Origin of the sequence: Enterobacter cloacae complex sp. S1, assembly GCF_014930525.1 — a bacterium.
Lineage (GTDB): Bacteria > Pseudomonadota > Gammaproteobacteria > Enterobacterales > Enterobacteriaceae > Enterobacter > Enterobacter hormaechei_C.
In genome coordinates this window covers 1-57,671 of sequence record NZ_JADBRE010000017.1, presented here as the reverse complement: position 1 = coordinate 57,671, position 57,671 = coordinate 1, and the positions used below count along the sequence as shown (strand labels likewise).

At 55.6% G+C, this 57,671-nt stretch carries 51 protein-coding genes (1 of these 51 running past the window's edge); 24 read left to right on the top strand and 27 right to left on the bottom strand.

Annotated features, from left to right (window positions below; genetic code table 11):
- From lon to bolA, 5 genes are all read right to left on the bottom strand, one after another.
- Positions 1–2,138 carry the 5' portion of an endopeptidase La gene (gene lon, locus IM290_RS12020; protein ID WP_014882775.1) on the bottom strand. The gene continues 217 nt to the left of window position 1, outside the view, so only the first 2,138 of its 2,355 coding nucleotides appear in the window; the start codon lies at positions 2,136–2,138; its stop codon lies off the left edge, out of view.
- A 184-nt stretch (positions 2,139–2,322) separates the two neighbouring features.
- Complete coding sequence (gene clpX / locus IM290_RS12015; RefSeq protein ID WP_015571275.1) at positions 2,323–3,597, bottom strand: ATP-dependent protease ATP-binding subunit ClpX; 1,275 nt, start codon at positions 3,595–3,597, stop codon at positions 2,323–2,325.
- A gap of 127 nt (positions 3,598–3,724) precedes the next feature.
- Positions 3,725–4,348 (bottom strand): ATP-dependent Clp endopeptidase proteolytic subunit ClpP, encoded by a 624-nt coding sequence (gene clpP, locus IM290_RS12010; RefSeq protein ID WP_006809880.1) that lies wholly within the window; start codon positions 4,346–4,348, stop codon positions 3,725–3,727.
- Between the two features lie 260 nt (positions 4,349–4,608).
- Entirely contained in the window at positions 4,609–5,907 is a 1,299-nt protein-coding gene (tig, locus tag IM290_RS12005) for a trigger factor (protein WP_193041811.1), read from the bottom strand.
- A 331-nt stretch (positions 5,908–6,238) separates the two neighbouring features.
- Positions 6,239–6,556 (bottom strand): transcriptional regulator BolA, encoded by a 318-nt coding sequence (bolA, locus tag IM290_RS12000; protein WP_003859051.1) that lies wholly within the window; start codon positions 6,554–6,556, stop codon positions 6,239–6,241.
- Positions 6,557–6,859: 303 nt separating this feature from the next.
- Here bolA and IM290_RS11995 point away from each other — a divergent pair, with 303 nt between their 5' ends.
- From IM290_RS11995 to IM290_RS11960, 8 genes are all read left to right on the top strand, one after another.
- The gene (locus IM290_RS11995) at positions 6,860–7,438 is read left to right on the top strand and encodes a lipoprotein (protein ID WP_003859052.1); all 579 of its coding nucleotides are present in this window, start codon (positions 6,860–6,862) and stop codon (positions 7,436–7,438) included.
- A gap of 45 nt (positions 7,439–7,483) precedes the next feature.
- A complete protein-coding gene (gene ampG, locus IM290_RS11990; protein ID WP_047718592.1) occupies positions 7,484–8,959 on the top strand; it encodes a muropeptide MFS transporter AmpG in 1,476 nt (491 codons plus the stop codon).
- A 479-nt stretch (positions 8,960–9,438) separates the two neighbouring features.
- Positions 9,439–10,386, top strand: coding sequence for a cytochrome o ubiquinol oxidase subunit II (gene cyoA / locus IM290_RS11985; RefSeq protein WP_006809886.1), 948 nt, complete (start codon positions 9,439–9,441; stop codon positions 10,384–10,386).
- Positions 10,387–10,402: 16 nt separating this feature from the next.
- Positions 10,403–12,394: a cytochrome o ubiquinol oxidase subunit I gene (cyoB, locus tag IM290_RS11980; protein ID WP_017383189.1), complete on the top strand. Its 1,992-nt coding sequence runs from the start codon at positions 10,403–10,405 to the stop codon at positions 12,392–12,394.
- A complete protein-coding gene (locus IM290_RS11975) occupies positions 12,384–12,998 on the top strand; it encodes a cytochrome o ubiquinol oxidase subunit III (RefSeq protein WP_003859057.1) in 615 nt (204 codons plus the stop codon). The genes cyoB and IM290_RS11975 overlap by 11 nt, the downstream gene beginning before the upstream one ends.
- Entirely contained in the window at positions 12,998–13,324 is a 327-nt protein-coding gene (locus IM290_RS11970) for a cytochrome o ubiquinol oxidase subunit IV (RefSeq protein ID WP_006809888.1), read from the top strand. Before IM290_RS11975 ends, IM290_RS11970 begins: the two co-directional genes overlap by 1 nt.
- A gap of 11 nt (positions 13,325–13,335) precedes the next feature.
- On the top strand, positions 13,336–14,223 hold the full coding sequence (cyoE, locus tag IM290_RS11965; protein ID WP_003859062.1) for a heme o synthase: 888 nt from the start codon (positions 13,336–13,338) through the stop codon (positions 14,221–14,223).
- Between the two features lie 148 nt (positions 14,224–14,371).
- On the top strand, positions 14,372–15,733 hold the full coding sequence (locus IM290_RS11960) for an MFS transporter (protein ID WP_193041812.1): 1,362 nt from the start codon (positions 14,372–14,374) through the stop codon (positions 15,731–15,733).
- A gap of 32 nt (positions 15,734–15,765) precedes the next feature.
- On the opposite strand, the gene IM290_RS11955 is transcribed toward IM290_RS11960, so the two are convergent.
- Entirely contained in the window at positions 15,766–16,257 is a 492-nt protein-coding gene (locus IM290_RS11955; protein ID WP_017383179.1) for a YajQ family cyclic di-GMP-binding protein, read from the bottom strand.
- Positions 16,258–16,382: 125 nt separating this feature from the next.
- Here IM290_RS11955 and panE point away from each other — a divergent pair, with 125 nt between their 5' ends.
- From panE to IM290_RS11930, 5 genes are all read left to right on the top strand, one after another.
- Positions 16,383–17,294, top strand: coding sequence for a 2-dehydropantoate 2-reductase (gene panE, locus IM290_RS11950; protein ID WP_045911111.1), 912 nt, complete (start codon positions 16,383–16,385; stop codon positions 17,292–17,294).
- On the top strand, positions 17,257–17,850 hold the full coding sequence (gene yajL, locus IM290_RS11945; protein ID WP_134690598.1) for a protein deglycase YajL: 594 nt from the start codon (positions 17,257–17,259) through the stop codon (positions 17,848–17,850). Before panE ends, yajL begins: the two co-directional genes overlap by 38 nt.
- 300 nt (positions 17,851–18,150) lie before the next feature.
- The gene (locus IM290_RS11940; protein WP_017694419.1) at positions 18,151–19,419 is read left to right on the top strand and encodes a PTS sugar transporter subunit IIC; all 1,269 of its coding nucleotides are present in this window, start codon (positions 18,151–18,153) and stop codon (positions 19,417–19,419) included.
- 12 nt (positions 19,420–19,431) lie between these two features.
- The gene (locus IM290_RS11935) at positions 19,432–20,757 is read left to right on the top strand and encodes a 6-phospho-beta-glucosidase (protein ID WP_193041813.1); all 1,326 of its coding nucleotides are present in this window, start codon (positions 19,432–19,434) and stop codon (positions 20,755–20,757) included.
- Positions 20,754–21,476, top strand: a complete 723-nt coding sequence (locus IM290_RS11930) for a glucosamine-6-phosphate deaminase (RefSeq protein ID WP_193041814.1) — start codon at positions 20,754–20,756, stop codon at positions 21,474–21,476. The genes IM290_RS11935 and IM290_RS11930 overlap by 4 nt, the downstream gene beginning before the upstream one ends.
- A gap of 26 nt (positions 21,477–21,502) precedes the next feature.
- Here the strand turns inward: IM290_RS11930 and IM290_RS11925 are convergent, their stop codons facing one another.
- Positions 21,503–22,237 (bottom strand): GntR family transcriptional regulator, encoded by a 735-nt coding sequence (locus tag IM290_RS11925; protein ID WP_023296016.1) that lies wholly within the window; start codon positions 22,235–22,237, stop codon positions 21,503–21,505.
- 69 nt (positions 22,238–22,306) lie between these two features.
- Positions 22,307–23,755, bottom strand: a complete 1,449-nt coding sequence (gene thiI / locus IM290_RS11920; RefSeq protein WP_006809903.1) for a tRNA uracil 4-sulfurtransferase ThiI — start codon at positions 23,753–23,755, stop codon at positions 22,307–22,309.
- Positions 23,756–23,933: 178 nt separating this feature from the next.
- On the opposite strand from thiI, the gene xseB reads away from it, so the two are divergent.
- From xseB to IM290_RS11900, 4 genes are all read left to right on the top strand, one after another.
- Positions 23,934–24,176, top strand: a complete 243-nt coding sequence (gene xseB / locus IM290_RS11915; protein WP_015571292.1) for an exodeoxyribonuclease VII small subunit — start codon at positions 23,934–23,936, stop codon at positions 24,174–24,176.
- Positions 24,177–25,076, top strand: coding sequence for a (2E,6E)-farnesyl diphosphate synthase (gene ispA, locus IM290_RS11910; RefSeq protein ID WP_193041815.1), 900 nt, complete (start codon positions 24,177–24,179; stop codon positions 25,074–25,076).
- Positions 25,077–25,100: 24 nt separating this feature from the next.
- Positions 25,101–26,963 carry a 1-deoxy-D-xylulose-5-phosphate synthase gene (gene dxs / locus IM290_RS11905; protein ID WP_015571294.1) on the top strand — a complete coding sequence of 621 codons (1,863 nt, stop codon included), beginning with the start codon at positions 25,101–25,103 and terminating at the stop codon, positions 26,961–26,963.
- A 62-nt stretch (positions 26,964–27,025) separates the two neighbouring features.
- Positions 27,026–28,000 carry an aldo/keto reductase gene (locus tag IM290_RS11900; protein WP_193041816.1) on the top strand — a complete coding sequence of 325 codons (975 nt, stop codon included), beginning with the start codon at positions 27,026–27,028 and terminating at the stop codon, positions 27,998–28,000.
- Positions 28,001–28,041: 41 nt separating this feature from the next.
- On the opposite strand, the gene thiL is transcribed toward IM290_RS11900, so the two are convergent.
- The 5 genes from thiL to nrdR all read right to left on the bottom strand — a co-directional run bounded on the left by thiL (position 28,042) and on the right by nrdR (position 31,647).
- Entirely contained in the window at positions 28,042–29,013 is a 972-nt protein-coding gene (gene thiL / locus IM290_RS11895) for a thiamine-phosphate kinase (protein ID WP_017383170.1), read from the bottom strand.
- Positions 29,014–29,090: 77 nt separating this feature from the next.
- Positions 29,091–29,510, bottom strand: coding sequence for a transcription antitermination factor NusB (nusB, locus tag IM290_RS11890; protein ID WP_006809908.1), 420 nt, complete (start codon positions 29,508–29,510; stop codon positions 29,091–29,093).
- A 21-nt stretch (positions 29,511–29,531) separates the two neighbouring features.
- The gene (gene ribE / locus IM290_RS11885; protein WP_003859098.1) at positions 29,532–30,002 is read right to left on the bottom strand and encodes a 6,7-dimethyl-8-ribityllumazine synthase; all 471 of its coding nucleotides are present in this window, start codon (positions 30,000–30,002) and stop codon (positions 29,532–29,534) included.
- 87 nt (positions 30,003–30,089) lie between these two features.
- A complete protein-coding gene (gene ribD, locus IM290_RS11880; protein ID WP_017383169.1) occupies positions 30,090–31,193 on the bottom strand; it encodes a bifunctional diaminohydroxyphosphoribosylaminopyrimidine deaminase/5-amino-6-(5-phosphoribosylamino)uracil reductase RibD in 1,104 nt (367 codons plus the stop codon).
- 4 nt (positions 31,194–31,197) lie between these two features.
- Positions 31,198–31,647, bottom strand: coding sequence for a transcriptional regulator NrdR (gene nrdR, locus IM290_RS11875; protein ID WP_003859099.1), 450 nt, complete (start codon positions 31,645–31,647; stop codon positions 31,198–31,200).
- 152 nt (positions 31,648–31,799) lie between these two features.
- Between nrdR and IM290_RS11870 the strand changes: the two genes are divergently transcribed.
- Entirely contained in the window at positions 31,800–32,339 is a 540-nt protein-coding gene (locus tag IM290_RS11870) for a DUF3251 domain-containing protein (RefSeq protein WP_032649957.1), read from the top strand.
- Between the two features lie 268 nt (positions 32,340–32,607).
- Positions 32,608–33,492, top strand: coding sequence for a nucleoside-specific channel-forming protein Tsx (locus tag IM290_RS11865; RefSeq protein WP_032670818.1), 885 nt, complete (start codon positions 32,608–32,610; stop codon positions 33,490–33,492).
- An 88-nt stretch (positions 33,493–33,580) separates the two neighbouring features.
- Here the strand turns inward: IM290_RS11865 and IM290_RS11860 are convergent, their stop codons facing one another.
- From IM290_RS11860 to queA, 7 genes are all read right to left on the bottom strand, one after another.
- Complete coding sequence (locus IM290_RS11860; protein ID WP_193041817.1) at positions 33,581–34,261, bottom strand: YafY family protein; 681 nt, start codon at positions 34,259–34,261, stop codon at positions 33,581–33,583.
- A gap of 10 nt (positions 34,262–34,271) precedes the next feature.
- Positions 34,272–34,637 carry a VOC family protein gene (locus tag IM290_RS11855; RefSeq protein WP_017383165.1) on the bottom strand — a complete coding sequence of 122 codons (366 nt, stop codon included), beginning with the start codon at positions 34,635–34,637 and terminating at the stop codon, positions 34,272–34,274.
- A gap of 138 nt (positions 34,638–34,775) precedes the next feature.
- Positions 34,776–35,747 (bottom strand): protein translocase subunit SecF, encoded by a 972-nt coding sequence (gene secF, locus IM290_RS11850; protein WP_003859105.1) that lies wholly within the window; start codon positions 35,745–35,747, stop codon positions 34,776–34,778.
- A 10-nt stretch (positions 35,748–35,757) separates the two neighbouring features.
- On the bottom strand, positions 35,758–37,605 hold the full coding sequence (gene secD, locus IM290_RS11845) for a protein translocase subunit SecD (RefSeq protein ID WP_017383164.1): 1,848 nt from the start codon (positions 37,603–37,605) through the stop codon (positions 35,758–35,760).
- A gap of 27 nt (positions 37,606–37,632) precedes the next feature.
- Positions 37,633–37,965 carry a preprotein translocase subunit YajC gene (yajC, locus tag IM290_RS11840; protein ID WP_003859109.1) on the bottom strand — a complete coding sequence of 111 codons (333 nt, stop codon included), beginning with the start codon at positions 37,963–37,965 and terminating at the stop codon, positions 37,633–37,635.
- Between the two features lie 22 nt (positions 37,966–37,987).
- Positions 37,988–39,115, bottom strand: a complete 1,128-nt coding sequence (gene tgt / locus IM290_RS11835) for a tRNA guanosine(34) transglycosylase Tgt (RefSeq protein ID WP_193041818.1) — start codon at positions 39,113–39,115, stop codon at positions 37,988–37,990.
- Between the two features lie 53 nt (positions 39,116–39,168).
- Positions 39,169–40,239 (bottom strand): tRNA preQ1(34) S-adenosylmethionine ribosyltransferase-isomerase QueA, encoded by a 1,071-nt coding sequence (queA, locus tag IM290_RS11830; RefSeq protein WP_017694427.1) that lies wholly within the window; start codon positions 40,237–40,239, stop codon positions 39,169–39,171.
- A gap of 92 nt (positions 40,240–40,331) precedes the next feature.
- On the opposite strand from queA, the gene acpH reads away from it, so the two are divergent.
- Both acpH and IM290_RS11820 read left to right on the top strand, forming a co-directional pair.
- On the top strand, positions 40,332–40,913 hold the full coding sequence (gene acpH / locus IM290_RS11825) for an ACP phosphodiesterase (protein WP_045339401.1): 582 nt from the start codon (positions 40,332–40,334) through the stop codon (positions 40,911–40,913).
- 127 nt (positions 40,914–41,040) lie between these two features.
- The gene (locus tag IM290_RS11820; protein ID WP_003859113.1) at positions 41,041–41,643 is read left to right on the top strand and encodes a peroxiredoxin C; all 603 of its coding nucleotides are present in this window, start codon (positions 41,041–41,043) and stop codon (positions 41,641–41,643) included.
- Between the two features lie 48 nt (positions 41,644–41,691).
- On the opposite strand, the gene IM290_RS11815 is transcribed toward IM290_RS11820, so the two are convergent.
- From IM290_RS11815 to phoB, 7 genes are all read right to left on the bottom strand, one after another.
- Positions 41,692–43,071 carry a DUF3999 domain-containing protein gene (locus tag IM290_RS11815; protein WP_193041819.1) on the bottom strand — a complete coding sequence of 460 codons (1,380 nt, stop codon included), beginning with the start codon at positions 43,069–43,071 and terminating at the stop codon, positions 41,692–41,694.
- Positions 43,068–45,677 carry a DUF2339 domain-containing protein gene (locus IM290_RS11810; protein ID WP_193041820.1) on the bottom strand — a complete coding sequence of 870 codons (2,610 nt, stop codon included), beginning with the start codon at positions 45,675–45,677 and terminating at the stop codon, positions 43,068–43,070. Before IM290_RS11810 ends, IM290_RS11815 begins: the two co-directional genes overlap by 4 nt.
- A 91-nt stretch (positions 45,678–45,768) precedes the next feature.
- Complete coding sequence (gene malZ, locus IM290_RS11805; RefSeq protein WP_193041821.1) at positions 45,769–47,586, bottom strand: maltodextrin glucosidase; 1,818 nt, start codon at positions 47,584–47,586, stop codon at positions 45,769–45,771.
- A 163-nt stretch (positions 47,587–47,749) separates the two neighbouring features.
- Positions 47,750–49,123: a proline-specific permease ProY gene (gene proY, locus IM290_RS11800; RefSeq protein WP_017383160.1), complete on the bottom strand. Its 1,374-nt coding sequence runs from the start codon at positions 49,121–49,123 to the stop codon at positions 47,750–47,752.
- An 81-nt stretch (positions 49,124–49,204) separates the two neighbouring features.
- On the bottom strand, positions 49,205–50,524 hold the full coding sequence (brnQ, locus tag IM290_RS11795; protein WP_193041822.1) for a branched-chain amino acid transporter carrier protein BrnQ: 1,320 nt from the start codon (positions 50,522–50,524) through the stop codon (positions 49,205–49,207).
- A 409-nt stretch (positions 50,525–50,933) separates the two neighbouring features.
- Positions 50,934–52,229, bottom strand: a complete 1,296-nt coding sequence (phoR, locus tag IM290_RS11790) for a phosphate regulon sensor histidine kinase PhoR (RefSeq protein WP_023315505.1) — start codon at positions 52,227–52,229, stop codon at positions 50,934–50,936.
- A gap of 21 nt (positions 52,230–52,250) precedes the next feature.
- Positions 52,251–52,940: a phosphate response regulator transcription factor PhoB gene (gene phoB, locus IM290_RS11785; protein ID WP_003859122.1), complete on the bottom strand. Its 690-nt coding sequence runs from the start codon at positions 52,938–52,940 to the stop codon at positions 52,251–52,253.
- 187 nt (positions 52,941–53,127) lie between these two features.
- Between phoB and sbcD the strand changes: the two genes are divergently transcribed.
- From sbcD to IM290_RS21620, 3 genes are all read left to right on the top strand, one after another.
- Entirely contained in the window at positions 53,128–54,333 is a 1,206-nt protein-coding gene (gene sbcD / locus IM290_RS11780; RefSeq protein ID WP_193041823.1) for an exonuclease subunit SbcD, read from the top strand.
- Entirely contained in the window at positions 54,330–57,461 is a 3,132-nt protein-coding gene (sbcC, locus tag IM290_RS11775; RefSeq protein WP_193041824.1) for an exonuclease subunit SbcC, read from the top strand. Before sbcD ends, sbcC begins: the two co-directional genes overlap by 4 nt.
- A gap of 8 nt (positions 57,462–57,469) precedes the next feature.
- The coding region (locus IM290_RS21620) for a hypothetical protein (RefSeq protein ID WP_227009299.1) at positions 57,470–57,671 on the top strand (202 nt) is incomplete at its 3' end.

The window sequence follows — 57,671 nt, the reverse complement described above, 5'->3', positions numbered from 1 at the left end:
ACCTGACCACGCAGCGTAATTTCACCGGTCATGGCCACATCAGCACGAACCGGGTTCCCTGTCAGACAGGAAACCAGCGCCGTACACATGGCAATACCCGCGCTTGGGCCATCTTTCGGCGTCGCCCCTTCCGGAACGTGAACGTGAATGTCGCGTTTTTCGTAGAAATCCGGGTTGATACCCAGTTTTTCCGCACGCGCGCGCACCACGGTCAGCGCCGCCTGGATGGACTCCTGCATCACTTCACCCAGTGAACCGGTGTAGGTCAGCTTGCCTTTGCCCGGGACACAGGCGGTTTCGATGGTCAGCAGATCGCCGCCCACTTCCGTCCATGCCAGACCGGTCACCTGACCAACGCGGTTTTCGTTGTCCGCACGACCGTAGTCGAAGCGCTGAACGCCAAGGTAAGCATGCAGATTGTCGCCGTTAATCACAATGTGCTTCAGGCTCTTATCCAGCAGCAGCTGTTTCACCGCCTTACGGCACAGCTTAGAGATCTCACGCTCGAGGCTACGAACGCCCGCTTCACGGGTGTAATAGCGAATGATGCCAATAATCGCGCTGTCCTCGACGGTCAGCTCGTTGGCTTTCAGCGCGTTACGCTCAATCTGTTTCGGCAGCAGGTGCTGCTTAGCAATGTTCAGCTTCTCATCTTCGGTATAACCGGAGAGACGGATCACTTCCATACGGTCCAGCAGCGGGGCCGGAATGTTCATGGAGTTGGAGGTCGCCACGAACATCACATCGCTCAGGTCGTAGTCCACTTCCAGGTAGTGATCGCTGAACGCCACGTTCTGTTCTGGATCAAGCACTTCCAGCAGCGCCGACGCCGGATCGCCACGCATGTCCGAAGACATTTTGTCGATCTCATCGAGCAGGAACAGCGGGTTTTTAACCCCCACTTTCGCCATCTTCTGGATCAGCTTGCCCGGCATAGAACCGATGTAGGTACGGCGGTGACCGCGGATTTCCGCTTCATCGCGTACGCCGCCCAGCGCCATACGGATATACTTACGTCCGGTCGCTTTGGCGATGGACTGGCCCAGAGAGGTTTTACCCACGCCTGGAGGCCCTACCAGGCACAGAATTGGACCTTTGATTTTGTTCACACGGCTCTGTACCGCGAGGTACTCAAGAATGCGGTCTTTCACGCGTTCCAGGCCGTAGTGGTCGGTATCGAGGATTTCCTGCGCCTGACGCAGGTCTTTTTTGACCTTGCTGCGGGCATTCCACGGAACCTGTACCATCCACTCAATATAGCCGCGCACGACGGTCGCCTCTGCCGACATCGGAGACATCATTTTCAGCTTCTGCAACTCAGCTTCGGCTTTCTCTTTCGCCTCTTTCGGCATCTTCGCCGCGTCGATCTTACGCTTCAGCGCTTCGTTTTCATCCGGCGCATCGTCCATCTCGCCGAGCTCTTTCTGAATGGCTTTCATTTGCTCGTTCAGATAGTACTCACGCTGCGATTTTTCCATCTGCTTTTTGACGCGGTTGCGAATGCGCTTCTCAACCTGGAGCAGATCGATCTCAGACTCCATCATCGCCATCAGGTATTCCAGACGTTCGTTAACGTCGGACATTTCCAGCACGGACTGTTTGTCAGCCAGCTTCAGCGGCATGTGCGCAGCGATGGTATCCGCCAGACGTGCAGGATCGTCGATGCTGTTCAGCGACGTCAGCACTTCAGGTGGGATTTTCTTATTCAGCTTGATGTAGCCTTCGAACTGGCTGATCGCGGTGCGTACCAGCACTTCCTGTTCGCGCTCATCAAGTTCCGGTGAATCAAGGTACTCCGCCTTCGCAGAGAAGTGCTCGCCATCGTCTGACAGAGTGGTAATACGCGCACGCTGTAAGCCTTCCACCAGCACCTTCACGGTGCCGTCTGGCAGCTTCAGCATCTGCAAAATAGAGGCCACGGTCCCGACGGTGAAAAGATCGTTTACACCCGGCTCATCCGTTGATGCTTCCTTCTGCGCGACCAACATGATTTTTTTATCATGATCCATGGCGGCTTCGAGGCAACGGATAGATTTTTCCCGCCCTACAAATAAGGGTATGACCATGTGCGGATAAACCACCACATCGCGCAACGGCAATACGGGGATTTCAATGCGTTCAGAACGCTCAGGATTCATAGAGCTCTCTCTTAGTTTAGTGTCCGCCAGGTAAACTGGTCATGTAACTGTGCTTCACACAACCATTAACATGTAATCCAGTATATGGGGATGTTTCCCATACATTCAACGCCATGAATACGGAAAAAGTAAAGGGGAGATAAAATCCCCCCTTTTTGATTAACTGTTTGTATGAAATGGTGAATTATTCGCCAGATGCCTGCTGCGCTTCCGGTTTACCGTAAATCAGTAACGGCTTGGACTGGCCACCAATGACGGACTCGTCGATCACGACTTTTTCAACGTCTTCCATAGAAGGAAGATCGTACATCGTGTCGAGCAATGCTGCTTCTACGATAGAACGCAGGCCACGGGCACCGGTTTTACGCGCCATCGCTTTCTTGGCAATCGCGTCCAGTGCTTCGTCACGGAATTCCAGCTCAACGCCTTCCAGATTAAACAGCGCCTGATACTGCTTGGTCAGCGCGTTTTTCGGCTCTTTCAGGATCTGAATCAGCGCGTCTTCGCTCAGTTCGTTCAGGGTCGCCACAACCGGCAGACGGCCGATAAATTCCGGAATCAAACCGAATTTGATCAGATCTTCCGGTTCAACCTGCGCCAGCAGCTGGCCTTCGTTTGGTTTTTCAGACGTGGCTTTCACCGTTGCGCCAAAACCAATGCCGGAGCCGGTTTCCACACGGTGAGAGATCACTTTATCCAGGCCTGCAAACGCACCACCACAGATAAACAGGATCTTGGAGGTATCAACCTGCAAGAATTCCTGCTGCGGATGTTTACGCCCACCCTGCGGTGGAACAGCCGCAACCGTACCTTCGATCAGCTTCAGCAGCGCCTGCTGCACGCCCTCGCCCGAGACGTCACGGGTGATCGACGGGTTGTCTGATTTACGGGAGATTTTGTCGATCTCATCGATATAGACGATCCCGCGCTGGGCTTTCTGTACGTCGTAATCGCACTTCTGGAGCAGCTTCTGGATAATATTTTCAACGTCTTCACCCACATAACCGGCTTCGGTCAGGGTGGTGGCATCCGCCATGGTGAACGGAACATCCAGCAGGCGCGCCAGCGTTTCCGCCAGCAGGGTTTTACCAGAACCGGTAGGCCCGATCAGCAGAATGTTACTTTTGCCCAGCTCTACGCCATTGCTGGTATCGCCGTTACGCAGACGTTTGTAGTGGTTGTATACCGCCACCGCCAGCACTTTTTTCGCCTGCTCCTGACCAATGACATAGTCGTCAAGGTGGTGGCGAATCTCGTGTGGCGTTGGTAACGCGCTGCGCTCACGGTGCGGCGCGACTTCTTTAATCTCTTCGCGAATGATGTCGTTACATAAATCGACGCATTCGTCGCAGATATACACGGACGGCCCGGCAATCAGTTTACGCACTTCATGCTGGCTTTTGCCGCAAAAAGAGCAGTACAGCAGTTTGCCCGAACCATCTTTGCGTTTATCTGTCATGAGTCCAAACCTCTTTTTAAGTTCTATGTGCCGCACATGACGACGCAAATGCCATTCTCAGACGCAAGCTGCTTACAGGCAACGTTCCGCCCTACCTTAGTATAGCGGCACACTCGCGTCGCGGGCATCAATTACGATGGGTCAAAATGGAGTCGACTAAGCCGTACTCAACTGCCTCTGGTGCAGAGAGGAAGCGATCGCGCTCGGTATCGCGCTCGATCTGCTCGAGAGGTTGACCCGTATGCTGCGCCATAAGTTCATTCATGCGCGCTTTTACTTTCAGAATTTCTCGGGCGTGGATTTCAATATCCGTCGCCTGGCCCTGGTAACCACCCAGCGGCTGGTGAATCATCACGCGGGAGTTAGGCAGGCAGAAACGCTTACCTTTCGCCCCTGCGGTTAACAGGAAAGCACCCATGGATGCCGCCTGCCCCATACAGATGGTACTGACATCCGGCTTGATGAATTGCATGGTGTCATAAATTGACATGCCCGCCGTAATCACACCGCCTGGCGAGTTGATGTACAGGTAAATGTCTTTTTCCGGGTTTTCCGCTTCCAGGAACAGCATCTGCGCCACGATCAGGTTAGCCATATGGTCTTCCACCTGGCCGGTCAGAAAGATAACGCGTTCCTTGAGCAGACGGGAATAGATATCGAAAGAACGCTCACCGCGTGAGGTCTGTTCAATAACCATTGGCACCAGCGCCATATGGGGTGCAAAGTTATCTCGTTCGCCACTGTATGACATTTCCGTCTCCTGGTTCAAAATTGAAAACACCTGCTGTACTGATTGTAACCTTATGGACGGATTATCAGCCAGTCTCAATCATCGTGATTACATACTAATGGGGGTCGTCATGCCCTATTTCAAGCATAACAACGTTTTGTTGTAACGCTAACACTGAAAGGGCGTTTTAGCACCCTTCCAGGACTAAAGCGGTGATAAAAAAAACCCGTCGCCGGAGGGCAACGGGTTTTTTGTTCAAACTTTAAACCGTCGGGGCGAAATTACGCCTGCTGGTTCATCAGTTCGGTGAAAGAGGCCTCTTTTTCGGTCACTTTCGCTTTCGCCAGTACCGCTTCAACAGCCTGCTCTTCCAGTGCGACGTTGCGCATGTTGTCCATCAGCTCTTTGTTCTTACCGTAGAACTCGATCACTTCAGATGGATCTTCGTATGCAGAAGCCATCTCTTCGATCAGGCCTTTCACACGCTCTTCGTCAGCTTTCAGCTCGTGGGTACGAATCACTTCGCCCAGCAGCAGGCCGACAACAACGCGACGTTTCGCTTGCTCTTCGAACAGCTCGCGTGGCAGTTCCATCGCTTGCTGCTGGTTGCCACCGAAGCGCTGTGCAGCCTGACGGCGCAGAACGTCGATTTCGCTGTCGATCAGGGCAGCAGGAACGTCGATGTCGTTCGCTTTCACCAGACCTTCAATCGCCTGAGACTTCACGCGATTACGTACAGCGCCGTTCAGCTCGCGCTCCATGTTTTTACGCACTTCGGTACGCAGGCCCGCAACAGAACCATCTTCCACGCCGAAACGCTTGATGAATTCTTCGGTCAGTTCTGGCAGTTCGCGCTCTTCCACTTTCTTCAGGTTGATAACGAACTTCGCTGCTTTACCTTTCAGGTTTTCAGCGTGGTATTCTTCAGGGAAGGTCACGTCAATGGTGAACTCTTCGCCCGCTTTGTGGCCTTTGATACCGTCTTCGAAGCCTGGGATCATACGACCCTGGCCCATCGCCAGTACGAAGTCAGACGCTTTACCGCCTTCGAACTCTTCGCCGTCTACAGAACCGGTGAAGTCGATGGTTACGCGGTCTTCCGCGTCAACAGCGCCTTCTTTCTCTTTCCAGTTCGCCTGCTGCTTGCGCAGGGTATCCAGCATGCCGTCAACGTCTTCGTCAGTCACGGAAACGATCGGTTTTTCAACTTCGATAGATTCCAGACCTTTCAGCTCAACTTCCGGGTACACTTCGAACTCTACGGAGTAGGTGAAGTCTTCGCCCTGCTTGTATTCACCTGGAACGTAGTTCGGCGCGCCGGCTGGATTGATTTTTTCTTTGATGATCGCGTCGATAAAGTTGCGGCTCATCAGTTCACCCAGCACATCCTGACGCACGGAAGCGCCATAACGCTGAGCAACAACATTCATTGGTACTTTGCCCTTGCGGAAGCCGTCAATACGTACTTTTTTTGCTACGTTGACCAGCTCGCTTTTCACAGCAGTTTCGATGCTGTCAGCAGCGATAGTAATCGTTACACGGCGGCCAAGGCCTTGAGTGGTTTCAACTGAAACTTGCATCTTGTTACCTCAAAAAAATCACAGTGCTCGGTCAACTCTGAATCTGTCTGTTATACCGGGATGCTCTCTTATGTGCAGATTCACATTCCCTGTCGCCAGAATCATCCCGAAGACATTCAATAAGACGCGGCATTATAGCGGCATCACTTAGGTGAGTCGAGAACGGTTGGAGCATGTTGCTGCGGCTTTTTTCACACTTTAAGGCTATTTTTAGCCTTAAAAACGCGCCATCCGCTCAAAACTCAGACAAAACAAAACGGCCCGAAGGCCGTTTTGACGAAATCTGTAAGCAACATACTGGAAAAACTCCGGCGGTTGCAAATCCGATTTATCAGGCGATGGTGCCTGCACCCCGACAAGGCGGTGATGCGAATACCGTATCCTGTAGCCCTTCCCATTCCTTAATGGTGTAGGTATGCAGCGCCAGCGCATGTACGGTTGTGGAGAGTTCTTCCGTCAAGGTGCTGTAGATCAAGCGGTGTCGGTTCAGGAAACGTTCTCCCGTGAAGCGATCGCTGACCAGAACCACTTTAAAGTGGCTTTCAGAACCTGCCGGCACGTTATGACGATAGCTTTCGTCGACAACTTCGAGAAACACAGGGTTGAACGCTGCCCTTAATTTTTCTTCTATCTGTTCACGTATCATCATGAAATCACTCCTCCGACAACGCTAAGGTGTCACCCATCCCTTTAAATATTAGCCGCTTTTACCGGTTCCATTACACCTTGACAACAAATATTTAGCTTTCGTCTGATTTTCTCATCCAAACGAATGAAGTTCACTATGAGGTTCATACGTTTTGTCACTTACAGGCAGAGAAAAGCGGAAAGGTGGTCAGTTTTCGGACAAGGCGATGAATTTACATGCGTTGACCACTTCCCCTGGCCGTTAGCGATGTTATGATGGCGGCAATTTTTCTCTCTTTGCTTACGATTCGTTGAGAACCCGAAAATGTTAAAAAAACTCTTCTTTCCGTTGGTAGCACTCTTTATGCTCGCCGGCTGCGCGACTCCGCCGACGACCATTGACGTTTCACCAAAAATTACCCTGCCTCAGCAGGATCCAAGCCTGATGGGCGTCACAGTCAGCATTAATGGCGCCGATCAGCGTCAGGACCAGGCGCTGGCGAAAGTGACTCGCGACAACCAGCAGGTCACGCTGACCGCCTCCCGCGACCTGCGCTTCCTGTTGCAGGAAGTGCTGGAAAAACAGATGACCTCCCGTGGCTACATGATTGGCCCAAGCGGCGCGGTTGATCTGCAAATCATCGTGAACAACCTGTACGCTGACGTCTCCCAGGGTAACGTTCGCTACAACATTGCGACCAAAGCCGATATCGCCATCATCGCTACCGCGAAGAACGGCAACAAAATGAACAAAAACTACCGTGCAAGCTATTCCGTTGAAGGCGCATTCCAGGCCTCCAACAAAAATATCGCTGACGCGGTTAACAGCGTGCTGACTGACACCATTGCCGACATGGCACAGGACACCAGCATTCACGACTTCATCAAGCAGAACGCCCGTTAATCCTGCTGACTGGCCCGGTGCTTCACCGGGTCAGTTCATAAGAACATGTCCAGTCACTACTTACGCATTTTCCAGCAACCGAAATCAGCTATTCTGCTGATCCTTGGTTTCGCCTCCGGTTTACCGCTTGCGCTCACCTCCGGCACGTTACAGGCGTGGATGACGGTTGAGAACATCGATCTTAAAACCATTGGTTTCTTCTCGCTCGTCGGCCAGGCTTACGTCTTTAAGTTCCTGTGGTCGCCGGTGATGGATCGCTATACCCCACCGTTCCTCGGGCGCCGTCGCGGCTGGTTAGTGATGACGCAGGTGCTGCTGTTGCTGGCCATTGCCGCAATGGGTTTCCTTGAGCCGTCAACACAGCTGCGCTGGATGGCCGCGCTTGCGGTAGTCATCGCCTTCTGTTCCGCTTCGCAGGACATTGTTTTTGACGCCTGGAAGACGGACGTCCTGCCAGCGGAAGAGCGTGGCGCCGGTGCGGCAATCAGCGTGCTTGGCTACCGCCTGGGTATGCTGGTTTCCGGCGGGCTGGCCCTCTGGCTTGCCGACCGCTATCTCGGCTGGCAGGGAATGTACTGGCTGATGGCCGCTCTGCTGATCCCCTGCATTATTGCCACGCTATTCGCGCCCGAACCGAGCGATGTGATTCCGGTCCCCCGCTCGCTGGAGCAGGCCGTCGCCGCACCGCTCCGCGACTTCTTTGGTCGCAATAATGCCTGGCTGATCCTGCTGCTGATTGTCCTTTATAAGCTTGGCGACGCTTTCGCCATGAGTCTGACCACCACCTTCCTGATCCGCGGCGTCGGGTTTGATGCGGGCGAAGTCGGCGTGGTGAACAAAACCCTGGGACTGTTTGCCACGATCGTCGGCGCGCTGTACGGCGGTGTATTGATGCAGCGCCTGACGCTGTTCCGCGCTCTGCTGATCTTCGGCATCCTTCAGGGCGCATCGAATGCCGGTTACTGGCTGCTGTCGATCACCGACAAGCATATGATCAGCATGGCGACGGCGGTATTCTTTGAAAACCTGTGTGGCGGTATGGGCACTGCGGCATTTGTCGCCCTGCTGATGACGCTGTGCAATAAGTCATTTTCTGCCACCCAGTTTGCGCTACTGTCTGCCCTTTCTGCCGTCGGGCGCGTATACGTTGGCCCCGTCGCGGGCTGGTTTGTTGAAGCCCACGGCTGGCCGACGTTTTATCTCTTCTCAGTGGTGGCGGCCGTGCCGGGGATTTTATTGCTGCTGGTCTGTCGCCAGACGCTGGAATATACCCAGCGGACGGAACACTTCATGCCGCGCACGGAATATCAGGCTGCCTATCGGTTTGCCCTGCGTCTGCTGATGGCTGGTTGTCTTGCGCTGATAGTGTGGCTCGCGGTACTCATCTTGAATGCGACGACCACCTTGTCGCTTCCGTTTGAAACCCAGCTGCTTGATGCAGGGGTGTTACTCGCCATCGTGGGTATCCTGACCGGTGGGATGCTGGATTTCATGTCATTGCGGAAAACGCAGATGACATGAAGTAAAAAGCGAAAGGTTATTTCCCGTTGTAATAACGACACGAAATTATAACGGCGAAATAACCGCCATCGGCAAAAAAAAATATTTGTTGTTTTGTGCGGGATAGCATTCGGAAATTATTGGAGCTTATTTCGCTACGCTATTTTCCGTTAAACGATTCAGCATTCGAAAGATTGAATTTTCGTTTTTTAGTTGTCTTGTTATTGATAATTAATTGTTAATTATTTGTGTATTTTTCACAATGGTTATACCAATTGTCCCTTTTGCGGTATGCTGGGGCACCCTTTCGTTATAACGCCCGCTCCGTGCGGCTTCCCCCGGAAAACGCGACATAATTTGCAACACTTGTGACATGTGCGGCAGAACCCGGTAACACCTTCCTGACACAGGGCTAATGATGTTTACAGTAATGTAACCTTCCCGTAAAATGCCCCCACACTTTAAACGCCACCAGACTCCCGTGGAATTGAGGTCGGTAAATGAGACTCAGGAAATACAATAAAAGTTTGGGATGGTTGTCATTATTCGCAGGCACTGTATTACTCAGTGGCTGCGATTCTGCACTACTAGACCCCAAAGGACAGATTGGACTGGAACAACGTTCATTGATACTGACGGCTTTTGGCCTGATGTTGATTGTGGTTATTCCTGCCATCTTGATGGCTGTTGGTTTCGCCTGGAAGTATCGTGCGAGCAATAAAGATGCGAAGTATAGCCCTAACTGGTCACACTCCAATAAAGTGGAAGCTGTGGTCTGGACGGTACCTATTCTGATCATCCTGTTCCTTGCTGTACTGACCTGGAAAACCACTCACGCACTTGAGCCGAGCAAACCGCTGGTTCACGATGAAAAACCTATTACCATTGAAGTGGTCTCCATGGACTGGAAATGGTTCTTCATCTATCCAGAACAGGGCATTGCTACCGTGAATGAAATCGCCTTCCCGGCGAACACTCCGGTTCAGTTCAAAGTGACCTCCAACTCCGTAATGAACTCCTTCTTCATCCCACGTCTGGGCAGCCAGATTTACGCGATGGCCGGTATGCAGACTAACCTGCACCTGATCGCGAATGAAGCAGGCACCTACGACGGTATCTCCGCCAGCTATAGTGGCCCGGGCTTCTCGGGTATGAAGTTCAAAGCTATCGCTACGCCAGACCGCGCGACTTTCGACCAGTGGGTTGCAAAAGCGAAGCAGTCTCCAAACACCATGTCTGACATGGCGGCGTTCGAAAAAGTGGCTGCACCTAGCGAATACAACAAGGTGGAGTACTTCTCTAACGTGAAACCGAATCTGTTCAAAGACGTTATTGGCAAATTTATGGATCACGGCATGAGCATGGACATGACCCAGCCTGAAGGCGAGCACAACACGCACCAGGGTATGGAAGGCATGGACATGAGCCACGCGGAAACCGCTCACTAAGGGGCCGAGGAAGAAAATGTTCGGAAAATTGACACTGGATGCAGTGCCCTACCATGAACCGATTATTATGGTTACGGTGGCTGCAATTATCATTGGTGGCGCGGCCTTAGTTGGCCTGATCACTTACTTCGGTAAGTGGAGCTACCTGTGGAATGAGTGGCTGACTTCGGTTGACCACAAAAAACTCGGTATCATGTACTGCATCGTCGGTATCGTCATGTTAATTCGTGGCTTTGCGGATGCAATCATGATGCGTAGCCAGCAGGCGCTTGCGTCTGCGGGCGAAGCCGGCTTCCTGCCACCGCACCACTACGATCAGATCTTTACCGCCCACGGCGTTATCATGATCTTCTTCGTGGCGATGCCGCTGGTAATCGGTCTGATGAACGTGGTCGTTCCGCTGCAAATCGGCGCGCGCGACGTTGCGTTCCCGTTCCTGAACAACCTGAGCTTCTGGTTCACGGTTGTCGGCGTTATCCTGGTTAACCTGTCACTGGGTGTGGGCGAATTTGCTCAGACCGGCTGGCTGGCCTACCCGCCGCTGTCGGGAATTGAGTACAGTCCGGGCGTGGGCGTTGACTACTGGATTTGGGCGCTTCAGCTCTCCGGTGTCGGTACCACCCTGACCGGTATTAACTTCTTCGTGACCATCCTGAAGATGCGTGCACCAGGTATGACGATGTTCAAGATGCCAGTATTTACCTGGGCATCTCTGTGCGCCAACGTCCTGATTATCGCGTCGTTCCCAATTCTGACCGTCACCATCGCGCTGCTGACCCTGGATCGCTATCTGGGTACCCATTTCTTCACGAATGATATGGGTGGCAACATGATGATGTACATCAACCTGATTTGGGCCTGGGGTCACCCGGAAGTGTACATCCTGGTTCTGCCGGTGTTCGGTGTGTTCTCCGAAATCGCGGCAACCTTCTCGCGTAAACGCCTGTTTGGTTACACCTCTCTGGTGTGGGCAACCGTATGTATTACCGTCCTGTCGTTCATCGTCTGGCTGCACCACTTCTTCACCATGGGTGCGGGTGCCAACGTAAACGCCTTCTTCGGTATTACCACCATGATTATCGCGATCCCGACCGGGGTTAAGATCTTCAACTGGCTGTTCACCATGTACCAGGGTCGTATCGTGTTCCACTCAGCTATGCTGTGGACCATCGGCTTCATCGTGACCTTCTCCGTAGGTGGGATGACCGGCGTACTGCTGGCGGTACCAGGTGCTGACTTCGTTCTGCACAACAGTCTGTTCCTGATTGCGCACTTCCATAACGTTATCATCGGTGGCGTGGTCTTCGGCTGCTTCGCTGGTGTGACCTACTGGTGGCCAAAAGCGTTCGGTTTCACCCTGAACGAAAAATGGGGTAAACGCGCGTTCTGGTTCTGGATCATCGGCTTCTTCGTGGCGTTTATGCCGCTGTACGTGCTGGGCTTCATGGGGATGACCCGTCGTCTGAGCCAGCAGATCGATCCGCAGTTCCACCCAATGCTGATGGTTGCAGCGGGCGGCGCAGCGCTGATTGCCTGCGGTATTCTGTGCCAGCTGATTCAGTACTACGTGTCTATCCGTGACCGTAACCTGAACCGCGACCTGACCGGTGACCCGTGGGGTGGCCGTACGCTGGAGTGGGCGACCTCTTCTCCGCCTCCGTTCTATAACTTTGCCGTAGTGCCGCACATTCACGAGCGTGATGCATTCTGGGAAATGAAAGAAAAAGGTGAAGCGTACAAGCAACCTGAGCATTACGAAGAGATCCATATGCCGAAAAACAGCGCCGCGGGCATGGTTATTGCCGCTTTCGCAACGGTATTTGGTTTCGCAATGATCTGGCACATCTGGTGGATGGCGATTGTTGGCTTCGCTGGCATCGTAATCAGCTGGATTGTGAAGAGCTTTGACGAGGACGTGGACTACTACGTACCAGTCCGTGAAGTTGAAAAGCTGGAAAACCAGCATTTTGACGAGATTTCTAAAGCGGGGCTGAAAAATGGCAACTGATACTCTGGCGCACTCAACTGCCCACGCGCATGAACATGCGCACCATGATACAGGACCGACGAAAGTCTTCGGTTTCTGGATCTACCTGATGAGCGACTGCATCCTGTTCTGCTGTCTGTTCGCAACCTATGCCGTTCTGGTGAACGGCACAGCGGGCGGCCCGACCGGTAAGGACATCTTTGAACTGCCGTTCGTTCTGGTTGAAACCGCACTGCTGTTATTCAGCTCCATCACCTACGGCATGGCGGCTATCGCCATGTACAAAAACAACAAGAGCCAGGTTGTCTCCTGGCTGGCGTTGACCTGGCTGTTTGGTGCTGGCTTTATCGGGATGGAAATCTATGAATTCCATCACCTGATCATGGAAGGTTTCGGCCCGGATCGTAGCGGCTTCCTGTCAGCGTTCTTCGCGCTGGTAGGCACCCACGGTCTGCACGTGACCTCGGGTCTGATCTGGATGGCGGTGCTGATGTTCCAGATCTCCCGTCGCGGCCTGACCAGTACTAACCGTACCCGTATTATGTGCCTGAGCCTGTTCTGGCACTTCCTGGACGTGGTATGGATCTGTGTGTTCTCTGTTGTCTATCTGATGGGGGCGATGTAATGAGTCATTCTAACGATCATGGCGCTTCCCACGGCAGCGTAAAAACCTACATGACAGGTTTCATCCTGTCGATCATTCTGACGGTGATCCCGTTCTGGATGGTGATGAACGGTTCTGCATCTAAGCCGGTTATCCTGGGCGCAATCCTGGTGACCGCGGTGATTCAGATTCTGGTGCATCTGGTTTGCTTCCTGCACATGAACACCAAGTCCGATGAAGGCTGGAACATGACGGCCTTTATCTTTACCGTGATTATCATCGCTATCCTGGTAGTCGGTTCCATCTGGATTATGTGGAACCTTAACTACAACATGATGGTTCACTAAGAGCGGCGAGTATGTTTAAGCAATACCTGCAAGTCACGAAACCAGGCATCATCTTTGGCAACCTGATCTCCGTAATCGGAGGGTTCCTGCTGGCCTCTAAAGGCAGCATTGATTACACCCTCTTTATTTACACGCTGGTCGGTGTGTCACTGGTGGTTGCGTCCGGTTGTGTATTTAACAACTACATCGACATGGATATCGACAAGAAGATGGAAAGGACCAAAAATCGGGTGCTGGTTAAAGGCCTGATTGCTCCTTCCGTCTCGCTGGTGTACGCCACCTTGCTGGGTATTGCTGGCTTTATGCTGCTGTGGTTTGGTGCTAACCCGCTGGCCTGCTGGCTGGGGGTGATGGGGTTCGTGGTGTATGTGGGCGTCTACAGCCTGTATATGAAACGTCACTCCGTCTACGGCACGCTGATTGGTTCTCTCTCCGGCGCGGCGCCGCCGGTGATTGGCTACTGCGCCGTCACGAACGAGTTCGACAGCGGTGCGCTCATCCTGCTGGCTATCTTTAGCCTGTGGCAGATGCCGCACTCCTACGCCATCGCGATTTTCCGCTTTAAGGATTATCAGGCGGCGAACATTCCGGTTCTGCCGGTCGTGAAAGGCATTTCGGTTGCCAAGAACCACATCACGCTCTACATCATCGCTTTTGCCGTGGCAACGCTGATGCTCTCTCTGGGCGGTTACGCCGGATATAAATATCTGGTGGTAGCAGCTGCGGTGAGCGTATGGTGGCTCGGCATGGCCCTGCGCGGTTACAAAGTGGAAGATGACAAGGTCTGGGCACGCAAGCTGTTTGTGTTCTCGATTGTCGCCATCACCTCCCTGTCCGTGATGATGTCCGTAGACTTCATGGTGCCGGACTCGCAAAACCTGCTGACTTACGTCTGGTAAGTTTATGTGATGATGAAAAGGGTGCTTCGGCACCCTTTTTTATTCACCAAATCCATTAATCACGCATGTAATATTTGTTAAATAAGCCTTTATTTACCCCGCCCCTTCCCCGCACTACACTATGGCCTGCTTTTGAACTGAGGTGGTAATGAACGATTATAAAATGACGCCAGGCGAACTGCGTGCGACCTGGGGTTTAGGGACTGTTTTCTCGCTGCGGATGCTTGGCATGTTTATGGTCCTGCCCGTTCTGACCACATATGGCATGGCGTTACAGGGTGCCAGCGAAGCGCTGATTGGTCTGGCGATTGGTATCTACGGCCTGGCTCAGGCGATATTCCAGATCCCCTTTGGCCTGCTCTCCGACCGTGTGGGTCGCAAACCGCTGATTGTCGGCGGGCTGCTGGTGTTTGTACTTGGCAGCATCATCGCCGCCCTCTCCCACTCCATCTGGGGAATTATTCTTGGGCGCGCCCTGCAAGGTTCCGGGGCGATTGCCGCCGCCGTGATGGCGCTGCTGTCAGACTTAACCCGCGAGCAAAACCGCACCAAAGCCATGGCGTTTATCGGCGTCAGCTTCGGCGTCACGTTTGCCATTGCCATGGTGCTGGGGCCTGTTATCACTCATGCGCTCGGCCTGCACGCCCTGTTCTGGATGATTGCGGTGCTGGCGACCATTGGGATCGCACTCACGCTGTGGGTTGTGCCTGACAGTAAAAACCACGTCCTCAACCGTGAATCCGGGATGGTGAAAGGCTGCTTCAGCAAAGTCATCGCCGAGCCGCGCCTGCTTAAGCTGAACTTCGGCATTATGTGCCTGCACATTCTGCTGATGTCCACCTTCGTCGCCCTGCCCGGTCAACTTGCCGCAGCCGGTTTCCCGGCGGCAGAGCACTGGAAAATTTATCTGGTCACAATGCTGATCTCGTTTGTCTCCGTTGTGCCCTTCATTATTTACGCCGAAGTGAAGCGCAAAATGAAACGCGTCTTCATGGGCTGCGTGGCGTTATTGCTGATTGCCGAGATTGTGCTGTGGGGCGCTGGCCCGCATTTCTGGGAACTGATCGCCGGCGTACAGCTGTTCTTCCTGGCGTTTAATCTGATGGAAGCCCTGCTGCCGTCGCTTATCAGCAAAGAGTCTCCGGCAGGATACAAAGGCACCGCGATGGGCATTTACTCCACCAGCCAGTTTCTCGGCGTGGCGATCGGCGGGTCGCTCGGCGGCTGGGTGGACGGTCTGTTTGACTCCCAGACCGTTTTCCTCGTCGGTGCGCTGCTGGCGATGCTCTGGCTGTTTGTTGCCAGCACCATGAAAGAGCCGCGCTATGTAAGTAGCCTGCGGGTAGAAATTCCCGATGACGTGGCAATCGGTGACGCGTTAAAACAGCGTCTGGAAGCGACAGAGGGCGTGAGCGAAGTACTGATTGTCCCGGAAGAGCGCAGTGCATATGTCAAAATTGACAGCAAAGTGACTAACCGCTTTGAGGTGGAGCAGGCGCTGAAGGCCTGAAAAAATGCCCGGTTTAGCCGGGCATGATTGTCTTAATCGCGGAAGTTTTTAAACTGGAATGGCTGACCGAGATCGCCGCCACGCACCAGCGCCATCACGGATTGCAGGTCATCACGGGATTTTCCGGTCACGCGGATCTCTTCACCCTGGATCTGCGCCTGCACTTTGAGCTTACTGTCTTTAATAAGCTTAACGATTTTTTTCTGTACCGCGCTCTCAATCCCCTGCTTCAGCTTCGCTTCCACAAACCAGGTTTTGCCGCTGTGAACAAAATCTTCCGGTACATCAAGTGAGGTCCCTTCAATGCCGCGCTTGAGCAGCTTGGCGCGCAGGATATCCAGCAACTGGTTGACCTGGAAATCAGACTCGCTCAGGACTTTGATCGTCTTGTTCGCGTCGTTCAGTTCAATGGTCGCCTCAACGCCACGAAAATCGAAACGTGACTCAACCTCACGGACAGCATTTTCTACGCCGTTACGCGCTTCCTGCAAATCAACTTCAGAAACAATATCGAAAGATGGCATCTTTTCTTCTCCCTTCATTTTTGTTGCGTTGCATAATACCCGCAACGAGGCATAACGAGAAGCTTAGCTGATGGCGCTATACTTAGCGTCATAGCACCTGGCGCCGTTGCAGGTGAGGAGGAACGATGAAAGTAACAGTGCTTGGATGCGGAGCCCTTGGCCAACTCTGGCTTACAGCGCTATGCAAACAGGGACACGACGTTCAGGGCTGGCTGCGAATTCCCCAGCCCTATTGCAGTGTGAACGTAATTGGTACAGACGGTTCAATTTTTAACGAGTCCTTGACGGCAAACGATCCGGAATTTCTTGCCACCAGCGATTTGCTGCTGGTCACGCTGAAGGCCTGGCAGGTCTCCGATGCGGTGAAAAGCCTGGCCGCCCAGTTACCTGAAAGCACGCCAATCCTGCTGATTCACAACGGTATGGGTACCATTGAAGAGCTAAAATCTGTCCGGCAACCGCTGCTGATGGGGACAACCACCCACGCGGCACGTCGCGACGGTAACGTCATTATCCATGTTGCCAGTGGTATCACCCATATCGGTCCTGCGCGTGAACAGACCGGCGATTACAGCTATCTTGCGGATACCCTGCAAAGCACGCTGCCTGACGTCGCCTGGCACAATAACATTCGCGCGGAACTGTGGCGCAAACTGGCGGTCAACTGCGCGATCAATCCGCTGACCGCCCTGCTGGATTGCCCTAACGGTGAGCTGCGCAAGCATCCCGATCGGGTAGCGCTGATTTGCCGGGAAGTTGCCGCCGTCATTGAACGCGAAGGCTACCACACCTCAGAGTCCGATTTACGTTATTATGTCGACCAGGTCATTGAGAGTACGGCAGAAAATATCTCCTCAATGTTGCAGGATATCCGGGCTATGCGGCATACCGAAATTGATTACATTACCGGTTATCTGTTAAAACGCGCCCGGGCACACGGTATTACCGTTGCGGAAAACAGCCGTCTGTTTGAGTTAGTAAAACGAAAGGAGAGTGAGTATGAGCGCATCGGCACTGGTATGCCTCGCCCCTGGTAGCGAAGAGACAGAAGCGGTCACCACCATTGATTTGCTGGTGCGTGGTGGTATTAAGGTTACTACCGCCAGCGTCGCCAGCGACGGAAGTCTGGCGATTACCTGCTCGCGTGGGGTGAAGATCCTGGCGGATGCACCGCTTGTACAGGTGGCGGACGGTGATTACGACATTATCGTTCTGCCGGGTGGTCTGAAGGGGGCTGAGTGTTTCCGCGACAGCCCACTGCTGGTTGAAACCGTTCGTCAGTTTCATCTTTCCGGGCGTATCGTCGCGGCAATCTGTGCGGCCGCAGGCACGGTACTGGTTCCGCACGACATTTTCCCCATCGGCAATATGACCGGCTTCCCTGGCCTGAAGGACACCATTCCGCAAGACCAGTGGGTGGATAAGCGCGTGGTCTGGGATCCACGTGTTAACCTGCTCACCAGCCAGGGGCCGGGCACCGCCATTGATTTTGGCCTGAAGATTATTGACCTGCTGGTCGGGCGCGAAAAAGCGTACGAAGTGGCGTCATCGCTGGTGATGGCGGCGGGGATTTATAATTTCTACGAAGCCTGATGTCCTCCCGGGCTGGCAACGCGCTGGCCCGTCTGCCCCACAGAAATAGTGCAGCCAGCGTCACAGTTCTGCGATTCATTTTCCTGCCCTGAAGCGTCTCCCCACCGTCTCACCCTTCAAAAAACCCTTTATTTTCAGACAAATAATCAAATCTGCACCGCATTGCATGCCTGTTTGACAGGCTAAAAGAACCGTGAAAAACTGCATTCAACTGGTATATACCAGTTCAAAAATCCGCCAGCAAAGCCTGATAACATCAACAGCGGCGGGAGAGCAGAAATCTCTTCTGGAGTAAGCAATGTGATTACATTTCTTGAGCACAGAGTCATTCCTGTACTGATTCGCGTAGGCGAAAATAAAATACTGGTCGCCGTGCGCAACGGTATTGCGCTGACCTTACCCTTCACCATCACCGGTAGCCTGTTTCTCATTCTCGCCAATCTACCGATACCCGGCTGGAGTGAATGGCTTGGCCCGTTTGCCGAAAAGCTCAGCGCCCCGGTGGGCGTTACCTTTGGTGCGATAGGGCTGATTTCTGCGGTGGGTATCAGCTACAACCTCGCGAAGGAGTACAACCTCAACGCTATCACCTGCTGCATAGTCACGCTGGTGGTGTTCTTACTGGCGCAACTCAACGACAGCTATCAGCTCAACGTTGACAATCTTGGTGCGGCGGGGCTGTTTTCTGCCATCATCCTGGCGATTTTGACGGTGCACATCGTGCGATTTTTTATCCGGCACAACGTCGTGATCACCCTGCCGGAGGGCGTGCCTCCTGCCGTGGCGCAATCTTTTGCGAGCCTGATCCCCGCCGCGGTAGCAATCACTCTGATCTGGCTGATTAGGGTCATCCTGAATTTTGATATCAACCACTTCTTCACCCTGCTGCTCAGCCCGCTCGTCTCCGGCCTCGGTTCGCTGCCGGGCATGCTGGTGCTTATTTTTCTGATTTCGCTGCTGTGGTGCTGCGGCATACATGGCGACAACGTGCTTTCCGGCATCACCAGTCCCATTTTCCTGAAATACATCGCTGAAAATACTCAGGCCTATCTGCATCATCAGCCCATTCCCCATATTACCGCCGACGGGTTTTATATCGTCTTTATGTGCCTGGGCGGAACGGGCGCGACCATGGGGCTGGTCATTGCCATGCTGCGTTCCCGCAGTCGGCTGTACAAATCAGTGGGCAAGCTCTCCCTGCCCTCCGCGATATTTTGTATTAACGAACCTGTCATTTTCGGTTGCCCGATAGTCTTCAACCCACTGCTGATGATCCCGTTTACCCTGACGCCGATGATCCTGTGCATCTCAACCTGGTCGCTGATGTACTTCGACATCATTGGTCGCCCCGTCTTACAGATCCCCTGGACCATGCCGCCGATTTTCGCCGCATGGTTCGTGACCGGCGGCAATATCCCTGCCGTGATCTGGTCCGTCTGCACGCTGGTTATTTCCGCCCTGGTCTGGCTGCCGTTTTTCAAACTGGCCGAGCGCAAACAACTTGAAACCGAAGCGGCCGAAGAGAATGCCCGCCGCAACGCGGACACGCTTTCCGACCCCATCTTGTAAAAAGGAACCACGATGAAAAAGCTCAAGGTTGTCACTATTGGCGGCGGCTCCAGCTACACGCCAGAATTGATCGACGGTTTTATCAAACGCTACGCAGAGCTGCCGGTCACCGATTATTATTTGCTGGATATTGAAGAGGGAAAAGAGAAGCTGGAGATTGTCGGAAAGCTGGCCCAGCGCATGGTAGCTGAAGCCGGGCTCCCAATGAATATCCACCTGACGCTCGATCGGGAAGAGGCGCTGAAAGATGCCGATTTTGTCACCACGCAGCTGCGTGTCGGCTTTCTTGATGCCCGCATCAACGATGAAAAAATCCCGCTAAAATACGGCGTTCTGGGGCAAGAGACGACAGGTCCCGGCGGGTTTATGAAAGCTCAACGCACGATCCCGGTCCTGCTGGATATCTGTAAGGACATGGAAAGATGGTGCCCGAACGGCTGGCTGATTAACTTCACCAACCCGGCCGGGATTGTCACCGAGGCAATCACCCGCCACTCGGCCATTCGGACCATAGGCATTTGCAGTGGCGCAAACAGCATGATGATGGACATCGCCAAAGCCTACGGCGTGCAGAAGTCGGACGTTTACGCACGCATTATTGGTCTGAACCATCTTATTTTTGCCGACCAAATTTTCCTCAAGGGAGAGGATTATACTGACGACTTTATTGAAAAACTGGCCGAGGGCAGCGCAAATAACTCCCTGAAAAATATACCGGACATTGGGTTTAGTGCCCGCTTTGCCAGGGCACTCCACATGTACCCTATCTCCTACCTCAAATACTATTTTTTGACCCGCGAGATGACCGACGCCGCGCTGCGCGATGCAAATACTAAGGGAACCCGCGGCGAGCAGACGCGCGAAATTGAGCAACGGCTTTTTACGCTTTATCAGGATCCCCATCTCGCGCACAAGCCGAAAGAGCTGGAGCAGCGCGGAGGCGCCTGGTACTCCGATACTGCATGCTCGATCATCAGCGCTATTTATAACGATAAAAAAGAGGTCCACGTCGTAAATGTTCCTAACAGGGGCACAACACCCGATCTGCCGGATCACGTTACGCTGGAAACCAACGCCATGATCGACCGAAACGGCGCGCATCCCCTCGCCTATGGCAGGCTGCCCGTGAAGATCCGCGGCCTGATCCAGAGCGTGAAGGCCTATGAAGAGCTCACCGTTGAGGCCGCTGTCACTGGAAATTACGACACGGCGCTGCTGGCGCTGAGCGTAAATCCCCTTGTGCCTTCTGCCGCCGCGGCAGAACAGATCCTTAATGAATATCTTGAGGTCAACCACCGTTATTTACCCCAGTATGCTAAACGTAAGGACGCACAATGAACGTAGAACAGACAGACGATTATGCGGCGCTGAGTGACGCCGTGGCGAAAGCGGTCATTGAAACCGTTACGCAAAAACCCGATGCGCTGATTTGCATCGCGGGTGGAGATACGCCGCTGGGCGTTTTTGCCGCGCTTGTGCACGCCAGCAAACAGGGTAAGTTCGATTTTTCCCGTGCGGCATTTGTTGGCCTGGATGAGTGGCTGGGGCTGGGTCAGGCCGATAAAGGCAGCTGCCGGGAGATGGTATGGGGCCATTTCTTCAGCCACCTGGCCCTGCGCGACGATCAGATCTGTTTCTTTGATGGCCTGACGCAATCCCCCGAGGAAGAGTGTCAGCGTGTGGATAACTTTATTACGGCCCACGGTGGGCCTGACATCATTGTGTTGGGGATCGGTATGAACGGCCATATCGGCTTCAATGAACCGGGCGCCGCCCTCGATACCGGTTGCCACGTCGTGGACCTGGATGCGGTGACGCAGGCCGTTTCGGTTAAATACTTCGGCCAGCAGCGTCATATCCGTCAGGGCATTTCGCTGGGGATGAAGACTATCCTGGCCTCACGGGCCATTATTTTGATGGCAAGCGGCGAGAAAAAAGCCGACATCATCGCAACAACCGTCAATTCCGCACCGGACCCGGCGGTTCCCGCGACGCTGCTAAAGCCGCACCCACGGTTAAGGATCATTGTCGATAAAGCGGCAGCCGCTAAGCTGTAAAAGAGAAACAGGCGCTGATGCGCCTGTTATCGTTTGATGTGCATATTCTTGACGCGGAAAATATCTGCCCGGTTGTAGCTGATGGAGAAGTTAAATGCTCTACCGTCATCGAGGCGCGTGACTTCGGTAATTTTCAACATCGGCTGGCCTGGCAGAATATTGAGATGGGCCGCCAGCTCCTCATCAAAAAGATCCGCTTCAATCAGTGAATCGGCGTCGCTGATTTTCTTACCGGTAAAGTCTTCAATATAGCCATACAGCGATCCCACTTCGAGAATAGCCTGCGGAACAGTGGCAACCACCTTGTGAGGAATATTGCTGTCTTCAATTAACACCGGCTGTCCGTCCAGTAAACGGATACGGCGAATAAACCAGACATCATCACCCTGCGCAATTTCGAGGTGCTGTGCCAGCGCCGCGTCGGCGTGAAGGGTCGTCAACGTCAGCAAGCGGCTGGTTACGTTGACCCGCCCCTGAAATTCACGGGAAAACCCGAGAATACTGTCACTCTTTTCATTATTCAGAATGTAAATATTGCTGGCAGTATTCTTTAAAACAAACATGCCCTTGCCGTGGATACGCTCGATATACCCTTCCTGTACCAGCATCGCCATGGCTTTCTGAACCGTTACGCGCGTAACGTCATAAATACCGGCAAGATCGCGCTCCGACGGAATGCTTTCGCCCTTTTTGTAGACTTCATTGAGAATATCTTTTTTGATTCTCTCTTTGATTTCCCAGTACTTATGTTTTTTTTCCATTGTCGATTACCCGGCCAAAAAGAGCATAGAATCGCAGGCCCGGTAGCGCTCGCGCCACCGGGCGAGAAACTACGGGCGATACACCTTCACGTTCGCGAAGCCCTGCTCACGCAGATACAACGCCTGCAAACGGCTCATGACCCCACGTTCGCACCACAGCAGATACGTTTTGCTCTGGTCGAGATCGCCAAACTGGGTGCTCAGCTTGTAGAACGGCAGCGAAACCACCTCGACGCCTTCCACCTGCAACGGCTTGTCATCCTGCTCATCAACAGAACGGATATCCAGAATCGTATCGTTAGCACCGAAGCCGCTGACCGTCTCTACCTCAACCACTTCCTGCTCGGTCTGCTGAGCGATCTCACGGATATCGATGTTGGACGCTTCCGCCACCACTTTTTCCAGGATGCTGAAATCGAAGTTCTCTTCTTCCGCTTCGATCTTCGCCTTCACCGCTTTGATGGTTGGACTTTTTGAGATCACACCGCAATATTCCGGCATGGTGCGGGCAAAATCTTCAGTACCTATTTTACGCGCCAGATCGATGATGTGCTCTTTATCGTGAGAGATCAGCGGACGCAGGATCAGCGTATCAGACACGTTATCGATAAGACGCAGGTTAGTCAGCGTCTGGCTGGAGACCTGCCCCAGCGCTTCACCGGTGACCAGCGCCTGCACGCCGTAGCGCTCAGCCACTTTGGACGCCGCACGCACCATCATACGCTTCAGCACCACGCCCATCTGGCCGTCGTCCACTTTTTCGAGGATTTCGCCGACCACCGGCTCAAAGTTGATCGCCACAAAACGCACGCGGTGGGAGCTGCCGAAGCGGTTCCACAGGTAATGCGCCACCTGACGCACGCCGATTTCATGCGCCGCGCCGCCCAGGTTAAAGAAGCAGTAGTGCACGCGGCAGCCACGACGCATCAGCATATAGCTGGACACGCCGGAGTCGAAACCACCGGAGATCAGCGACAGCACATCTTCCTGAGTGCCGATAGGGAAACCGCCAATACCTTCGTAACGGCCCTTGACCAGCAGCAGGCGATCGTTTTCGATCTCAAGGTTAACGGTGACGTCCGGGTTAGTCAGGCGCACGCGCGCCGTTTCAACGTGCTGGTTCAGACCACCACCGACGTAGCGCTCAACCTCAATAGAGCTAAACTCATGCTTACCCCGGCGCTTCACGCGCACGCAGAACGTTTTCCCTTCGATCTGGTCGCGGTACTGCACCAGCGCCTTTTCGAAGATATCGTGCATATCGGTGAAGGGAACGTCTTCCACTTCCAGAATATGGTGAATACCCGGGATACGGGTCAGCGCGTCGCGAATATCAAGACGTTTGTTTTCGTCTTTCGCGCGGACTTCTACGTGGTCCCAGTGACGCACCACGGCGAGCGTTTCGTCGTAGTGTTTTAATACGTTACGAATGTTCCCGGTGAGAATTTTAATAAAGCGCAAACGCACGGATTGGCTTTTGATGGTGATTTCAGGGAACAATTTAATGATAAACTTCATGGCGGCAATGTTTCTTAGGCAAGCTTATAAAGGCTTGTAGTGGAAAATGATACAGCAGCCCACACCCGTGGCTGCATCCAGGCGCGCAAGTATACCACCATCGCGCCACTCGCGTTATTTGATAATTGCCCCGAGTCCGTTACCATGTCAGGGCGAAAAATTTAAGAGTCAATTCACTATGCCGAAGAAAAACGACGCACCGGCCAGTTTCGAAACTGCGCTGAGTGAACTGGAGCAGATCGTTATCCGTCTTGAGAGTGGCGATCTCCCGCTGGAAGACGCGCTCAACGAATTTGAACGCGGCGTGCAGCTCGCGCGCCAGGGGCAGGTAAAACTCCAGCAGGCCGAGCAGCGTGTGCAGATCCTGCTTTCCGACAGCGAAGACGCTAAAACCACGCCATTCACACCGGACGCCGAGTAAATGGATTTTTCCAACGCGCTTCAGGCGCGCGTCATCCGCGCCAACGATGCGCTGCGCCGATTCATTAAGCCGCAGCCTTTTCAGAACACTCCACTGGTTGAAGCCATGCACTATGGCGCACTCTTGGGGGGTAAACGCCTGCGTCCGTTCCTGGTGTATGCCACGGGCAATATGTTCGGTATCAGCGATAACACGCTGGACGCCCCGGCAGCCGCCGTGGAGTGTATCCACGCCTATTCGCTGATCCACGATGATTTGCCGGCCATGGACGATGACGATCTGCGTCGCGGTCAGCCAACCTGCCATATCAAATTTGGCGAAGCGAATGCCATTCTGGCGGGGGATGCGCTGCAAACCCTGGCCTTCTCCATTCTGAGCGATGCGCCGATGGTTGAGGTGAGCGATCGCGATCGTCTGGCAATGGTGTCCGAACTGGCAATGGCCAGCGGCGTCGCCGGGATGTGCGGCGGCCAGGCACTGGATTTAGAGGCTGAAGGGCGTCAGGTTACTCTGGAACAGCTGGAGCGCATCCACCGTCACAAAACGGGCGCACTGATTCGTGCAGCCGTTCGCCTGGGCGCGCTGAGCGCGGGTGAACGCGGGCGTAAAGCCCTGCCGGTTCTGGACAGATACGCAGAAAGTATCGGTCTGGCATTCCAGGTTCAGGATGACATTCTGGATGTGGTGGGCGATACTGCAACATTGGGAAAACGTCAGGGTGCGGATCAGCAGCTTGGCAAAAGTACCTACCCCGCCCTGTTGGGCCTTGAGCATGCCCAACGTAAAGCCCGGGATCTGATAGACGATGCCCGCCGGTCGCTGAATGAGCTGGCCGCGCAATCGCTGGATACCTCGGCACTGGAAGCGCTAGCGGACTACATAATCCAGCGTGATAAATAAACTATAAATCTCGATGAGCCTTTGATGAGTTTTGATATTGCCAAATACCCGACACTGGCGTTAGTTGACTCCACTCAGGAGTTACGTCTGTTGCCGAAAGAGAGTCTGCCGAAGCTGTGTGACGAGCTGCGTCGCTACCTGCTCGACAGCGTTAGCCGCTCCAGCGGCCACTTCGCCTCCGGACTTGGCACGGTTGAGCTGACCGTGGCGTTGCATTACGTCTATAACACGCCGTTCGATCAGCTGATCTGGGATGTAGGCCACCAGGCCTATCCGCACAAAATTCTGACCGGACGTCGCGATAAAATTGGCACCATTCGCCAGAAAGGGGGCCTGCACCCGTTCCCGTGGCGCGGCGAGAGTGAATATGATGTGTTAAGCGTCGGCCACTCTTCCACCTCCATTTCTGCGGGCATTGGTATTGCCGTTGCCGCCGAAAAAGAGAATAAACAACGCCGCACCGTCTGCGTGATTGGCGACGGGGCGATCACCGCCGGGATGGCCTTTGAGGCCATGAACCACGCGGGCGATATCAAACCGGACATGCTGGTGATCCTCAACGATAACGAAATGTCGATCTCCGAGAACGTCGGCGCGCTGAATAACCATCTGGCGCAGCTGCTGTCCGGCAAGCTTTACTCCTCACTGCGTGAAGGCGGTAAAAAAGTCTTCTCCGGCGTACCGCCGATTAAAGAGCTGCTTAAGCGTACCGAAGAACACATCAAAGGCATGGTCGTGCCGGGTACGCTGTTCGAAGAGCTGGGCTTTAACTATATTGGCCCGGTGGACGGCCACGATGTGCTGGGCCTGGTGACGACGCTTAAAAACATGCGCGACCTGAAAGGCCCGCAGTTCCTGCATATCATGACCAAAAAAGGGCGTGGTTACGAACCGGCGGAAAAAGATCCGATCACCTTCCACGCGGTGCCTAAGTTCGACCATACCAGCGGCTGCCTGCCGAAAAGCAGCGGCGGGATGCCGAGCTACTCAAAAATCTTTGGCGACTGGCTGTGCGAAACGGCGGCGAAAGACAACATGCTGATGGCGGTGACGCCTGCCATGCGTGAAGGCTCCGGCATGGTGGAGTTTTCCAAAAAATACCCGGACCAGTATTTCGACGTGGCTATCGCCGAGCAGCACGCGGTAACCTTTGCTGCGGGCCTGGCGATTGGTGGCTACAAGCCGGTGGTAGCGATCTACTCTACCTTCCTGCAACGCGCCTACGATCAGGTTATCCATGACGTTGCCATTCAGAAGCTGCCGGTGCTGTTTGCTATCGATCGCGCGGGCATTGTGGGGGCTGATGGCCAGACGCACCAGGGCGCGTTTGATCTCTCCTTCCTGCGCTGCATCCCTGATATGGTGATCATGACGCCAAGCGACGAAAACGAGTGTCGTCAGATGCTGTATACCGGTTACCACTATCAGGACGGCCCCTGCGCGGTACGTTATCCGCGCGGTAATGCCCTTGGCGTTGAATTACAGCCGCTGGAAAAACTGGATATCGGTAAAGGTCTGGTGAAACGCCGTGGTGAAAAAGTGGCGATCCTGAACTTTGGTACGTTGATGCCGGAAGCGGCAAAAGTCGCTGAAAACCTGAATGCGACGCTGGTCGATATGCGCTTCGTGAAGCCGCTCGATGAATCTCTGATTCTGAGCATGGCGGAAAGCCATGACGTGCTGGTCACGCTGGAAGAGAACGCCATCATGGGTGGCGCGGGTAGCGGCGTTAACGAAGTGCTGATGGCGAACCGTAAAGCCGTTCCGGTGCTTAATCTCGGCCTCCCTGACCACTTCATCCCGCAAGGCACCCAGGATGAGGCGCGCGCCGACATTGGTCTGGACGCCGCCGGTATCGAAGCTAAAATCCGCACCTGGCTGGCCTGATCCCTCCCCTTTTCTGCTCCTGCTATGCTTAAACGTATTGTTTAAACAGCAGGAGCGGAACCATGCAATACACGACATTAGGAAAAACGGACCTTAAGGTGTCCCGGCTTTGCCTGGGATGCATGACGTTTGGCGAGCCTGACCGGGGAAATCATGCCTGGACGCTGCCGGAAGAGAGCAGCCGCCCTATCATCAAGCGCGCCATTGACGGCGGCATCAACTTCTTCGATACCGCCAACAGCTACTCAGACGGCAGCAGCGAAGAGATTGTGGGCCGCGCCCTGCGAGATTTTGCCCGTCGTGATGACGTTGTGGTCGCCACTAAGGTGTACTACCCGGCAGGCGATCTGGCGGAAGGCCTTTCTCGCGCGCAGATCCTGCGTTCCATTGATGACAGCCTCAGACGCCTGAACATGGATTACGTCGACCTGCTGCAAATCCACCGCTGGGATTACAACACCCCGCTCGAAGAGACGCTTGAAGCGTTAAACGACGTTGTGAAAGCCGGTAAAGCGCGCTACATCGGCGCATCGTCCATGCATGCCTCACAGTTTGCCCAGGCGCTCGATCTCCAGGCGCAGCACGGCTGGGTGCGCTTTGTCACCATGCAGGATCACTACAACCTGATTTACCGGGAAGAAGAGCGCGAGATGCTGCCGCTCTGCTACCAGGAAGGCGTGGCGGTGATCCCGTGGAGCCCGCTGGCGCGCGGAAGGTTAACCCGTCCGTGGGGGGAAACTACCGCCCGGCTGGTATCGGATGAAGTGGGTAAAAACCTGTATGACGATACAGAAGCCAGCGATGCGTTAATTGCCGAACGCTTAGCCGGGATCGCCGACGATATCGGTGCAACGCGCGCACAGGTGGCGCTGGCATGGCTGCTGAGCAAGCGCGGTGTCGCCGCGCCGATTGTGGGCACGTCGCGGGAAGAACAGCTGGATGAGTTGTTGAGTGCGGTGGACTTATCGTTGACGCCGGAGCAGATTGCCGAGCTGGAGACGCCGTATCAGCAGCATCCGGTGGTAGGGTTTAAATAAACACTTGCCGGGTGGCGGCTTCGCCTTACCCGGCAAAACACTCACCCAAAGTGATCGTACCCTTTCCAGTCAAGCGTAACCGGGGCGCCGTCGCGGACAAACAGCAACCCTTCACTTTCCGGCATCACCTGCCCGATGCAGGTAAATTTCGCGCCGAGATGCGCTAGCGCCACATCCAGCGTCCCGCGATTCAGCTCAGGCACGGTGAAGCACAGCTCATAATCTTCTCCACCGGATAACGCCCAGCGCAGCGCCTGTTCAGGTTCGACATGGCGAAGCAGTTGCTCCGACAGCGGGAACAGATCCAGGTCAACGCGTGCGCCCACGCCGCTGGCCTTCAGGATATGGCCGAGATCGGAGATCAGCCCGTCAGACAAATCGATAGCCGAACTGGCCCGCTCGCGCAGCGCCTGACCGTGCAGAATACGCGGCGTTGGCCGCAGATGGCGCTTCACCAGATACGCCGCATCGTCAGCCTCTTCAACCGTTAAACGGTTCTGAAGGATGGCCAGCCCTGCCGCGCTGTCGCCCGGCGTACCGGTCACGTAGATCCAGTCGCCTGGTTTTGCACCCGAGCGCTTCAGCGCGCGCCCGGCAGGCACATAGCCGTGGATTGCCAGGGTCATGGACAGCGGACCGGCGGTGGTATCACCGCCAATCAGCTGCATATCGTAATAATTCAGCTGTTCAAACAGGGCATCGCTGAAGGCTTCAAGCCAGGCTTCATCCACCTCCGGCAGGGTCAGAGCCAGCGTCAGCCAGGCCGGGTCGGCGCCCATTGCCGCCAGATCGCTGACGTTCACCGCCAGCGCTTTATACGCCAGATCGGCAGGATCGATATCCGGCAGGAAATGACGCCCACACACTAAGGTGTCGGTGCTGATTGCCAGCGTCTGTTTTTCGGGAATATTGAGAAGTGCGCAGTCATCGCCAATGCCGGTTTCAACATCAAGACGAGAGGTTCTGACACGGTCGAAATAACGGGCAATCAGGGAGAATTCGCCGCATGCCATACGTTATGCCTCAGCAAATTAAATAAAAAACCGGAGCCGCACTGCCAAAAAGGCAATGCAAGACTCCGGTTTGCGGATCACTTTTTGTGGGGACGGATCGCAGGTGCGGCTTTATCCAGCACGCCGTTAACAAACTTGTGGCTGTCTTCAGCGCCGAAGGTTTTCGCCAGTTCGATCGCTTCGTTGATGGCCACTTTGTACGGCACATCATCACGTTTAGACAGCTCAAACAGCGCGATACGCAACACTGCTTTTTCGACCTGGCCCAGCTCTTCGAGCAGACGGGACAGGTATGGCTTCATCAGACCATCGAGATACGCGCTATTAGTCGCCACTCCCGACAGCAGTTCACGGAAGTACAGAACGTCAACGTCTTTCACGTCCTGTTCTGACAGGAACTGGTATTCAACATCAGCGATGTCGTTCTGGGACAACTGCCAGGAGTAAAGTGCCTGGACGGCACATTCACGGGCGCGGCGACGAGCAGCAGGTTTCACGGAATTCCCCTTACAAAAAAATCAGGCCTTGATGGCTTTCAATACATTGATCATTTCAAGCGCGGTCAGTGCAGCTTCTGCACCTTTGTTACCGGCTTTAGTGCCAGCACGTTCGATGGCTTGTTCAATACTTTCGGTGGTCAGCACGCCGAACGCGACAGGGATTTCAGCATCCTGTGCAACGTGCGCCAGACCATTGCTTGCACCGCCCGCAACGTATTCGAAGTGCGCAGTGCCGCCACGAATAACAGTACCCAGCGCAATCACCGCGTCGTATTTACCGGTTTTCGCCAGCGCGCCCGCTGCCAGTGGCAGTTCGTAAGCACCTGGTACCCAAACGACGGTAATGTTGTCATCTTTAACCTGGCCGATACGTTTCAGGGCGTCAACCGCACCTTCCAGCAGGCTATCGTTGATGAAGTTGTTGAAACGCGCAATGGTGATGGCGACGCGAGCGTCCGGGGTAGCTACAGCAGCTTCAATAATGTTCATACTCTTCCTTTACGGGTTCATTTGGCCCCGCAGGGGGGCGGATTTTATCATAATACTTTGCGCACTGCTTCCCTATTTCAGGAGCAATTACGCTGTCGTTAAATGGAGGCAGACATCCGGGCCTACCGGACGAATCTCGCTGAATGAGAGTTGCGGCGCATCGGCCAGTTTTTCAAGGCCGGGCAGCACAAACAGGCCGCGCGCGTCATTACCTAACAGTTTAGGCGCAACGTAGACGAGAAGCTCATCCACCAGCCCCGCCTGAAGCAGTGCGCCGGCGAGCGTCGGACCGGCTTCAACCCAGATGCTGTTGACCTGCTGTTTGCCGAGCAACATCATCAGCACCACGAGATCGAGATGCCCGTTATGTTCCGGCACCATAATGCTGCGCACGCCTTCCGGCCACTCGCGCGTATCTTCTTTGGTGCGGGCAATCCAGGTTTCACCCGGCTGCTGCACGATGCGGTGCTCCGGCGTCACGCGGTTCTGGCTATCAACAATAATGCGCAGCGGCTGACGCAGGTTCTCCTGCGGATAGAGCGCCTGCGTATCCGCATTCAGCTCTTCCCAGCGCACGGTCATGGCCGGATCGTCAGCCAGTACCGTTTCACTGCTGGTGAGAATAGCATGGCTTTGCGCGCGCAGACGTTGCACATCGCGCCTTGCCTGCGGCGAGGTGATCCACTGGCTCTCGCCGTTCGCCATCGCCGTGCGGCCATCCAGTGACGCGCCAAGCTTAAGCTGGATAAACGGGAAGCCGGTGCGCATACGCTTCAGGAAGCCTTTGTTGATGTTTTCGGCATCCTGCATCATCAGGCCGTGGCTGACGTCGATGCCTTCCTGTTGCAGACGATACAGCCCGCGGCCCGCCACCTGCGGATTAGGATCCTGCATGGCGGCGACAACGCGCGAGACGCCCGCCGCAATCAGCGCCTCACAGCACGGCGGCGTACGTCCGTGATGGCTGCATGGCTCCAGCGTCACATAGGCCGTCGCGCCACGCGCTTTCTCACCCGCCATGCGCAGGGCATGCACTTCAGCATGCGGCTCGCCTGCGCGGTAGTGAAAACCTTCCCCCACGATCTCGCCATCTTTAACAATGACGCACCCGACATTGGGGTTAGGGTGAGTGGTAAACCGACCGCGCTGCGCCAGCTTCATGGCGCGCGCCATGTACATCTCATCGTGCATGGGCTTAATCCTGTAAGCGGGCGATCTCTTCGCCAAACTCTTTGATGTCTTCGAAGCTGCGGTAAACGGAGGCAAAGCGGATATAGGCGACTTTATCGAGCTTCTTCAGCTGTTCCATCACCAGATTGCCGATCATTTTGCTCGGCACTTCGCGCTCGCCTAACCCCCGCAGATAAGATTTAATATGGTTTAACGCCATTTCGACGTCATCGGAGCTGACGGGCCGTTTTTCCAGCGCCTTGAGCATCCCGCTACGCAGTTTCTCTTCATTGAACGGTTCGCGCACATCGTTACTTTTTACCACGCGCGGCATTACCAGCTCTGCCACCTCAAAGGTGGTAAAACGCTCGTTGCACACCAGACACTGCCGACGACGACGCACGGAAGACCCTTCGCCTACAAGACGCGAGTCGATGACTTTGGTATCCACAGCGGAGCAAAATGGGCAATGCATACGATGTCCCTGTTATCTGGTTAACTGATTTCTATTTTACCCTGAACTGGCCCGACAACAAAGGAAGAGCTTTTTGAGACAAAGGATCTATGCCTGACGGCACTATCCTGTCTACCATTGCAGCAATCTGTGATTTCAAGGAATTAAACGCAATGACAAGACGTTACCTGAAAATAGTGCTGGTGGGGAGCCTGTTCACGCTCAGCGCCTGCGCACAGCAAAGCGAAGTCCGTGAGATGAAACAAAGCGTGAATACGCTTAACGTGGCGATGGACAAACTTAACAAAGAAACCGTGAAGATCACCCAGCAGAACGCGCTCAATGCCAAATCCAGCAATGGCGTTTATTTATTGCCAGGTGCAAACACGCCCGCGCGTCTGAACAGCCAGATTGGCACGCTAAAGATGTCTGTGGTGAATGTTGCAGCGAATGCCGATGGTACTCGCGCAACATTACGCATTCAGGGTGAGTCCAACGATCCGCTTCCCGCGTTCAGCGGCACCGTAGAGTGGGGCCAGATTCAGGGCACCACGGAGAGCTATCAGGAAGTGAACGTGAAGAATCAGCTCTTCACCGCCCCCGCCAGCACGCTGGCGCCGAGCGATGTTGATATCCCGCTCCAGCTGAGCGGACTGACGCCAGAACAGCTGGGCTTTATCCGTATTCACGACATTCAACCCGCCGCGCAATAACCCGCCCTTCTAGCGGAGTGAAATGTCACTCCGCTAACATTTACATTTCGTATGGATTGGCAACATAAATGATTGCCGCTACAATCCCGCCCGTCTAAAGTACGCAAACGTGAACGCAATCGATTACGTATGTGAGAGATATGTGAAACAACACATATTTTTGTGAGCAAGGATTCCTATAATAGGCTCCGCAGAAATATGAAATATTTAGAAACGCAATTCGCGCATTTTTCACTCCCGGAAGGGAATTTCAATCAGTGGCATGATTATGAAAAAAACATTATTCGCAGCCGGTGCAGTTCTGGCACTCTCCACCTCTTTCACTGTTAACGCAGCGGAAAACGACAAACCACAATACCTTTCCGACTGGTGGCATCAGAGCGTTAACGTTGTAGGCAGCTACCATACCCGTTTCGGACCGCAGATCCGTAACGATACTTACCTCGAGTACGAAGCATTCGCTAAAAAAGACTGGTTTGATTTCTATGGCTACATGGACGCACCGGTATTCTTCGGCGGTAACACCGACGCGAAAGGTATCTGGAACCACGGTTCCCCACTGTTCATGGAGATCGAACCCCGCTTCTCCATTGATAAACTGACCGGTACCAGTCTGGCGTTTGGTCCGTTCAAAGAGTGGTATTTCGCAAACAACTACATCTACGACATGGGTCGCAACAAGTCCGGTCGCCAGAGCACCTGGTATATGGGTCTGGGTACAGACATTGAGACTGGCCTGCCGATGAGCCTGTCCATGAACGTGTACGCGAAATACCAGTGGCAGAACTACGGCGCCGCGAACGAGAACGAGTGGGACGGCTACCGTTTCAAAGTGAAATACTTCGTGCCAATTACCCAACTGTGGGGCGGCAACCTGAGCTATATCGGCTTCACCAACTTTGACTGGGGTTCAGACCTGGGCGATAACGATTTCCGCGACCTGAACGGCAGAAAAGCGCGCACTAACGACTCCATCGCGTCCAGCCACATTCTGGCGCTGAACTACGATCACTGGCACTACTCTGTTGTTGCGCGTTACTGGCACAACGGTGGCCAGTGGAACGACGACGCCAGCCTGAACTTTGGCAACGGCGACTTCAGCGTTCGCTCTACCGGTTGGGGTGGTTACCTGGTCGTGGGTTACAACTTCTAATCAGTGCGGATTCCGCCCGGTGGCGCTACGCTTACCGGGCCTACGATCCGAATGTAGGCCGGGTAAGGCGTAGCCGCCCCCCGGCTTTTTACTGCCTCACCTTGCGCAAAAAATCTGCCAATGACCTGTCCGCACTTTCGCTAAACCGCCTCTTCGTCTGCACAATATTGAGGCATCGGTCGAGACGGAAGCAGCGGTAGTCATCGCGCCGTTCACACCACGCGGCCAGCAGCCAGTGCTCACCCCAGAAGAACAGCCCCAGAGGTTGCACTTCACGCCATGATAACTGCCCAGCCTCATCACGATAATGCAGTGCCAGCACGCGCTGGGCGGAAATCGCCTGATGGATCACGTCGAAACCACTACGGGAATGTGGCTGAAGGGCAATATCCGGCGCGTAAATCCGCGTCTGCTCAGCTTTGCGGCGGCTCTCTTCTGGCAGGATCGCCAGCACTTTTTCCTGGGCCGACTCCAGCTCGCGCGACAGCGATTCCCCGCCCCAGGTTTTGAGCAGACGAATCGCCACCATCAGCGCCTCGGACTCTTTGTTGGTCAGCATCAGTGGGGGTAAATCAAAACCCGACATCAGCCGATATCCGCTTCCCGCCTCGCCTTCCACCGGCACGCCGGAAAGCGACAGGTCGCGGATATCGCGGTACACCGTGCGCTCGGACACGCCAAGCCTTTCCGCCAGATGCGCTGCCGTTGTCAGACGCCTGCCCCGAAGGATCTGCACAATCTGGAACAAACGGTCAGCGCGTCGGGTCATCGGTTTACTCTCATACCGGTTGATGGAGGCCGACGCGATTACCTTCGCTGTCGGTAAACAGGGCTATAGTGCCAATGCCTTGCGGCAGTTCCAGCGGGCCAAACACGCACTCACCGCCCGCAGAAGCAATACGATCGAGCGTGGCCGCCAGATTGTCAGTATGCAGGTAAATAATAGCGCCCTGCGAAGACGGTGTAACGCCGTCAAATTTCGCCAGCGCGCCGCCGGTGGCCGGATCCTCGTGCGGGAAAATCGCCAGATCAGCCACATCCATCTTCTCGCGCCGCAGCGCGACCTGCATCACCGACTCATAAAATTTGATGGCGCGATCCATATCGGCGACCGGAATTTCAAACCAGTTAATAACACTTTTCATACGTCCTCCTGCCTGTTGTTAGGGTTCAGAAGGAGTCTACGACAGGGCTCCTGACAGCATACTGTCAGGAGTGTTTGTGAGATGCAGACAAAAAAAATCCCGGCCAACAGGCCGGGATTTCGATACTACATAAGACTCTTACGGCAGAATGGACGGCTGATCCGCCCCTTCTTTCTCGACTTTCTGCTGGATCAGATGCTCACGCTTCATGCCCAGCTTCAGCGCCAGGGCGGACGCGACGTAGATAGACGAGGCCGTACCGATAGACACACCGATCAGCATGGTCAGCGAGAAGCCTTCCAGCACCGGGCCACCGAACAGGAACAGCATCAGGATCACCATCAGGGTGGTGCCGGAGGTGATCAACGTACGGTGCAGCGTCTGGGTCAACGACACGTTAAAGATTTCGTACGGCGTGCCGCGACGGATCTTACGGAAGTTTTCACGAATACGGTCAGATACCACGATACTGTCGTTCAGTGAGTAACCGATAACGGACATCAGGGATGCCACAATCGTCAGGTCAATCTCAATGTGGAACAGAGACAGTATGCCCATGGTGATCACCACGTCGTGCGCCAGGGCGATAACCACGCCTGCCGCCAGTCGCCACTCAAAGCGGAAACCGACGTAAATCAGGATCGAGATCAGCGCCACCAGCAGCGCCATCGCACCGGTCTGCGCCAGGTCAGCACCAACGCTCGGGCCGACAAACTCAATACGCTTAACCGTTGCATCCTGGCTGGTCGTTTCGTTAATAACCTGGACGACCTTGCTGCCCAGCTCCTGGCTGCCGTTGGCATCGTGTACCGGCGGCATACGCACCATGATGTCGCGGCTGCTACCGAAGTTCTGTAACAGCGGCTCTTCAAAGCCCGCTTTTTGCAGAGACTCACGCATCTGGTCCATATCGACCGGTTTTTCCAGGGTAATTTCGATCACCGTACCACCGGTGAAATCCAGACCCCAGTTAAAGCCTTTCACGCCCATAATGACGATGGACAAGATCAGCAGAAAACCTGAAATGCCGAAGGCCCAGTAGTCCCAGCGCATAAAGTCCCAGACTTTACGGCCGTGGTTCAATTGTTCAACAGTATATTCCTGTGCCACAACGCACTCCTCAGATAGACAGCTTTTTGACGCGCTTGCCGCCGTACAGCAGGTTCACGATGGCACGGGTGCCGACAATAGCGGTAAACATCGACGTTGCGACACCGATACCGGTAGTAATCGCAAAGCCTTTGATCGCGCCAGTACCCACTGCATACAGGATAAGAACCTTAATCAGTGTTGTTACGTTCGCATCGAAGATGGAGCTGAACGCCCCTTTGTAGCCTTCTTCGATCGCCTGCTGTACAGAACGACCGTTGCTCAGCTCTTCTTTGATACGTTCGTTTATCAGTACGTTGGCGTCGACCGCCACCGCAAGGGTTAGAACGATACCCGCAATCCCCGGCATGGTCAGCGTCGCCCCCGGCAGCAGGGACATGATACCGATGATCAGCACCAGGTTGGCAATCAGCGCGGAGGTCGCAATCAGGCCGAACTTCTTATAGAAGAAGATCATGAAGATGATGGACACCGCCAGACCGGCCAGACACGCTTCCAGACCCTGTTTGATGTTCTGCATACCCAGGGTTGGACCGATGGTACGTTCTTCAACAATCTGAATTGGCGCAATCAGCGCACCGGCACGCAGCAGCAGAGAGAGCTGACGCGCTTCGTTCGGGTTGCTGATACCGGTAATACGGAAGCTGTTACCCAAACGAGACTGGATGTTGGCGATGTTAATCACCTCTTCCTCTTTCACCAGCACGGCACGGCCATTGGCGTCTTTCTTACCGCTGTCTTTGTACTCCACGAACAGGGTCGCCATCGGCTTGCCGATGTTGTCCTTGGTGAAGTTAGACATGATGTTGCCGCCTGCGCTATCCAGCGAGATGTTAACCTGCGGCTGGTTGTACTCATCCTGGCTTGAAGTGGAGTCGGTGATATGGTCACCGGTCAGGATCACGCGTTTGTACAGCACAACCGGCTGGCCTTCGCGGGTCTGTTTCACTTCGGAATCGCCCGGTACACGGCCTGAAGCCGCAGCAGCCTGGTCGACATTGGAGTTAACCAGACGGAACTCCAGGGTCGCCGTCGCGCCCAGAATCTCTTTCGCACGGGCGGTATCCTGGATACCCGGCAGTTCGACCACGATACGGTCAGCACCCTGACGCTGTACCAGTGGCTCAGCCACGCCCAGCTGGTTTACACGGTTACGCAGAATGTTAATGTTCTGCTGAACGGCGTATTCACGAGCTTCACTCAGACGCGCGTCGGTCATTACCGCACGCAGCTGGTTGCTGCCCTGAGAGGTGATCACCAGATCGCGGTGACGCTGAGACAGATAGGTCACAGCCTGATCGCGTGCCGCGCTGTCGCGGAACGTGATGCTCAGGCCGTAGTTATCTTCTTTACGTACGGTGGTGTACGGAATGCCCTTATCGCGCAGATCGCTGCGCAGGCTGTCGATATTCTGTTCCTGTAACTTGCCGAGCGCGGTATCCATATCCACTTCCATCAGGAAGTGAACGCCGCCACGCAGGTCAAGACCCAGTTTCATTGGCTCTGCGTTCAGCGCAGCCAGCCAGCGTGGGGTTGCAGGAGCAAGGTTAAGCGCCACGACATATTTATCACCCAGCACGCCCATCAGCGCTTCACGTGCGCGGAGCTGCGTGTCGGTGGTGTCGAAGCGAGCAAGAATTGCGCCCTCTTCCAGTGCCACAGACTTAGCGGTAATTTTTTCTTCTTGTAACGTTTTCTGGACCTGGATCAGCGTTTGCTCACTGGCGGCGACACCGCGCGCGCCAGTGATTTGAACGGCCGGATCCTCACCATACAGGTTGGGAAGCGCATACAGCAGGCCGACGATAATCACGACGACCAGCATGATGTACTTCCACAAAGGATAACGGTTTAACACGGCAGTTCCCTTTGGGAAAAGTTGGGATTACAGCGCCTTCATGGTGCCTTTCGGCAGAACGGCAGCTACGAAGTCACGTTTGATAACCACTTCAGTGGTGTCGTTGAGGGCGATAGCAATGTAGCCGTTTTCCGCTACTTTGGTTACGCGACCCACCAGGCCACCATTGGTCAGGACTTCATCGCCCTTCGCGATGGAGTTCATCAGGTTTTTGTGCTCTTTAGTACGCTTCTGCTGTGGACGCAGGATCATGAAGTAGAAGATCAGACCGAACACAACCAGCATCAGAATCAGAGACATCGGGCTGCCCTGCGCTGGTGCACCCGTTGCTGCTACCGCATCAGAAATAAAAAAGCTCATTCAAATTCCCTCATTATTAAAATTAATCAACGTTCAACGGTGGAACATCCCGCCCCTGACGTTGGTAGAAATCGGTCACGAAGCTCTCTAATTTACCCTCTTCGATAGCCTTACGTAAACCAGCCATTAAGCGCTGATAATAACGAAGATTATGAATGGTATTGAGACGCGCCCCCAAAATCTCGTTGCAACGATCGAGATGATGCAGATACGCGCGAGAATAATTGCGACAGGTATAGCAATCGCACTCGGAATCGAGCGGGCTGGTGTCACTCTTATGCTTCGCGTTACGGATTTTCACCACGCCATCGGTAACGAACAGATGACCGTTACGCGCATTTCGGGTTGGCATAACGCAGTCGAACATATCAATGCCGCGACGTACGCCTTCCACCAGATCTTCTGGTTTACCCACACCCATCAGGTATCGTGGTTTATCCGCCGGGATTTGCGGGCAGACATGCTCCAGAATGCGGTGCATGTCTTCCTTCGGCTCACCCACAGCCAAACCGCCGACAGCGTAGCCATCAAAGCCTATCTCTACCAGACCTTTAACCGAGATATCGCGTAAATCTTCGTAAACGCTGCCCTGAATAATGCCGAACAGCGCATTTTTGTTTTGCAGGGCGTCAAAACGGTCGCGGCTACGCTTCGCCCAACGCAGGGACATCTCCATGGAACGCTTGGCGTAGTCCCAGCCCGCCGGGTATGGCGTACATTCGTCGAAGATCATTACGATATCGGAGCCGAGATCGTACTGAATCTCCATGGATTTTTCCGGATCGAGGAAGATTGGATCGCCGTTGATCGGGTTACGGAAGTGTACGCCCTGCTCAGTGATCTTACGGATATCACCCAGGCTGAAGACCTGGAAACCGCCGGAGTCGGTGAGGATCGGGCCTTTCCACTGCATGAAATCGTGCAGGTCGCCGTGGAGCTTCATGATCTCCTGACCCGGACGCAGCCACAGGTGGAAGGTGTTGCCGAGGATAATCTGTGCGCCAGTGGCTTCAACTTCTTCCGGCGTCATTCCTTTTACGGTGCCGTACGTGCCCACAGGCATAAACGCGGGGGTTTCGACCACGCCGCGATCAAACACCAGACGACCGCGACGCGCGCGGCCATCGGTGGTATCGAGTTCAAATTTCATTTTTTCTCCGACGTCAGAAAAACAGTCCAACGTTGTAATACGGTGCCGCGGACTTATTCCCCGACACGCTCATTCAAAGCCTGCGGATTGTACGTGATAAACATCGCGTCACCGTAGCTAAAAAAGCGATATTTTTGTTCTACCGCAGACTTGTAGGCGTTCATCGTATGCTGATACCCCGCAAACGCGGAAACCAGCATAATCAGCGTCGATTCAGGCAGATGGAAGTTGGTCACCAGCGCATCAATGACTTTGTACTGATAGCCCGGGTAGATAAAGATCTGCGTATCGCCAAAGAACGGCTCAATCAGCTCGCTTTTCGCGGCCTGCGCAGCGCTCTCAAGGGAACGTACCGACGTTGTACCGACGGCCACGACGCGATTACCGCGCGCTTTCGCCGCCAGCACCGCATCCACAACCTCCTGTGGCACTTCGGCATACTCAGAGTGCATGATGTGGTCTTCGATGCTGTCCACGCGCACCGGCTGGAAGGTGCCTGCACCAACGTGCAGCGTCACGAACGCCATCTCTACGCCCTTCGCGCGCAGTTTCTCCAGCAGCGGCTCATCAAAGTGCAGGCCCGCCGTTGGCGCCGCCACCGCGCCAGGCTTCTGGCTGTAGACGGTCTGATACAGCTCGCGGTCGGCCTCTTCGTCCGGGCGCTCAATATACGGCGGCAGCGGCATGTGGCCGATGGCGTTGAGGATATCGAGCACCGTGCGCTCGTCGTTGAATTCCACTTCAAATAGCGCGTCGTGACGCGCGGTCATGGTCGCTTTGATGCTCTCGTCATCCCCCAGCAGCAGTTCAGCGCCCGGCTTCGGCGCTTTAGAGGCGCGAATATGTGCCAGAATACGTTTATCATCGAGCATACGTTCGACCAGCACCTCGATCTTGCCGCCGCTGGCTTTACGGCCAAACAGACGCGCCGGGATCACGCGGGTATTGTTAAAGACCAGCAGATCGCCAGGGTTGAGCTTGTCGAGAAGATCGGTGAAAGTACCGTGCGTCAGCGCGCCCGTTGGCCCGTCCAGTGACAGCAAGCGACAGCTGCTACGCTCAGGCATGGGATAGTGAGCAATCAGGGATTCAGGTAGTTCAAAGGAGAAATCGGCGACGCGCATGACGTATACTCGTGACTTAAAAACAGGCGGCATAGTCTAGTGCTCACACCCTTTTGCTGCAACAACTAGCCGCCACCGGACAACGAAAACGCATGAATTTTCTCGCTCATCTGCATCTCGCTCATCTCGCGGACAGCTCCCTCTCCGGCAATTTGCTGGCCGATTTTGTACGCGGCAACCCCGCGGAAGCGTACTCCCCTGAGGTTGTCGACGGGATTTTTATGCACCGCCGCATCGACGTGCTGACCGATAACCTGCCGGAAGTGACGGAAGCCAAAGCCTGGTTCCGCCCCGAAACCCGACGCGTGGCGCCGATCACGCTCGACGTCATGTGGGATCATTTCCTGTCGCGCCACTGGTCCCGGCTGTCGCCTGATATGTCGCTACCTGAGTTTGTGCGCTACGCCCACGCGCAGGTGTCGATCATTTTGCCGGACTCCCCGCCGCGCTTTGTGAATCTGAATAACTATCTCTGGTCTGAACGCTGGCTGGAGCGATACCGCGAGATGGATTTCATTCAGAACGTCCTGAACGGCATGGCGAGCCGTCGACCGCGTCTGGACGCGCTGCGCGACTCATGGCATGACCTGGATGAACATTATGATGCGCTGGAAATCCGCTTCTGGCAGTTCTACCCGCGTATGATGACGCAGGCGAAAAATAAAGAACTATGAAGTCGGTTCGATTGATAGGTAAAAGCTGGTGGAACGATTGTTACCACCTCTTTGTCTTATTCCCGTACTGCCTCTATACTGGCCCGCGTTGCGTTCCAAATAACCTTAGTATCTACAGGAGAATCATATGGTTCTGGTAACTCGTCCGGCTCCGGATTTTACAGCTGCCGCCGTTCTGGGCAATGGTGAAATCGTTGAAAACTTCAACTTCAAACAGCACACCAACGGTAAAGCGACCGTTCTGTTCTTCTGGCCAATGGACTTCACTTTCGTTTGCCCGTCTGAGCTGATCGCGTTCGACAAACGTTACGAAGAATTCCAGAAGCGTGGCGTGGAAGTGGTTGGCGTCTCCTTCGACTCTGAATTTGTACACAACGCATGGCGTAACACCCCTGTCGAAAACGGCGGCATCGGTGCAGTGAAATACGCGATGGTTGCGGACATCAAACGCGAAATCCAGCAGGCTTACGGTATTGAACATCCGGACGCTGGCGTTGCACTGCGTGGTTCTTTCCTGATCGACGCGAACGGCATCGTTCGTCACCAGGTTGTGAACGATCTGCCGCTGGGTCGTAACATCGACGAAATGCTGCGCATGGTTGACGCGCTCCAGTTCCACGAAGAGCACGGTGAAGTGTGCCCGGCTCAGTGGGAAAAAGGTAAAGAAGGTATGGCGGCTTCCCCAGACGGCGTAGCTAAATACCTGTCTGAGAACGTATCCAGCCTGTAATCGGCACGGTTTACGAAAAAACCCGCGAATACGCGGGTTTTTTTTGGCTTATGCTGCGCCGTCTTTTTTTACCTCGCGCCAGATGCGCCATGCCATACCCGCAAGCACCATCACCCCCGCAATCAGTACGCCCCAGACCATCAGCGTTTTCATTCTGCTTTCCTGCTCAGCCGCAGACGTCGCGGTTAAACGCGACTCGCCGCCCAGCGGGACAGGTTCCAGCGTATCCGCCATCGGCAGGGCTGCCAGATCGTAGGTTTTACGCAGTTCGGTCGGGATCAGCATATTCGTCTCCACGCTCGCCGGTTTCGCAGCCCCGTTCCCCCACGCGAGCAGGTACGGCCCCTTCCCCTGCGCGTTGAACACCAGATCGTAGCGCACGCGTTGCCCGGTTACGCCAGGCAGATTCTCAGGCAGCCGCGCATTGAGGGTCTTAATTTTTACCGCCTCGACCAGCCCGCCAGGAAGCGGAACAGGTTCAGACGTTTTGCCGCCGAGCTGGTAGATCACCTCTTTTTTCAGCGTATGCCACCGATCCTTATCCGCCTCCCGCCAGGCTATTTCTGCCGGGAGAACGCCGTCGCCATTCAGCATGAAGCCGATCGCACTCAGAGGCTGAGGATGCGTCCAGCGCCACACGGCTTCGCTTTCGGATAGCCGCTCCCCCTCTCCCGCCAGGCTAATGTGCTCTGATTCCGGCTGCGCAGGCGCGTTAATCGCGTTGACGCCGGTTAACGTCAGGGCAGAACGCCCCGTGTTCAGCACCAGCAGCAGATAACGATTCCCCTCAGGAGATAACACCAGATCGGTATCGATGCGGTCGAGCTTCAGGCGATCCTGTCCACTCATCACGTCCAGCAGGGGCATCTCTTCGCGCAGGGTATACCAGTTTTTCAGATCCTCGCTGTAATAGACCGATGCCGTCCCCTGCCACGAGCCCTGCGGCGTGTCCCAGAAAAGCTGGAGCTGAGAGAGCGGAACCTCCGTCGCGTTTTCCGGCAGGGTCAGCAGATAGTGCTGTCCGGCAGCCGCCGCGTGTTGCCCTTCCAGCACAATTTCCACGCCGTTTCTGGCCCGTAGCATAATTTTATCGCCGCTGTCCTCTTCTCCGCCCGGCGAGGCGTTAAGCGCAAAGAGGCGCAGCGCCGTGGTGGTCGGTGCCGGCTGCGGACGCGTCGTGGTAACCAGGCTGAACGGTACCGGCTCGCCCGACTGATTAAACACGCGCACGTCGCGCAGATCGGGCGATGTGCTCTGCTGATAAACCGCCAGCGGCAGCATGACCCGATACCACGGCGAAGAGGCAGAGGTATCAAGGGACAGGCCATAGGCATAATCCCGCGGGGATTCCGCTGGCACGCCCTCGCTGAATGCCGGACCGGCCACGGCCAGCAGTGCCGCACAAACAACCGCGTTCATCCATTTCATTTTTCTTCTCCTGCTTTAGGCGGTAGCGGCGAGAAATAGCCCACAATCAGGACCAGGATCGCCACGCCAATAAACGCGACGGCGCGCGCCAGGCCGCCACCGCCCGCGCTGTCCACCAGCATCAGTTTGAGCATGACCACCGCCAGTAGCGCCGCACCGCCAAGCCACTGCTGACGGGAGGCGTGACGGGTGGCGCGGATCATGACCACCAGCGCGCAGAACATCCAGAACAGGGCAAAGGTGGTCTGGATAAGCCGCGAATGCCACAACGACTCCATATTCCAGGCCACCTCGCCGTACCACGCCAGCGCGCGCAGCAGTGCGCCGTTAAGCCACCAGAAACCCAGGGCCATCAGCACAACGGCGGGCCACGGACGGGACTGCGCAAGCGATGCCGGATAGTAGCGATCCACTGCCCGATAAAACACCACCAGCCCCAGCAGCGCGAACGCCGCCCCTTCCTCAAGCGGGTTCACCAGCGGCAGCCAGGTCTGTTGATAGACCACACCGTCCTGCAAATTGGTCACGACCAGTAATACCACCAGCGCCACAACCACAGGGATCGCGGCAAGGCAGGCGTAGAGCGCAGGCCATACCCGGAACGGCCACCCGCGACGCCGCACGGCCGCGGAGAGCGCCATAATCACCCCACCGCCAACAGCCATCGCAATGCCGCTTCCCCAGGCCGCCATGCCCCACGGCAGGGAGCGGGCAAACCAGTAAAGCTCGGCGGCTATGGCGAGTAAAATCATCCACACCAGCGACAGATGCAGCCCCATTGAGATGCGCGGCAGAAGTTTATCTTCGTCGCACCGCAGCAGCATCAGGGCGGCAGGCAGCGCAATAGCCCAGGCCAGATTTGCCCAGCCGGCCGCCAGGATTTGCTGTTGCCAGACCTGATACAGCACCATCAGCAGCATCACCGGCCACAGCAGCCATTTGCTGGCATCCAGCTCCCGCCACGCCAGACGAGCGGCGGCCTGCCGCCATCCCCAGGCCGACGCCGCCGTCAGCGCCAGCACGCCTGCCAGAACCGATAACTCCTGCTTCAGGAACAGCTGAGATGCGCCCAGCTGCGCCACTAACCAGAACAGCAGCCCACCGGCCAGCAATGCCCAACTGCCCGGCTGCGCGATTTTCTGCCACAGCCAGGCCGCAGCCAGCCAGCAAAGACTGAGCACTGCGAAAATAAGCAGCAGGCTCAACGAGGTGACGCCGTCCATTTGCGCCCATATCGCGCTGCCGAGCGCCAGCACCAGCAGCGCCGTCCCGCTATAGCTCATGCGCCGCTGCTGCTGTTGCACGCCCAGCCAGAGAATACCCAGCCCTTCCAGCGCCCAGGCCATCGCCGTCCAGCGCGCTGAAAGCGCCAGCGGAATGGCAAGCGTGGCAAACCCGCCGCCGATCGCCAGCGCCGCCATAACCAGTGGCCGCCCGACAGACGGATAGCGTCGCAGTGCGAGAAACGCCAGTGAGAGATAAAACGCACCATAGCCCAGCGCGCTGAGCGCCGGGCCGTACGTCCAGTGAGACGTCATGCCATACTGCATCCCAAAACCAATCAGCGGCGGAGCAAACAGCAGTACGCCGTCAATAATCTGTTTGCCTTTTTCCTGCGCCCGCAGCGACAGCGCCACGCTAAACACGCCAAAAATAAGCGTATTAGCAATCAGGAACAGCTGACAGATAGCATAGTCTTCAGGCTGGTAGTCGCTCAGCCCCCATACCCCGCCAACGCCAAACGTGAAGAGCAGCCCGAGCAGGTTGAGCTCGCGCCAGTGCTGCCAGATGCTGATGACGAGAATGCCGATGGATAACAGGAGATAGAAGGAGAACAGCGCCACAAAGCTACCGCCCCCGGTAGACAGGAGCAGCGGCGCAAGATATCCGCCGAGGCTCGCCAGCATGGCAAGGCTCAGCGCCTTTTGCAGCACGGCCAGCCCGACGCTCGCCGCGCAAATCACCACCAGCAGCGCAAACGCCAGCGTCATCGGCAGCATTTGCCACAGCCGGAATGCGCCAAAGACGGTCAGATAAAGCACGCCGGTCGCCCCACCCTGGAGGATCAGCGCGTAGATCCGCTGCCTGTGCCGCAGCCGCCATCCAACGGCCAGCAGAACCATGGCAAACAGCGCCGTGGCGGCAAGACGCAGCTCAAGCGGAAACAGTGAATGTTCAACGGTATAGCGCAGCAGGAAAGAGAGGCCGAGGAAGAGCAGTACAATCCCCAGTTTTGCCAGCGGATTGCCCTGCATAAACCAGCGCGTCAGCGAGGACAGGATACCGCCAAAGGCGGAAGGCCGTTTTGCCGCCGGTACACGCGCTGGTTCTGCTTGAGTGACGGGCGGTTCGGGACGCCAGGGATCGACAGGTGCGGTAACGGCTTCTGCCACCGACGCTGGCGTCTCCACCGGCGCGGCGGTCTGCACCGGCTCCGGCGCTTTCTCAGTGACACCGCGCTGCTCAAGCGCCTCAATGCGCTGGCGAAGCCGGGCGATCTCCTGCCGCGCCGCCGTGCTTCGGTTAAAACCTATCACCGCGAGCACGGGTGCCACGACCAGCGCAAAAACCAGGAACAAACAGCCAAGGATGTAAAGCTCGTCCATGTTTCCACCTTCACCGTAAACGATCCGCTAAGATTGACACAAATCGTTGCATTTGCGCCATCTTAAAAGGTGAAAACCATTCTGCCTGCGCTTAGCTGCCGAACCAGACCGCAGCGGAGATCGCGGGCAGCGTGAGCACGCTCTCCTGGAACGTCGCTTTACCCTCTTTGATCTTCCACGTTTTACCGGCCAGCAGCGGTGAATCTTCCAGCACCACTTCACACGCCTCGCCCCGGTTGATCGCCACCAGCACGCGCTGCTGGTTATAGACGCGGACAAACACCACTACGTTATCGTGGGCGTACATCACCTGACAGCCCCCGTAGCGCAGGGCCTGACTCTGCCTGCGCAGCGTCGCCATACGCTGGTACAGGCTGAACAGATCCTGATCCTGTTTTTCACTCTCCCACGGGAAGGTTTTACGGCAGAACGGATCGTTATTCCCCTCCAGCCCCACTTCATCGCCATAGTAGATGCAGGGTACGCCCGGCCAGGTAAAGAGCCAGGTCACCGCCAGCGGCAGACGCGCCACATCTTTACCCAGCAATGATTTAAAGCGCGCGGTATCATGGCTGTCGAGCTGGTTAAACATCCGCAGCTGCTGCTGATGCGACAGGCCAGCGCGATAGTTTTCCATCCACGCCATGCAGGTTTCGGCGTCGATATGCTGCGGATCGTAAGAGATATCGGTGTTAGCGAGGAAACCCCACAGCGGGAAGGTGAAGCCGCGATAGTTCATCGCCGCGTCTTCTGCATCAGCCTGCAACCACTGACGCGCGTCGCCAAAGTGCTCCCCGAAGACGAACGCTTCCGACCGGGCCGCTTTTGCCGACCGGGTAATGGCGGCGACATGTTGAAGGTTATTCCGCGCCCCGCCTGATTCACCCAGCATATGCACCACATCCAGCCGCCAGCCGTCCATGTTCCACGGCGCTTTCAGCCAGTGGCGCACGATGCTGTCGTCGCCGCCGTAGATCTCATTCACCAGCGATGGCGACTGGAAATCGAGCTTCGGCAGGCTCGGGTAGCCCAGCCAGTCCAGGGCGCGGCCATTCTCATCAAAACTGTACCAGTCACGCTGCGGTGAGTCAGGATTATGGCATGCGCCGCTCATCGACTGATTATGACGGTCAAACCACGCGTGAGAATCACCGCTGTGATTGAACACGCCATCAAGGATCAGGCGCATACCTTCTTTTTGCGTGTTGTGTCGCAGCCGCAGCAGCGCCTCGTCACCGCCAAACTGCTCGTCAACGTGGCGGTAGTCCTGCGTATCGTATTTGTGCACGCTTGGCGCTTTAAACACCGGGTTCAGGTACAGCGCCGTGACGCCGAGCTTTTTCAGGTACGGCAGTTTTTCGCTGATACCGTCGAGATCGCCGCCGTAAAAGGTCGATCCCCCCGCCTGGGCGGTCAGCGGCTCGTCCCATTTTTTCAGAATGATGTCGTGACCGACCGCATGATGGTAATAAACCTTGTCCTGAACGGCGTTGCGCTTTTCGCTGCGCGCAAAGCGGTCCGGGAAAATCTGGTAAAAGACCTGATCGTTAACCCACTGCGGGCCGCTATCCGGGTGATCCACGGCAAACTGCTCCAGCCGGGCCGGAGGAAAACGGCTGAAGCCCTGCGGGGTAAACCACAGCTGCCGGTTGTTCCACAGCAGCTTGAAGCCGTAGCGGCGACGCGGCTGCCCGCTGCGCAAATCGATATTTGCCCGCCACGCCGTGACGCCCGGCTGCGGCTGGCTGCGCACTTTGTGCATTTTCAGCGACGTTTCTTCGTTATCCACTTCGGCGCGCAGGGTCACACGTTCAGGCTGATTGTCCCCTGCCAGCCAGAGCGTAATCACAAGGTTGTCTTTGTTTTGCTTAACAAATGGGGCAACCGGAAGGTGCCAGGCGTTTAACATCACGAATCCCCTTTGATGAAATTGACGTCACCTTGCCACAGGGTGATTAAAGATAGCTCATCGTGTTCGGGATTATTGGGGGAGGAGAACGGAGGAGGAGATTTTTTCCAGGGCAAAAGGGAGTGTAGGCCGGGTAAGCGCAGCGCCACCCGGTATTTTTACCTTACTGTGCTTCCGCCAGCTGACGATCGCGGCGACATTTAAACATCCAGCCCACCAGCAGCAGGACGATCCACGCGAAGCCCACGTACAGGGAAATACGGGTATCCGGGTGATAACCAATCAGGCCAATGATGAAGACCAGGAAGATGAGACCGACAATGGTCGTTGGCACGCCGCCCGGCACTTTAAACTTCAGCGCTTTGGCCTCTTCTGGCGACAGGCGGCGACGGAACGCAATCTGCGACAGCAGGATCATGATCCACACCCACACGGTGGCGAAGGTCGCCAGTGACGCAATCACCAGGAAGACGTTCTCCGGCATGATGTAATTCAGGTAAACCGAGAACAGCAGCGCCACGGTCATGACCAGCACCGTTACCCACGGGGTGCCGCGACGCGACGTTTTGGCAAACACCTTCGGCGCACTGCCCTGCTCCGCCATGCCGTGCAGCATACGACCCACGCCGAACACGTCACTGTTGATGGCCGACAGCGAGGCGGTCAGTACCACAAAGTTGAGAATGCTGGCGGCAAACGCAATGCCCATATGCTGGAAAGTCAGGACAAACGGGCTGCCGTTGGTGCCCACCTGGTTCCACGGGTAGATGGACATAATCACAAACAACGTGCCCACGTAGAACACCAGGATACGCATCGGCACCGAGTTGATGGCGCGCGGAATGGACTTCTCCGGATCTTTCGCTTCCCCGGCGGTGATGCCGATAATCTCAATACCGCCATAGGCGAACATGACCATCTGGAGCGACATGACCATCCCGAGCCAGCCGTTGCTGAAGAAGCCGCCGTTGCTCCACAGGTTATGGATGCCGGTTGGCTGCCCACCGTTGCCGATACCCCAGATGATGATGCCGAAACCGGCGAGGATCATGATGATAATGGTCGCGACCTTGAAGAAGGAGAACCAGAACTCCAGCTCGCCAAACACCTTCACGCTCATCAGGTTGACGGCGCAGATGATCAGCACCACGCTCAGTACCCAGATCCAGTGCGGCACGGCGGGGAACCAGACCCCCATATAGATGCCAAACGCCGTCACATCGGCAATGGCGACAATCAGGATTTCGAAGCAGTAAGTCCAGCCGGTGATAAACCCGGCCAGCGGGCCTAAGTTTTCTTGTGCGTAGCGGGAGAAGGAACTGGCAGACGGGTTGTGAACCGACATCTCCCCCAGCGCACGCATGATGATATAGGCCGCCACGCCGCCGATGATGTAGGCCAGCAGAACGCTTGGACCGGCCATTTTGATGGCATCTGCCGAGCCATAAAAAAGACCGGTGCCGATAGCCGAGCCCAGCGCCATAAAGCGGATGTGGCGGGTGCTCAATCCACGTTTAAGTTTGTTAGTGCTTTCCATTAAAATCTTGCCATTCAACACGAAAAAAACAAAAAACCACGGGGCCTTAAGCCCCGTGGTTAAACAATTTGTTGCCGTTGATTAATGGGCGTTGGATGTCACCTGACGCCCTGCCGCACGGTCCCAGATAATCGCCAGAACCAGCGCTACAACGGAAGGCATCAGCCAGGCCAGGCCCTGCTCGGACAGCGGCAGACGCTGTGTCCAGGCTGGCAGGATTTCTGCAAATGCTGATGCTTTGATCCCGTCAAGGATACCAAAAATCAGGCTGATAAACATGGCCGGCGCAATAATTCGCGTCGAGTTATGCCACCACGGGCGGGTGAAGCTCAGCACCACCAGCACGATACATGGCGGATAGATCGCCGTCAGCACCGGAATTGACACCTGAATCAGGTGGCTCAGACCGAGGTTTGACACCGCCATGGAGAAGATGCCGAGGATAAACACCAGCGTGCGGTAAGAGAGCGGCAGATACTGAGCGAAGAACTCCGCGCAGGCGCAGGTCAGACCCACCGCCGTCACCAGACAGGCCAGGAAAATCAGCGCCGCCAGCAGCATGCTGCCTGCACCACCAAAGGTATGCTGCACGTAAGCATGCAGGATCGCCGCGCCGTTTGCGCTCTGATCGACCAGCGTTGCGCTATCTGAACCCAGACGGAACAGCGCCAGATACAGCAGCGTCAGGCCGACACCGGCCATCAGGCCAGCCCAGATGGTGTAGCGAGTCAGCAGGCGCGCTTCGGTCACCCCGCGGGAACGCGCGGCGTTAACGATAACGATACCAAACACCATCGCACCGAGCGTATCCATTGTCAGATAGCCGTTCACGAAACCGTTTGAGAACGCCGCGTTCTGGTAAGCGTCCATCGCGGAGCTGATGGGCCCCGCAGGCCAGATGATGGCCGCAACCGCCAGCACGATCAGCGCCACAATTTTCAGCGGAGCCAGGAAGTTACCTACGGTATCCAGCAGTTTGCCGGGATAGAGAGAAACCAGAATCACGATGGCGAAGTAAATGAGGCTGTAAATAAACAGCGGCATCGCGCCGTCACCGGTCAGCGGGGCGATACCCACTTCAAAGGAGACGGTCGCCGTACGCGGGGTCGCGAACAGCGGGCCAACGGCCAGATAGCAGACGGTTGCCAGCAGAACGCCAGCCACTTTGCCAATCGGGGTGCTGAGGCTGTCCACACCGCCACCGACTTTCGCCAGCGCGATAACGGTCAGTACCGGCAGGCCCACGGCAGTAAGCAGGAAGCCAAACGCAGCCGTCCAGACGTGTTCACCCGCCTGTAAGCCAACCATTGGAGGAAAAATGATGTTGCCTGCGCCAACGAACAGCGCAAATGTCATAAAGCCCAGCGCGATAATGTCACGCGATTTCAAGTGATGGGTCATAAAACCTTACTGCCTGTGGATGTGGTGTTGAATACGTTGAGATTTTCGCCATCCCTCACGGGACGATACAGCGGAAAATTTGCTCAATTTCAGCGGGATATGCTCCCGTCCTGGCGTGGCGAAGAATAGTTTTTCGATTTACCACGCAAATACAGTCGGTCTGACAGTATATGGGGGGCAATTTAAACGCTTATAACGTTTAAAGGCAAGAAGGGATCGTGAAACCAGAACAATATGCCAGCATGAAAATTCAGACCAAAATAATATGCCATGTATAAGAAAAACTCATGGCTAATCATGCGAACAAAAAAGCACCAGCCGTATAATATTCATCCGCGTTTCGCTTGACTGCAAAGCAAACGGGCCAGCAATCGCTGGCCCGTGGAAAGGTAGCCTGACACATCTGCCGTCAGGCGCTTTTTTTGGCAATTAATCGTTCCGGAATCACGAAGCTAAAGCGCGTGCCCTTACCCAGGGTGCTTTCGATATTGAGCCGGCTTTCATGGTGGCTGACGGCATGCTTCACAATTGCCAGTCCCAGTCCGCTCCCGCCGGTCTGCCGCGAGCGCGCCTTATCCACCCGGTAGAACCGTTCGGTGAGACGCGGGAGGTGTTCGGGCCCAATCCCCGGCCCGTTGTCCTCGACGCTAAACTCAGCGCCCGCCGGGGTATGCTGCCAGCGCACCGCGATATGCGTCCCTTTAGGGGTATGATTCACGGCGTTATAGACCAGGTTTGAGATAGCGCTTCGCAGCTCATCTTCACTGCCGAGCACTTTCAGCGTGTTATCAACGTCAAAACTCAGGGTGTGCTGATTATGACTCAGCGTTTGGGCTTCGCGCTCCACCACCCGCAACATCATCGGCACATCAATGATGTCGTTTAGCGCCAGCGACGGCGCAGCCTCAATCTTTGAAAGCGTCAGCAGCTGTTTGACCAGCCCTTCCATGCGGAACGTCTGCTCCCGCATGGTATGCAGTGCTTTCTCACGCGGCGCCCCCTCAAGCGTTTGCTCCTGCATCATCTCCAGGTAGCCCTGAAGCACCGTCAACGGCGTACGCAGCTCGTGGCTGACGTTGGCAAAGAAGTTACGTCTCGCGCCCTCAAGCTGGTGCATCTGGGTAACGTCCCGCGCTACCATCAGCCACTGCCGATCGCTGTAGGGCATCACGCGGATTTCCAGATGGCGACCGTTATTGAGCTTCAGATTGTGCGGGCGCGAAAAATCCCGCTTTTTCAGATACAGCGTGAACTCGGGATAACGCAGAAGGTTCAGGATGTTCTGACCATTATCATCCGGCCAACGCAGGCCCAGCAGCTGTTGCGCGAGGCCATTACACCAGAAGATTGTCCCTTCTTCTGTCGTCAGGATCACCGCGTCCGGCAGCGACTCCGCACCGCTACGAAAGCGTTTGATCAGGCTTCCCAGCTCACGACGGCGCTTTTTGTTACGCATCTGCATCTGGTGCAGGCCGTAGAGTAGCGGTTCCCAGCTCCCGCTTCCCGGCGGGGGTGTCATACTTCTGTCGACCCACAGCCACCAGGAGAGACGCAGTAAATTCCAGAAATGCCAGACGAGCAATCCCGTCACGGCCACCAGTAAAAACCACGGCAGATAGCCAAAGATAGCCCCCAGAATGAGGGCCGGAATACAACATAAGATCAGTTCAAAGACGAGCCTTTTCCATGACAGACGTTCCAGCACGCGTCACACTCCTGTCATTGTTCAGAAACGGGTCGAGAAACGATAACCCGTGCCGCGGACCGTCTGTACCATGCGATCGTGGCCGCTCAGTTCCAGTGCTTTACGCAGGCGGCGAATATGGACGTCAACCGTTCGGTCTTCGACATAGACGTTAGTTCCCCAGACGTTATTCAGCAACTGTTCGCGGCTGTAAACGCGCTCCGGGTGGGTCATAAAGAAGTGCAGGAGTTTAAACTCGGTCGGTCCCATATCGAGGGGATTTTCACCGGTCATGACCCGGTGTGAGGTAGGATCCAGGCTCAGCCCCTGCATCTCAATCACCTCTTCCACCGCCATCGGTGAAATACGGCGCATCACGGCTTTGATACGCGCCACCAGCTCTTTCGGGGAGAACGGTTTAGTGATGTAATCGTCCGCGCCGGTTTCCAGACCGCGCACGCGATCCTCTTCCTCGCCGCGCGCCGTCAGCATTACCACCGGGATATCGCGGGTCATCGCCTCGCGTTTGATATGCTTGATAAACTGCAATCCGGAACCGCCAGGCAGCATCCAGTCTAGCAGGATCAGATCGGGCCAGGGTTCATTCAGCTGGTTCACCGCGCTGTCATAATCTTCCGCTTCAACCGGCTGGAAGCCATTTTGTTCAAGCACGAAGCACACCATTTCACGGATCGGAGCTTCATCTTCTACGACCAGAATACGTCTCGCCATACTTTGCCCTGTCTTATCGTATTTAAGTTACAAGTCTGTAATGCGGCGTCATTATGCGTCAGATTTATGACAGATTTATGAAAAACATTACCACTATAAATGGCAAACTGTTGTTTTATTACAGCGGTTATTTTCCCTTCCCTGAACGTTTATAATCCTGCTTTCTTATTATTGCCACGGATCTTTTATGCGCATACTTCACACCTCAGACTGGCACCTGGGTCAAAATTTTTACAGCAAAAGCCGCGCCGCGGAACATGAAGCGTTCCTGAACTGGCTGCTGGAGACGGCTCAGGCTCACGAGGTGGACGCGATTATTGTGGCGGGCGACATTTTTGATACCGGATCGCCGCCGAGCTATGCGCGTGAGCTGTACAACCGTTTTGTGGTCAACCTCCAGCAAACCGGTTGTCACCTGGTGATTGTCGCCGGAAACCATGACTCGGTGGCGACGCTGAATGAATCCCGCGATATTCTGGCGTTCCTCAATACCACCGTGGTGGCCAGCGCCGGACACGCGCCGCAGATCCTGAAAAAACGCGACGGCACGCCGGGCGCAGTGCTGTGCCCAATTCCGTTTTTACGCCCGCGCGATATCGTGCAAAGCCAGGCAGGTCTGTCCGGCAGCGAAAAACAGCAACATCTGTTGCAGGCCATCACCCGCTATTATCACCAGCAACATACGGAAGCCTGCGCCCTGCGCGGCGATCAGGCCATTCCGATCATTGCCACCGGACACCTCACCACCGTCGGGGCCAGTAAGAGTGACGCGGTGCGCGAGATCTATATCGGTACGCTGGACGCGTTTCCGGCGCAAAACTTCCCTCCCGCCGACTACATTGCCCTCGGGCATATTCACCGGGCGCAGATCATCGGCGGCTGCGAGCATATCCGCTACTGCGGCTCGCCCATTTCGCTCAGTTTTGACGAAACGGGCAAAGCCAAATCCGTGCATCTGGTGAGCTTCACCGGAGGCAAACTCAGCGCCGTTGAGACGCTTGAGTTGCCGGTCACCCAGCCGCTGGCGGTGCTGAAAGGCGATCTGGCCGCCATTACCGCTCAGCTTGAGCAGTGGCGCGGCGCAGCGCTTAATCCCCCCGTCTGGCTCGATATCGAAATCACCACCGACGACTACCTGTACGATATGCAGCGTAAAATTCAGACGCTGACGGAAGACCTTCCCGTGGAAGTGCTGCTGGTACGCCGCAGCCGCGAACAGCGCGAGAAAATACTGCGCAACGCCCAGCGTGAAACGCTTAGCGAACTTCGGGTTGAAGAGGTGTTCGCGCGGCGGCTTGCGCATGAAGAGGTGGACGAGGCCAGACGCACCAGGCTTAACGAGCTGTTTGCGCAGACCCTGCATTCCCTCCATGACGAGGACGAAAACGCATGAAAATTCTGAGCCTGCGTCTGAAAAATCTGAATTCGCTAAAGGGTGAGTGGAAAATTGATTTCACCGCGGAGCCGTTCGCCAGCAACGGGCTGTTTGCCATCACCGGCGCAACCGGCGCGGGTAAAACCACGCTGCTGGATGCCATCTGCCTGGCGCTTTACCACGAAACGCCGCGTCTTAATAAGGTCTCTCAGGCGCAAAACGACCTGATGACGCGCGATACCGCCGAATGCCTGGCGGAAGTGGAATTTGAGGTCAAAGGCGTTGCTTATCGCGCTTTCTGGAGCCAGAACCGCGCCCGCAACCAGCCGGACGGGAACTTACAGGCACCGCGCGTTGAGCTGGCCCGCTGCGAAGACGGCAAAATTCTGGCCGACAAAGTCACGGAGAAGCTGGACCAAACCGCCGCGCTTACCGGGCTGGACTATGGCCGCTTTACCCGTTCGATGTTGCTCTCTCAGGGGCAGTTTGCCGCCTTCCTGAATGCTAAACCGAGCGATCGCGCAGAGCTGCTGGAGGAACTGACCGGCACGGAAATTTACGGCCAGATTTCCGCCATGGTTTTTGAAAAACACAAAGCGGCACGTAACGCGCTGGAGATGTGCGAAGCGCAGGCCGCAGGGGTTGTGCTGCTGAGCGAGGAACAGCAGCAGCACTTGCATCAAAGTTTGCAGGCACTTACTGACGAAGAAAAAGTCCTGCTGGCACAGCAGCAAAGCCAACAGAAAGATTTTCAGTGGCTTACGCGTAACGACGAACTGATACGTGAGCAGCAGCGTTCAGCCGCTTCGCAGCAGCAGGCGCAACAGGCTCTGACGGACGCCGCGCCCCAACTGGCGAAGCTCAAGCTGGCGCAGCCCGCCGCCCAGCTACGTCCGCTATGGGAGTATCAGCAGGAGCAGACCACCCGCCTGGCGCAGACAACAGAGCGAATTGTTGAAGTAAATACTCGCTTACTCGACAGAGCGGCGCAGCGCTCGCGTATTCGCAACGGTGCGCTGCGCAACCGTGAACAGTTGCAGACAGAACATACGGTACTGACGCAGTGGCTGACCGAACACGATCGTTTCCGTCAGTGGGGGCAGGAAATTGCCGGCTGGCGGGCGCATTTTACGCAACTGGGTCGCGATAAAAATCAGCTTGTTGCCCAGTCAGCGCGCATGGCTGAGCTTCGTCAGAAGCTGGCTGAGATGCCTGAAAGTAGGTTGACGCTGACGGCTGAGGATCTCGCGACGGCAATGGAGCAACAGGCACAGTCGCGGGCGCTCCGCCAGCGTCTGACAGCGCTTCACGCTCGCTTTCAGCCGCTGCAAAAACGGCTGCGCCAGAATGCGGAAAGCGTGCAGAAAGCGCAGGCTGAGCAGGCTAAGCTCAATGAAACGCTGATCCTGCGGCGTCAGCAGTTCAAAGAGAAAAATCAGCACTATGCCGACCTGAAAGCGCTCTGTGAGCGTGAGGCGACAATCAAGGATCTTGAGAACTATCGTGCACAACTCGAAGCGGGTAAGCCTTGCCCGCTCTGCGGTTCACGCGAACACCCGGCAGTTGTGCAGTATCAGGCGCTTGAACTGACTGACAATCAGCGCCGCCGCGACGCGCTGGAGAAAGAGGTTGCTGCGCTAAAAGAGGAAGGATTGCTGGTGCTCGCGCAGGTGAATGCGCTGACCCAGCAGATCCAGCGCGAGACAGAGGAAGCACAGGCTCTCTCTGAGGAAGAGCAAACACTCACTAAAGAGTGGCTGGAGGTCTGCGCCTCCCTGAACATAGCGCTGAATATTCAGGATGATATTGCCCCCTGGATGAGCGAACAGGAACAGTATGAACGCCAGCTGTATCAGCTCAGCCAGCGTCTGACGCTGCAAAACCAGCTCAATGAACAGGAAGGTCAGGCGCGCCAGTACCAGCAGCAGCTGACGGCGACGCGTCAGGCGCTGGCGGCCTCGTTACAATCGCTGTCGCTTAGCGTGCCCGATGAAGGGGCTGAAAGCGCCTGGCTGAGCGCGCGCGAAAGCGAATATACCCTGTGGCAGGAAAAACAGGCCCAGCACGGTACGATTCAGGAAGGTATTAACGCCCTGATGCCCATTCTGGAGACGCTGCCGGTTACCAATGATGCAGAAGCCGACGCGGTTATCCCTGAGAACTGGCGCGGCATCCACGACGAATGCGTGTCGCTGCAAAGTCAGCTCACCACCCTACAGCAACAGGAGACGCTTGAGCGTGAACGGCTCCAGCAATCACAGGCTCAGTTCAACGCCGCGCTGACCGCGAGCTGCTTTGCCGATCGGGACGCATTTCTCTCCGCCCTGCTGGATGAAACGTCGATCCACCAGCTTGAACAACAAAAGCAGACGCTGGAGAACCAGCTCCAGCAGGCCACGGCGCTTTCGGTGCAGGCAAGCCAGCAGCTTCAGGCGCACCAGGCACAGCGCCCCGAGGGGCTGGAAACCGATGCCGCAACGCTTCAGGCGCAGTTACACCAGCTGGCGCAACAGCTTCGGGACAACACCACGCATCAGGGGGAGATCCGCCAGCAGCTCAAACAGGACGCCGATAACCGTCTGCACCAGCAGGCGCTTATGCAGCAGATTGAGGAGGCGGCGCGTCAGGCCGACGACTGGGGCTATCTCAACGCGCTGATAGGCTCCAGCACCGGCGATAAATTCCGTAAATTCGCCCAGGGGCTGACGCTGGATAATCTGGTGTGGCTTGCCAACCAGCAGCTCAACCGTCTGCATGGCCGCTATCTGCTTCAGCGTAAAGCCAGCGACGCGCTGGAGCTGGAAGTGGTCGATACCTGGCAGGCCGATGCGGTACGCGATACCCGTACCCTTTCCGGCGGGGAGAGTTTTCTGGTCAGTCTGGCGCTGGCTTTAGCGCTTTCCGATCTGGTCAGTCACAAAACGCGCATTGACTCGCTGTTTCTGGATGAAGGATTCGGCACGCTCGACAGCGAAACGCTGGACACCGCGCTGGACGCGCTCGACGCGCTGAACGCCACCGGGAAAACTATCGGCGTGATCAGCCACGTAGAGGCAATGAAAGAGCGCATTCCGGTGCAGATCAAAGTGAAGAAGATCAACGGGCTGGGATATAGCAGGCTGGACAGGGAGTTTGCGGTGCAGTAAATGGGGGGATGATGCGCTCTGCTGCCCTCACCCTGGCCCTCTCCCTGTGGGCTGAGAGTTCCCCACAAAATAATGCCTGCACAGACGGCCCCCTCTCCCTTGAGGGAGAGGGCTGGGGTGAGGGGGAACATACGGCTCTGGTGGTCATTCCGTTCACGTTATGTTCCTTGCTACTCTGTCACGACATGACCGGTGAACGTGCCAGGGTGG

Coding starts and splice junctions, on each gene's coding strand:
- clpX (WP_015571275.1), bottom strand. CDS start 3,597: ATGACAGATAAACGCAAAGATGGTTCGGGCAAACTGCTGTACTGCTCT.
- clpP (WP_006809880.1), bottom strand. CDS start 4,348: ATGTCATACAGTGGCGAACGAGATAACTTTGCACCCCATATGGCGCTG.
- tig (WP_193041811.1), bottom strand. CDS start 5,907: ATGCAAGTTTCAGTTGAAACCACTCAAGGCCTTGGCCGCCGTGTAACG.
- bolA (WP_003859051.1), bottom strand. CDS start 6,556: ATGATGATACGTGAACAGATAGAAGAAAAATTAAGGGCAGCGTTCAAC.
- IM290_RS11995 (WP_003859052.1), top strand. CDS start 6,860: ATGTTAAAAAAACTCTTCTTTCCGTTGGTAGCACTCTTTATGCTCGCC.
- ampG (WP_047718592.1), top strand. CDS start 7,484: ATGTCCAGTCACTACTTACGCATTTTCCAGCAACCGAAATCAGCTATT.
- cyoA (WP_006809886.1), top strand. CDS start 9,439: ATGAGACTCAGGAAATACAATAAAAGTTTGGGATGGTTGTCATTATTC.
- cyoB (WP_017383189.1), top strand. CDS start 10,403: ATGTTCGGAAAATTGACACTGGATGCAGTGCCCTACCATGAACCGATT.
- IM290_RS11975 (WP_003859057.1), top strand. CDS start 12,384: ATGGCAACTGATACTCTGGCGCACTCAACTGCCCACGCGCATGAACAT.
- IM290_RS11970 (WP_006809888.1), top strand. CDS start 12,998: ATGAGTCATTCTAACGATCATGGCGCTTCCCACGGCAGCGTAAAAACC.
- cyoE (WP_003859062.1), top strand. CDS start 13,336: ATGTTTAAGCAATACCTGCAAGTCACGAAACCAGGCATCATCTTTGGC.
- IM290_RS11960 (WP_193041812.1), top strand. CDS start 14,372: ATGAACGATTATAAAATGACGCCAGGCGAACTGCGTGCGACCTGGGGT.
- IM290_RS11955 (WP_017383179.1), bottom strand. CDS start 16,257: ATGCCATCTTTCGATATTGTTTCTGAAGTTGATTTGCAGGAAGCGCGT.
- panE (WP_045911111.1), top strand. CDS start 16,383: ATGAAAGTAACAGTGCTTGGATGCGGAGCCCTTGGCCAACTCTGGCTT.
- yajL (WP_134690598.1), top strand. CDS start 17,257: ATGAGCGCATCGGCACTGGTATGCCTCGCCCCTGGTAGCGAAGAGACA.
- IM290_RS11935 (WP_193041813.1), top strand. CDS start 19,432: ATGAAAAAGCTCAAGGTTGTCACTATTGGCGGCGGCTCCAGCTACACG.
- IM290_RS11930 (WP_193041814.1), top strand. CDS start 20,754: ATGAACGTAGAACAGACAGACGATTATGCGGCGCTGAGTGACGCCGTG.
- IM290_RS11925 (WP_023296016.1), bottom strand. CDS start 22,237: ATGGAAAAAAAACATAAGTACTGGGAAATCAAAGAGAGAATCAAAAAA.
- thiI (WP_006809903.1), bottom strand. CDS start 23,755: ATGAAGTTTATCATTAAATTGTTCCCTGAAATCACCATCAAAAGCCAA.
- xseB (WP_015571292.1), top strand. CDS start 23,934: ATGCCGAAGAAAAACGACGCACCGGCCAGTTTCGAAACTGCGCTGAGT.
- ispA (WP_193041815.1), top strand. CDS start 24,177: ATGGATTTTTCCAACGCGCTTCAGGCGCGCGTCATCCGCGCCAACGAT.
- dxs (WP_015571294.1), top strand. CDS start 25,101: ATGAGTTTTGATATTGCCAAATACCCGACACTGGCGTTAGTTGACTCC.
- IM290_RS11900 (WP_193041816.1), top strand. CDS start 27,026: ATGCAATACACGACATTAGGAAAAACGGACCTTAAGGTGTCCCGGCTT.
- thiL (WP_017383170.1), bottom strand. CDS start 29,013: ATGGCATGCGGCGAATTCTCCCTGATTGCCCGTTATTTCGACCGTGTC.
- ribE (WP_003859098.1), bottom strand. CDS start 30,002: ATGAACATTATTGAAGCTGCTGTAGCTACCCCGGACGCTCGCGTCGCC.
- ribD (WP_017383169.1), bottom strand. CDS start 31,193: ATGCACGATGAGATGTACATGGCGCGCGCCATGAAGCTGGCGCAGCGC.
- nrdR (WP_003859099.1), bottom strand. CDS start 31,647: ATGCATTGCCCATTTTGCTCCGCTGTGGATACCAAAGTCATCGACTCG.
- IM290_RS11870 (WP_032649957.1), top strand. CDS start 31,800: ATGACAAGACGTTACCTGAAAATAGTGCTGGTGGGGAGCCTGTTCACG.
- IM290_RS11865 (WP_032670818.1), top strand. CDS start 32,608: ATGAAAAAAACATTATTCGCAGCCGGTGCAGTTCTGGCACTCTCCACC.
- IM290_RS11860 (WP_193041817.1), bottom strand. CDS start 34,261: ATGACCCGACGCGCTGACCGTTTGTTCCAGATTGTGCAGATCCTTCGG.
- IM290_RS11855 (WP_017383165.1), bottom strand. CDS start 34,637: ATGAAAAGTGTTATTAACTGGTTTGAAATTCCGGTCGCCGATATGGAT.
- yajC (WP_003859109.1), bottom strand. CDS start 37,965: ATGAGCTTTTTTATTTCTGATGCGGTAGCAGCAACGGGTGCACCAGCG.
- tgt (WP_193041818.1), bottom strand. CDS start 39,115: ATGAAATTTGAACTCGATACCACCGATGGCCGCGCGCGTCGCGGTCGT.
- queA (WP_017694427.1), bottom strand. CDS start 40,239: ATGCGCGTCGCCGATTTCTCCTTTGAACTACCTGAATCCCTGATTGCT.
- acpH (WP_045339401.1), top strand. CDS start 40,332: ATGAATTTTCTCGCTCATCTGCATCTCGCTCATCTCGCGGACAGCTCC.
- IM290_RS11820 (WP_003859113.1), top strand. CDS start 41,041: ATGGTTCTGGTAACTCGTCCGGCTCCGGATTTTACAGCTGCCGCCGTT.
- IM290_RS11815 (WP_193041819.1), bottom strand. CDS start 43,071: ATGAAATGGATGAACGCGGTTGTTTGTGCGGCACTGCTGGCCGTGGCC.
- IM290_RS11810 (WP_193041820.1), bottom strand. CDS start 45,677: ATGGACGAGCTTTACATCCTTGGCTGTTTGTTCCTGGTTTTTGCGCTG.
- malZ (WP_193041821.1), bottom strand. CDS start 47,586: ATGTTAAACGCCTGGCACCTTCCGGTTGCCCCATTTGTTAAGCAAAAC.
- proY (WP_017383160.1), bottom strand. CDS start 49,123: ATGGAAAGCACTAACAAACTTAAACGTGGATTGAGCACCCGCCACATC.
- brnQ (WP_193041822.1), bottom strand. CDS start 50,524: ATGACCCATCACTTGAAATCGCGTGACATTATCGCGCTGGGCTTTATG.
- phoB (WP_003859122.1), bottom strand. CDS start 52,940: ATGGCGAGACGTATTCTGGTCGTAGAAGATGAAGCTCCGATCCGTGAA.
- sbcD (WP_193041823.1), top strand. CDS start 53,128: ATGCGCATACTTCACACCTCAGACTGGCACCTGGGTCAAAATTTTTAC.
- sbcC (WP_193041824.1), top strand. CDS start 54,330: ATGAAAATTCTGAGCCTGCGTCTGAAAAATCTGAATTCGCTAAAGGGT.